Source organism: Nostoc sp. 'Peltigera membranacea cyanobiont' 210A (assembly GCF_002246015.1).
GTDB lineage: Bacteria > Cyanobacteriota > Cyanobacteriia > Cyanobacteriales > Nostocaceae > Nostoc.
Window position 1 is genome coordinate 1 of record NZ_NOLJ01000019.1, and the last position, 57,671, is coordinate 57,671.

At 41.0% G+C, this 57,671-nt stretch carries 49 protein-coding genes, 1 tRNA gene and 2 pseudogenes (1 of these 52 running past the window's edge); 26 read left to right on the plus strand and 26 right to left on the minus strand.

What is annotated here, in order from left to right; translation table 11 throughout:
• Positions 1–37: 37 nt before the first annotated feature.
• Together nadC and CDG76_RS34865 are read left to right on the plus strand one after the other, a co-directional pair.
• Positions 38–904 carry a carboxylating nicotinate-nucleotide diphosphorylase gene (gene nadC, locus CDG76_RS34860; RefSeq protein WP_094353390.1) on the plus strand — a complete coding sequence of 289 codons (867 nt, stop codon included), beginning with the start codon at positions 38–40 and terminating at the stop codon, positions 902–904.
• 405 nt (positions 905–1,309) lie between these two features.
• Positions 1,310–1,984: a Uma2 family endonuclease gene (locus CDG76_RS34865; RefSeq protein WP_094353391.1), complete on the plus strand. Its 675-nt coding sequence runs from the start codon at positions 1,310–1,312 to the stop codon at positions 1,982–1,984.
• A gap of 39 nt (positions 1,985–2,023) precedes the next feature.
• Here the strand turns inward: CDG76_RS34865 and CDG76_RS34870 are convergent, their stop codons facing one another.
• A complete protein-coding gene (locus tag CDG76_RS34870; RefSeq protein ID WP_094353392.1) occupies positions 2,024–2,527 on the minus strand; it encodes a GNAT family N-acetyltransferase in 504 nt (167 codons plus the stop codon).
• A 140-nt stretch (positions 2,528–2,667) separates the two neighbouring features.
• The gene (locus tag CDG76_RS34875) at positions 2,668–4,338 is read right to left on the minus strand and encodes a dipeptide ABC transporter ATP-binding protein (RefSeq protein ID WP_094353393.1); all 1,671 of its coding nucleotides are present in this window, start codon (positions 4,336–4,338) and stop codon (positions 2,668–2,670) included.
• Positions 4,339–4,639: 301 nt separating this feature from the next.
• Between CDG76_RS34875 and CDG76_RS34880 the strand changes: the two genes are divergently transcribed.
• The gene (locus CDG76_RS34880; protein WP_094353394.1) at positions 4,640–4,888 is read left to right on the plus strand and encodes a hypothetical protein; all 249 of its coding nucleotides are present in this window, start codon (positions 4,640–4,642) and stop codon (positions 4,886–4,888) included.
• A gap of 14 nt (positions 4,889–4,902) precedes the next feature.
• Here CDG76_RS34880 and CDG76_RS34885 read toward each other — a convergent pair whose 3' ends face one another.
• The gene (locus CDG76_RS34885) at positions 4,903–5,685 is read right to left on the minus strand and encodes a TrmH family RNA methyltransferase (RefSeq protein ID WP_094353395.1); all 783 of its coding nucleotides are present in this window, start codon (positions 5,683–5,685) and stop codon (positions 4,903–4,905) included.
• A gap of 78 nt (positions 5,686–5,763) precedes the next feature.
• A tRNA-Leu gene (locus CDG76_RS34890) sits at positions 5,764–5,844 on the minus strand.
• A 406-nt stretch (positions 5,845–6,250) separates the two neighbouring features.
• Here CDG76_RS34890 and murA point away from each other — a divergent pair.
• The 3 genes from murA (at position 6,251) to CDG76_RS34915 (ending at position 10,196) form a co-directional block, all read left to right on the plus strand.
• Complete coding sequence (gene murA, locus CDG76_RS34895; RefSeq protein WP_094353396.1) at positions 6,251–7,618, plus strand: UDP-N-acetylglucosamine 1-carboxyvinyltransferase; 1,368 nt, start codon at positions 6,251–6,253, stop codon at positions 7,616–7,618.
• 655 nt (positions 7,619–8,273) lie between these two features.
• On the plus strand, positions 8,274–8,480 hold the full coding sequence (locus CDG76_RS34905; protein ID WP_223265524.1) for a hypothetical protein: 207 nt from the start codon (positions 8,274–8,276) through the stop codon (positions 8,478–8,480).
• A 531-nt stretch (positions 8,481–9,011) separates the two neighbouring features.
• Positions 9,012–10,196 (plus strand): NAD(P)H-quinone oxidoreductase subunit H, encoded by a 1,185-nt coding sequence (locus tag CDG76_RS34915; protein ID WP_094353398.1) that lies wholly within the window; start codon positions 9,012–9,014, stop codon positions 10,194–10,196.
• Positions 10,197–10,573: 377 nt separating this feature from the next.
• Here the strand turns inward: CDG76_RS34915 and CDG76_RS34920 are convergent, their stop codons facing one another.
• Complete coding sequence (locus CDG76_RS34920; protein WP_094353399.1) at positions 10,574–11,758, minus strand: nucleoside hydrolase; 1,185 nt, start codon at positions 11,756–11,758, stop codon at positions 10,574–10,576.
• Positions 11,759–12,299: 541 nt separating this feature from the next.
• Here CDG76_RS34920 and mtnA point away from each other — a divergent pair.
• Positions 12,300–13,379, plus strand: coding sequence for an S-methyl-5-thioribose-1-phosphate isomerase (gene mtnA, locus CDG76_RS34925; protein ID WP_094353400.1), 1,080 nt, complete (start codon positions 12,300–12,302; stop codon positions 13,377–13,379).
• A 389-nt stretch (positions 13,380–13,768) separates the two neighbouring features.
• On the opposite strand, the gene CDG76_RS38870 is transcribed toward mtnA, so the two are convergent.
• Together CDG76_RS38870 and CDG76_RS34935 are read right to left on the minus strand one after the other, a co-directional pair.
• Positions 13,769–13,918, minus strand: a complete 150-nt coding sequence (locus tag CDG76_RS38870; RefSeq protein ID WP_223265525.1) for a hypothetical protein — start codon at positions 13,916–13,918, stop codon at positions 13,769–13,771.
• 342 nt (positions 13,919–14,260) lie between these two features.
• Positions 14,261–15,682 (minus strand): NADP-dependent isocitrate dehydrogenase, encoded by a 1,422-nt coding sequence (locus CDG76_RS34935; protein WP_094353402.1) that lies wholly within the window; start codon positions 15,680–15,682, stop codon positions 14,261–14,263.
• A 380-nt stretch (positions 15,683–16,062) separates the two neighbouring features.
• Between CDG76_RS34935 and CDG76_RS34940 the strand changes: the two genes are divergently transcribed.
• The 6 genes from CDG76_RS34940 to CDG76_RS34965 all read left to right on the plus strand — a co-directional run bounded on the left by CDG76_RS34940 (position 16,063) and on the right by CDG76_RS34965 (position 20,566).
• Positions 16,063–16,791, plus strand: coding sequence for a GUN4 domain-containing protein (locus tag CDG76_RS34940; RefSeq protein ID WP_094353403.1), 729 nt, complete (start codon positions 16,063–16,065; stop codon positions 16,789–16,791).
• Positions 16,792–16,816: 25 nt separating this feature from the next.
• Positions 16,817–16,987 (plus strand): type II toxin-antitoxin system HicB family antitoxin, encoded by a 171-nt coding sequence (locus tag CDG76_RS34945; protein WP_094353404.1) that lies wholly within the window; start codon positions 16,817–16,819, stop codon positions 16,985–16,987.
• A complete protein-coding gene (locus CDG76_RS34950; RefSeq protein ID WP_094353405.1) occupies positions 16,980–17,246 on the plus strand; it encodes a hypothetical protein in 267 nt (88 codons plus the stop codon). Before CDG76_RS34945 ends, CDG76_RS34950 begins: the two co-directional genes overlap by 8 nt.
• Before the next feature lie 52 nt (positions 17,247–17,298).
• Positions 17,299–18,420 (plus strand): ABC transporter ATP-binding protein, encoded by a 1,122-nt coding sequence (locus CDG76_RS34955; RefSeq protein ID WP_094353406.1) that lies wholly within the window; start codon positions 17,299–17,301, stop codon positions 18,418–18,420.
• 111 nt (positions 18,421–18,531) lie between these two features.
• Positions 18,532–19,311 (plus strand): superoxide dismutase, encoded by a 780-nt coding sequence (locus CDG76_RS34960; protein ID WP_094353407.1) that lies wholly within the window; start codon positions 18,532–18,534, stop codon positions 19,309–19,311.
• Positions 19,312–19,684: 373 nt separating this feature from the next.
• Complete coding sequence (locus tag CDG76_RS34965) at positions 19,685–20,566, plus strand: FG-GAP-like repeat-containing protein (protein WP_094353408.1); 882 nt, start codon at positions 19,685–19,687, stop codon at positions 20,564–20,566.
• A 35-nt stretch (positions 20,567–20,601) separates the two neighbouring features.
• Here CDG76_RS34965 and rsmG read toward each other — a convergent pair whose 3' ends face one another.
• Both rsmG and CDG76_RS34975 read right to left on the minus strand, forming a co-directional pair.
• The gene (gene rsmG, locus CDG76_RS34970; protein WP_094353409.1) at positions 20,602–21,336 is read right to left on the minus strand and encodes a 16S rRNA (guanine(527)-N(7))-methyltransferase RsmG; all 735 of its coding nucleotides are present in this window, start codon (positions 21,334–21,336) and stop codon (positions 20,602–20,604) included.
• A 102-nt stretch (positions 21,337–21,438) separates the two neighbouring features.
• Complete coding sequence (locus CDG76_RS34975) at positions 21,439–22,113, minus strand: ABC transporter ATP-binding protein (protein WP_094353410.1); 675 nt, start codon at positions 22,111–22,113, stop codon at positions 21,439–21,441.
• 309 nt (positions 22,114–22,422) lie between these two features.
• Here CDG76_RS34975 and CDG76_RS34980 point away from each other — a divergent pair, with 309 nt between their 5' ends.
• The 3 genes from CDG76_RS34980 (at position 22,423) to CDG76_RS34990 (ending at position 24,370) form a co-directional block, all read left to right on the plus strand.
• Entirely contained in the window at positions 22,423–23,379 is a 957-nt protein-coding gene (locus tag CDG76_RS34980) for a Sll0314/Alr1548 family TPR repeat-containing protein (protein WP_094353411.1), read from the plus strand.
• Positions 23,380–23,453: 74 nt separating this feature from the next.
• Positions 23,454–23,906, plus strand: a complete 453-nt coding sequence (locus CDG76_RS34985; protein ID WP_069070833.1) for a DUF3531 family protein — start codon at positions 23,454–23,456, stop codon at positions 23,904–23,906.
• A gap of 8 nt (positions 23,907–23,914) precedes the next feature.
• A complete protein-coding gene (locus CDG76_RS34990; RefSeq protein WP_094353412.1) occupies positions 23,915–24,370 on the plus strand; it encodes an NUDIX hydrolase in 456 nt (151 codons plus the stop codon).
• Between the two features lies 1 nt (position 24,371).
• Here CDG76_RS34990 and CDG76_RS34995 read toward each other — a convergent pair whose 3' ends face one another.
• From CDG76_RS34995 to CDG76_RS35005, 3 genes are all read right to left on the minus strand, one after another.
• The gene (locus CDG76_RS34995) at positions 24,372–24,755 is read right to left on the minus strand and encodes a type II toxin-antitoxin system HicB family antitoxin (RefSeq protein ID WP_094353413.1); all 384 of its coding nucleotides are present in this window, start codon (positions 24,753–24,755) and stop codon (positions 24,372–24,374) included.
• Positions 24,721–24,996, minus strand: coding sequence for a type II toxin-antitoxin system HicA family toxin (locus CDG76_RS35000; protein WP_190241079.1), 276 nt, complete (start codon positions 24,994–24,996; stop codon positions 24,721–24,723). The genes CDG76_RS34995 and CDG76_RS35000 overlap by 35 nt, the downstream gene beginning before the upstream one ends.
• A 221-nt stretch (positions 24,997–25,217) precedes the next feature.
• Positions 25,218–25,436: a hypothetical protein gene (locus CDG76_RS35005; RefSeq protein WP_094353414.1), complete on the minus strand. Its 219-nt coding sequence runs from the start codon at positions 25,434–25,436 to the stop codon at positions 25,218–25,220.
• Positions 25,437–25,722: 286 nt separating this feature from the next.
• Here CDG76_RS35005 and CDG76_RS35010 point away from each other — a divergent pair, with 286 nt between their 5' ends.
• Together CDG76_RS35010 and CDG76_RS35015 are read left to right on the plus strand one after the other, a co-directional pair.
• Positions 25,723–26,334 (plus strand): pentapeptide repeat-containing protein, encoded by a 612-nt coding sequence (locus CDG76_RS35010; RefSeq protein WP_094353415.1) that lies wholly within the window; start codon positions 25,723–25,725, stop codon positions 26,332–26,334.
• Positions 26,335–26,371: 37 nt separating this feature from the next.
• Complete coding sequence (locus tag CDG76_RS35015; RefSeq protein ID WP_223265526.1) at positions 26,372–26,842, plus strand: DUF29 domain-containing protein; 471 nt, start codon at positions 26,372–26,374, stop codon at positions 26,840–26,842.
• 7 nt (positions 26,843–26,849) lie between these two features.
• Here the strand turns inward: CDG76_RS35015 and CDG76_RS35020 are convergent, their stop codons facing one another.
• The 3 genes and pseudogenes from CDG76_RS35020 to CDG76_RS35030 all read right to left on the minus strand — a co-directional run bounded on the left by CDG76_RS35020 (position 26,850) and on the right by CDG76_RS35030 (position 28,035).
• Positions 26,850–27,092 carry a type II toxin-antitoxin system HicA family toxin gene (locus tag CDG76_RS35020; RefSeq protein ID WP_223265527.1) on the minus strand — a complete coding sequence of 81 codons (243 nt, stop codon included), beginning with the start codon at positions 27,090–27,092 and terminating at the stop codon, positions 26,850–26,852.
• Positions 27,055–27,258 (minus strand): annotated as a pseudogene (locus tag CDG76_RS39490) (type II toxin-antitoxin system HicB family antitoxin). The gene CDG76_RS35020 and the pseudogene CDG76_RS39490 overlap by 38 nt, the downstream one beginning before the upstream one ends.
• 132 nt (positions 27,259–27,390) lie before the next feature.
• Positions 27,391–28,035 (minus strand): hypothetical protein, encoded by a 645-nt coding sequence (locus tag CDG76_RS35030; RefSeq protein WP_094353417.1) that lies wholly within the window; start codon positions 28,033–28,035, stop codon positions 27,391–27,393.
• 29 nt (positions 28,036–28,064) lie between these two features.
• Between CDG76_RS35030 and CDG76_RS39310 the strand changes: the two genes are divergently transcribed.
• Positions 28,065–28,193, plus strand: a complete 129-nt coding sequence (locus tag CDG76_RS39310) for a hypothetical protein (RefSeq protein WP_262984386.1) — start codon at positions 28,065–28,067, stop codon at positions 28,191–28,193.
• Here the strand turns inward: CDG76_RS39310 and CDG76_RS35035 are convergent.
• From CDG76_RS35035 to mfd, 6 genes and pseudogenes are all read right to left on the minus strand, one after another.
• A complete protein-coding gene (locus CDG76_RS35035) occupies positions 28,190–28,570 on the minus strand; it encodes a PIN domain-containing protein (RefSeq protein ID WP_094353418.1) in 381 nt (126 codons plus the stop codon). The genes CDG76_RS39310 and CDG76_RS35035 overlap by 4 nt on opposite strands.
• A 9-nt stretch (positions 28,571–28,579) precedes the next feature.
• On the minus strand, positions 28,580–28,840 hold the full coding sequence (locus CDG76_RS35040) for a hypothetical protein (protein WP_094353419.1): 261 nt from the start codon (positions 28,838–28,840) through the stop codon (positions 28,580–28,582).
• A 117-nt stretch (positions 28,841–28,957) separates the two neighbouring features.
• A pseudogene (locus CDG76_RS35045) lies at positions 28,958–29,222 on the minus strand (type II toxin-antitoxin system RelE family toxin).
• Positions 29,219–29,431, minus strand: coding sequence for a hypothetical protein (locus CDG76_RS35050; protein ID WP_094353420.1), 213 nt, complete (start codon positions 29,429–29,431; stop codon positions 29,219–29,221). The pseudogene CDG76_RS35045 and the gene CDG76_RS35050 overlap by 4 nt, the downstream one beginning before the upstream one ends.
• Before the next feature lie 4 nt (positions 29,432–29,435).
• Positions 29,436–29,579 carry a hypothetical protein gene (locus tag CDG76_RS37985; protein ID WP_190241080.1) on the minus strand — a complete coding sequence of 48 codons (144 nt, stop codon included), beginning with the start codon at positions 29,577–29,579 and terminating at the stop codon, positions 29,436–29,438.
• A gap of 35 nt (positions 29,580–29,614) precedes the next feature.
• Positions 29,615–33,220: a transcription-repair coupling factor gene (gene mfd, locus CDG76_RS35055; protein ID WP_094353421.1), complete on the minus strand. Its 3,606-nt coding sequence runs from the start codon at positions 33,218–33,220 to the stop codon at positions 29,615–29,617.
• Positions 33,221–33,460: 240 nt separating this feature from the next.
• Between mfd and CDG76_RS35060 the strand changes: the two genes are divergently transcribed.
• A complete protein-coding gene (locus CDG76_RS35060) occupies positions 33,461–34,789 on the plus strand; it encodes a hemolysin family protein (RefSeq protein ID WP_094353422.1) in 1,329 nt (442 codons plus the stop codon).
• Positions 34,790–35,089: 300 nt separating this feature from the next.
• Here the strand turns inward: CDG76_RS35060 and CDG76_RS35065 are convergent, their stop codons facing one another.
• The 3 genes from CDG76_RS35065 to CDG76_RS35075 all read right to left on the minus strand — a co-directional run bounded on the left by CDG76_RS35065 (position 35,090) and on the right by CDG76_RS35075 (position 43,685).
• Entirely contained in the window at positions 35,090–36,271 is a 1,182-nt protein-coding gene (locus CDG76_RS35065; protein WP_094353423.1) for an aldo/keto reductase, read from the minus strand.
• Between the two features lie 281 nt (positions 36,272–36,552).
• Entirely contained in the window at positions 36,553–42,504 is a 5,952-nt protein-coding gene (locus tag CDG76_RS35070; RefSeq protein WP_094353424.1) for an amino acid adenylation domain-containing protein, read from the minus strand.
• Between the two features lie 278 nt (positions 42,505–42,782).
• Positions 42,783–43,685: a class I SAM-dependent methyltransferase gene (locus CDG76_RS35075; protein ID WP_094353425.1), complete on the minus strand. Its 903-nt coding sequence runs from the start codon at positions 43,683–43,685 to the stop codon at positions 42,783–42,785.
• 988 nt (positions 43,686–44,673) lie between these two features.
• Here CDG76_RS35075 and CDG76_RS35080 point away from each other — a divergent pair.
• The 6 genes from CDG76_RS35080 to CDG76_RS35105 all read left to right on the plus strand — a co-directional run bounded on the left by CDG76_RS35080 (position 44,674) and on the right by CDG76_RS35105 (position 54,561).
• Positions 44,674–46,116, plus strand: a complete 1,443-nt coding sequence (locus CDG76_RS35080) for a sugar transferase (protein ID WP_094353426.1) — start codon at positions 44,674–44,676, stop codon at positions 46,114–46,116.
• Positions 46,117–46,369: 253 nt separating this feature from the next.
• Complete coding sequence (locus CDG76_RS35085) at positions 46,370–47,803, plus strand: oligosaccharide flippase family protein (RefSeq protein WP_094353427.1); 1,434 nt, start codon at positions 46,370–46,372, stop codon at positions 47,801–47,803.
• Positions 47,804–47,883: 80 nt separating this feature from the next.
• Complete coding sequence (locus tag CDG76_RS35090; RefSeq protein WP_094353428.1) at positions 47,884–48,987, plus strand: glycosyltransferase family 4 protein; 1,104 nt, start codon at positions 47,884–47,886, stop codon at positions 48,985–48,987.
• Positions 48,988–49,183: 196 nt separating this feature from the next.
• Positions 49,184–50,212 (plus strand): O-antigen ligase family protein, encoded by a 1,029-nt coding sequence (locus CDG76_RS35095; RefSeq protein ID WP_223265528.1) that lies wholly within the window; start codon positions 49,184–49,186, stop codon positions 50,210–50,212.
• A 286-nt stretch (positions 50,213–50,498) separates the two neighbouring features.
• On the plus strand, positions 50,499–51,695 hold the full coding sequence (locus CDG76_RS35100) for a glycosyltransferase family 4 protein (protein ID WP_094353430.1): 1,197 nt from the start codon (positions 50,499–50,501) through the stop codon (positions 51,693–51,695).
• 637 nt (positions 51,696–52,332) lie between these two features.
• Positions 52,333–54,561, plus strand: coding sequence for a GumC family protein (locus CDG76_RS35105; RefSeq protein WP_094353431.1), 2,229 nt, complete (start codon positions 52,333–52,335; stop codon positions 54,559–54,561).
• A 505-nt stretch (positions 54,562–55,066) separates the two neighbouring features.
• Here the strand turns inward: CDG76_RS35105 and CDG76_RS35110 are convergent.
• Both CDG76_RS35110 and CDG76_RS35115 read right to left on the minus strand, forming a co-directional pair.
• Complete coding sequence (locus tag CDG76_RS35110; protein WP_223265529.1) at positions 55,067–56,452, minus strand: right-handed parallel beta-helix repeat-containing protein; 1,386 nt, start codon at positions 56,450–56,452, stop codon at positions 55,067–55,069.
• A gap of 816 nt (positions 56,453–57,268) precedes the next feature.
• Positions 57,269–57,671 carry the 3' portion of a polysaccharide biosynthesis/export family protein gene (locus CDG76_RS35115; protein WP_094353432.1) on the minus strand. It continues 1,067 nt past the right edge of the window, so only the last 403 of its 1,470 coding nucleotides appear in the window; its start codon lies beyond the right edge, outside the window — the gene reads right to left on this strand; it ends in the stop codon at positions 57,269–57,271.

A 57,671-nucleotide genomic window follows, 5' to 3' on the forward strand; every position in this document is an offset into this window, starting at 1 on the left:
ATAGTATTTCTGAAGTCTCTTAGGAAGCGATAAATTTGTGAGCAATTCTGGTGTTTTGCCGCCCTGGCTGGTTTTAGATCCTCTCTTGCGTAGCTGCTTGTTGGAGGATATTGGCCGCGGCGATCGCACTACAAATACGCTTCTAGTAGAAGATGTGACGCTAGGATTTGCTAAATGGATCGCTAAAGCTTCAGGGATAATTACTGGCTTACCAATTGCAGCTAGAGTGTTTCAGATTTTGAATGAAAAAGTCAGCTTTGTAGCGGTGGCGGCTGAAGGTGCATGGTGTGAGCCGGGACAGATCGTAGCTGAAATTCATGGTTCGCTGGATGCGCTGCTGATGGGGGAACGTGTGGCGCTCAATTTGGCTATGCGGTTGAGTGGAATTGCTACGCTGACTAATATATATGTAGAGAAAATTGCTGATTTACCTGCTCAGTTGGTGGATACGCGTAAAACTACGCCAGGGCTGAGACTGTTGGAAAAGTACGCGACTGCTGTGGGTGGGGCGATTAATCACCGTATGGGATTGGATGATGCGGTGATGATTAAGGATAATCACATTGCGGCGGTTGGGGGAATTGGAGAAGCTGTTAACCGTATTCGTTCTCAGATTCCTTATCCTTTGACTATAGAGGTTGAGACAGAAAGTTTAGAGCAGGTGAAAGAAGCTTTGAAGCATAAAGCTGACATTATTATGTTGGACAATATGCCTTTGGATATGATGCATCAGGCGGTGCTGTTGATTCGCCAGCAGGATAACCGAGTGAAAATTGAAGCTTCGGGGAATGTGACTTTGGAAACGATTCGCGCTGTGGCGGAAACGGGTGTTGACTATATTTCGAGCAGTGCGCCGATTACTCAATCGAAGTGGTTGGATTTAAGTATGAGGATTGTACTTTAAATGTCAAAATGGCAGTAAACCTTTATAACTGCACATAAAAAATATACGTAAATTTGATTATTGTTACTTAGATAATTCGTGCAGTGTCTAAAACGCTCAAAGTGTAAGCTCAATAAAGGTTTGGGTAATAGTGATCGCACCGCTTGTGAGAAATCTGGGGGTACTGTTTTGTAACTGATTTAGACGAAGGTGGCTTGATAAATGAGTAAAAAGTTGGGACAGCAACCAAAAACGATCACCCTAGCTTTAGTTTTGTTTTTTGCCATCGATAATTTGTGCTATTACGACTACTACACAAACAGTAGCTTAACGGCCAATTTTGGTTAGACTACGATGTGAAATAAGAAGAGCGTGAAAAAAGCGATCGCTAACTAATACTCTAAGAATTACCTGAGAATCTTCGCAATGGTTACACAGCTACCATCTTCCACCCAAAAAGGCATTATTTACCCTGACAGTGATGGACAACCAATGGCAGACAACACTAAGCAGTTTGAATTAATTGTCTGGATTAAAAATAATTTAGAAGTGCTGTTTGGCAATGACCCAAATGTGTTTGTCGCTGGAGATTTATTGTGGTATTCGGTGGAAGATGATAACAAGCTCCACCAAGCTCCTGATGTAATGGTAGTATTTGGTAGACCAAAAGGATACCGAGGTTCTTATCAACAGTGGCTTGAAGACAACATTACCCCACAGGTGGTATTTGAAATTTGGTCGCCTGGAAACCGGATCTCTAAAATGGCGAAAAAATTAGAGTTTTATGAGCGCTACGGTGTGGAAGAATATTATCTGTATGAACCTGATGTGGTTGACTTGACAGGCTGGCAGCGACGGAACTCAAGATTAGAAGTGATTGACCAAATGGTTGGTTGGGTGAGTCCTCGATTGGGGGTGCATTTCGAGTTGACTGAGGAAGAACTGCAAATTTATCGTCCTGATGGCGATCGCTTTCTGACCTTTTTGGAACTAGATCAACAACGACAGCAAGAAAGACAACGAGCAGAGCAAGCTGAGGCGCAGTTAGAAGCTCTCCGTGCTTTAGTACAAGAACGAGGAATTAATCCAGACCAATTGTGACCGAATTTAATTTACAAGTCTCAGAAAATAGCGATCGCCTTAAACAACAGGTTTACTAATTTGCAGTCCCATGATCACTAAGTCCCGTTCAACGCTGTCAAGTTCAGCAATTTGAGGCAAATGTCCCCAGCGCTGAAAACCAAATGTTTCAAATAGTTTTAAACTGGGTTGATTGTGGGCAAAAATGAAACATACTAGGCTCTTTACACCCAAACTAGGACTTTCACTAATTGCTTGTGCTAAGAGTTGCCGTCCGAAGCCAGACCGATGAAAGTTAGGGGCTATGTAAATACTAATTTCGGCAGTCTTACTATAGGCGGGTCGCCCATAAAAGGATTGGAAACTAAGCCATCCAGCGATTATTCCGTCTATTTCAATTACCCAAAGTGGGCGTTGCGAAGGCGATCGCCCTTTAAACCAAGCAAGGCGACTTTCCACGGATACTGGTTCTAAGTCAGCCGTTGCCATGCGGCTAGGAACTGCGGCATTGTAAATTGCCACAATTGCAGGTAAGTCAGTTTCAGTCGCATGGCGAATAGTCATTGCTACCGTCTCGGAAAAAATCTTCAGAAAATATTCAAAAATAATACAGCGTTAACAGTAGCAATTCTACGGCTTCTATCGTACTTGTCATAAGAGTTAGAAGTTAAGAGTTAGGAATTTTCAACTCATAACTCCTGATTTTATGCACGTGCTAGTAAGGGAGCAGCAGCTAGTAAGGTTTTGGTATAAGGATGCTGAGGATTGGCGAAAATCTGTTTTGTCAGACCGAGTTCGACAATTTTACCGCCATTCATCACGGCAATACGATCGCACAAAAATCGAGCTAACCAAAGGTCATGAGTAATGAATAGATAAGTTAACTCAAACTCTTCCTTTAATTGCAACATCAAATCCAGCACTTGCGACTGGACGCTGGCATCTAACATACTCACTGGTTCGTCGCAGATTAAGAGTTTAGGGTGAGTAATCAAAGCACGAGCGATCGCTACTCGTTGCTGTTGTCCCCCAGACAAATCCGAGGGATAACGCTCATAATACAATTCTGGCGGTGTTAACCCAACTTTATTTAGCATCCATAAAACCTGTTCTTTTGCCTTCGTAGAATTGGCTAAATTGTGGATAAATAAAGGATCGGCAATACTTTGTCCCACTGTCATCGCTGGATTGAGACAAGCATGAGGATCTTGAAAGACCATTTGTATTTGTCGCCGTGAAGAACGAATTTCTTGACGCGACAGTTTAGTTAAATCTTGTCCTAAAAACTCAACTTTGCCACTAGTAGGACGAATTAGTTGCAATATTGTTCGTGATAATGTGCTTTTACCACAACCTGATTCCCCGACTAAGCCGAGAATTTCTCCTGAATAAAGATCCAGGTTGATCCCATCTACTGCTTTAATTGTCTGCGTTTGTGTGTTAAGCAGTCGTTCGATAAAGTTAGGTTCTATGGTGTAGTGTTGCTTGAGTTCTGTGACACTCAAAATTGGGGATTGCTGATTAATAATTGGTAATTGCTTTTCTTCGTCATTGGCAATTATCAATTCTCCACTATCAGTTACTGCTTGAATATGTAAAGCTGCTTTTAGGAGCGATCGCGTGTATTCATGTTGAGGTTGCCTAAATACGGTTTCTGTAGCACCCATTTCGACCATCTTGCCGTTGTACATCACGCCAATGCGATCGCAATACTCAGCCACCATTGCTAAATCGTGAGATATCAGCAACAATCCCATGTTTTCTTCACCGCACAGGCGAGTTAATTCTTGCAATATCTGCGCGGAAACGGTGACATCTAAACTGGTGGTGGGTTCGTCAGCAACAATAAACTTGGGGTTGAGGAGTAAAGCTAATGCGATCGCTACCCGTTGCCGCATTCCACCGCTAAACTCATGGGGATACTGATTCCAGCGACTAGCGGGAATATTTACCTTTGCTAAAGTAGCAAGTGCTTTTTCTTTAGCTTCCCGCGTTGATAATTGTGGTGAGTGCGCCTGGAGGGTTTCGATACAATGCTTACCAATAGTCATCAACGGATCGAGGCGTGTCATGGGATCTTGAAAAACTAAGGCGATCGCCTCTCCCCGAAATTTCCGCAACTGATTAGGTGTCAAGTCAAACACTGACTGTCCTTGAAATATCACCCGTCCCTCAATCCGACTAGAGGATGGTAGTAAACGCATTACTGCCCGTCCAATAGTTGACTTACCACAACCTGACTCTCCCACCAATCCCATTCTTTCACCTGGTTTCAAGGTGAAAGATACATCATCAACCGCCCAGCTTGCTTCTTCTCCACTCCGTTGAGGATAGGCAACTCGCAGATTTTCGATACAGAATAAGGCTTCACTCATAGTTAGTTATCAGCCCTGAGCTACCAATTTTTATAATTTCAAATTTAGGATAGTCTATCAAATTAAGTATTAGACCTGTTTTATAAAACTTACCTAAACATAGCAAAACTTGCAAAAGTGTATCTCGTAGCGATCGCGATAAATCTCTAGTCCTAGCAATTGCAGACAGCTATCGATATTCTTGATAACCACTGCTAAAGTTGATACAGCACACAACTATGATGTTATAAGTGTAAAATTCCAATCTGTAAAAACTAGAATCAAAATTAATTCAGGAAATCAGGATTTTTAAGTCAATATTATGGAGCAAAATCAGCCAGAACAGCGCCGCGTCGCCGATCAAGTGTTTGAACAATCCCTCGAACAGTTGGAGGATATCTTACAAGAAAATTCGACTGAGGAAGAAGAGATCCCCCAACTGCATACTAGTACTTTCACGGAAGTAGAACTCGACGAAGACTTGATAGATATTGATTTAGCGGCTCTTGAGGACGCAGTTGCTGATATTGAACAATATCTCGAAGAAAAAACAAAAACCCAATTGGGGTAAAAAGTTAAAATTCACTACTGACAAATCAATTGCCGTTGAGCTTCGTACAACATTAAAGCGGCTGCGATCGCCACATTCAAAGATTCCACTCCAGGACTCAAAGGAATTCTGACTTGCCGATCTGCGATCGCTGCTAAATCTGCTGACAATCCAGCACCTTCATTTCCCAGTAAAATCATACTGGGTTTTCGCCAGTCCACTTCCCAATAAGTTAAAGTCGCATCGGGTAGAGTTGCCACTATCTGCATTCCTGCCTGCTGACTTTGTTGGACTGTCGCTTTTAAATCTTCGGTTACGGCTGTTGCGAGGCGAAACCATTGCCCTGCGGAAGCACGTAGAACTTTAGGACTATCTAAATCTACACTATCTCCACTGATCCACAGCCCTGATGCTCCAGCGGCGGCGGCGGTGCGAATCATCGTACCCAGGTTGCCGGGATCTTGTACCGTTTCTAAAGCTAGCACTAAACCAGTAAATGGTAGTTGAGTTTGGCGTTGGCTTCGTTTTGCCGTTGCCACCACACCATCCGGTTGAACTGTGGTAGCGATCGCATCCAAGACTTCTCTACTGACAATTTCGGCGCGATCGCATCGGCTACAAGCTTCTTCCCACAGCGAAAGATGGGCTACTTGCCAATCTTGGGTACAACACACTGTTTCTAGTGGGTAATTGACCGCACAAGCTTCTTCTAACAAGTGCGTCCCTTCTAGTAAAAATAACTGTTGCTTATGCCTCTCCTTGGTGGAGTGCAGCTTGCGAATTTGTTTGACTAGGGAATTCTGTAAACTGGTCAACATTTTTAGTTGTGAGTGCTGAGTAGTAAGTGCTGAGTTTTTCCTTCTCAGCACTCACTACTCGGCACTCAGCACTGGTTATGCGGAACCCGGGACTTGAACCCGGAAGCCTTGCGGCACTAGAACCTGAATCTAGCGCGTCTGCCATTCCGCCAGTTCCGCTGGCATTTGTGCTTATCGACAATTTCTTATTATTGCGTTATGTTTTACCTTTGTCAAGTAAAAGCATAATGCCTCTTTAAAAGTCTCTAACTGGAAACGAGTTTTTCAGGCACAACGTCGAATCAAAATATTAACTGAACAGTACAGCATTGATTTTTAGAGAATACTTAAGTTATTTTACTGAGTATTTAATTTTGCTTAAAACTACTGTTTATTGATTCTTTTTTTAATTTTTTTTAAAATCTCAAAAAGCCTGCTATTGCTTGTTTACAGCCTAGATTTTCACCCAAAAAGCAATTTTTTTATACAAAACAGTGCTTTAAAACGTGGACATTTTGAATCTTTACTGTAGAATCAAAACCAACTTCAAACATATAAAATACGTATTACTTTTGGAGGTAGGCTTATTAATCCTTCTACCAGCTTACCAGATGCCAAAATTGCTCCAGAAGCAGACTCCTCAGTCTTGCAAATTTGGGGTGGGCATCCTTTGCGGGGTCATGTAAAAATTAGCGGGGCAAAAAATTCAGCATTGGTAATCATGGCTGGAGCCTTGCTGTGTCCGGGCGATTGTCGTATCCGTAATGTCCCTTTGTTAGCGGACGTAGAGCGGATGGGTCAGGTGTTATTAGCTTTGGGTGTACAATTAACCCGACAAGGTGACATTTTAGATATCAACGCCAGCGAGATTAAAACATCAAAAGCTCCCTACGAATTAGTTACCCAGTTGAGAGCGAGTTTTTTCGCCATTGGAGCCATTTTGGCAAGACTGGGAGTAGCACAGATGCCCTTACCAGGCGGTTGTGCGATTGGGGCAAGACCAGTTGACTTGCATGTTCGAGGACTGCAAGCAATGGGAGCGGAAGTACAAATTGAGCATGGCATTTGTAATGCCTACGTCCCTGGCAGCAGCCGGAGATTAAAAGGTGCGAAGATTTACTTAGACATTGCTAGCGTTGGAGCGACGGAAAACTTGATGATGGCGGCTACCCTAGCAGAGGGTGAAACGATCATCGAAAATGCTGCCAGAGAACCGGAAGTAGTCGATCTAGCTAACTTTTGTAACGCAATGGGAGCGAGGATTAAGGGCGCGGGGACTAGCAGAATTATTATCGAAGGAGTCCCCAAGTTGCATTCTGTTGACTACAGCATTATTCCCGATCGCATTGAGGCTGGGACGTTTTTGCTGGCAGCAGCAATTACCCGCTCAGAACTTCTTCTCTCGCCAGTCGCTCCAGAACATCTCATCCCAGTAATTGCCAAGCTGCGGGATATTGGAGTGACAATAATTGATGAAAAGCCTGACCACTTGCACATTCTGCCAGCGGAAAGCCTTAAGGCAACGGATATTGAAACTCAATACCATCCAGGTTTTCCCACAGATATGCAAGCGCCATTCATGGCTTTGCTGGCAGTGGCAGAAGGCGACAGCGTAATTAACGAATCCGTCTTTGAAAATCGCTTGCGTCATGCCTCTGAGTTGAATCGTTTGGGGGCAGATATTCGTGTCAAAGGCAATGCTGCTTTCGTTCGGGGAGTACCAAAATTATCTGGCGCACCAGTATTAGGTACAGACTTACGAGCATCGGCAGCGTTAGTCATTGCAGGACTAGCAGCAGAAGGACAAACCACAATTCAAGGTTTACAGCATCTCGATCGCGGCTACGATCGACTTGATATGAAGTTGCAGCAATTGGGGGCTAAAATCCTCCGCGTGGGCGAAACACCAACAGATGCAGAAATCGCTCCCAGCATCAGTAGCCTGTCAAGTTGAAATCGATCGGTTGAGACTGACGCAAAGGATAAGAAGAATAAAGCAGACAAGGTAAAATTTTCTCCCTTGTCTGCCTTTATCTCTCCCATCTATACCTTGCGATCTGCTGAATTCTCCTGATAGATAGAGGCTTTTAAGCTTTGTCCATATCTTTTTTTGATGAATATTCTAGAAAAATCTGTGTTGGCTGTTACAATATTGTTAAGAAAAGTTGCCCGTTGCATTTTGGGAACGCGTAATTGGGTTTTAACTCTCTTGAGAAGACAACGCAAAAACATTTTTTAGACCAGCTGTGGGAGGCTGGTCTTTTTATATTTAAAGTCCTCACAAATTATACTTATCACTTTGGGTATAATACTCGTGCTGTTTTATTAATTACTTTTATTGGTTTGTAATACATTCTTAAATCGGTAGCATCAGAGTAGATTTATTGCAGTTGCCAGCCACTTTAAACTTCAGATTAGCGCACAGAAGTCGTTGGTGGGGTCATTAGACTTCTTGCATGAATCCTTGCCCTCACCCTAAATCCCTTTCCCAAGCTTGGGAGAGGGACTTTAAAATTGTCTCCCCTTCTCCCAATTTTGGGAGAAGGGGTTGGGGGATGAGGGCTAGTTTTGCATTCGTGCAAGAGGTCTATTGAAGAAATCCTAATTATTTGGATGTTACAGATGCTTTTTTTGAAGCTATGTTTCGTGGTGAGTTTAGCGTTGTAATATCAGTTTTGACTATCACGGAAGTATTAGTCTATCCCTTGCGACAAGGAAATACAGAATTAGCTCAACAATATCGTGAAATTCTATTTAATTCTCAAGGTTTAACAGCTATCGAAGTTTTTCCCGACAACAAGAGCTTTCAAAGATGACGCATTAACTGACTGAGCGTTCAGCATCAAAAAGACAATACCTACCAGCAGACCCAATGTTAGAGCAAGAACCAAAAATATATATGCGTATCCCAAAGTAGCCAAAAAAGCAACGTGCAATTTATAAAGATGGGGTTATTTGTTAACAAAAACTTCTAACTTCTGAATTAGCCGATCAAAACGCTCTTGATTGAAAGCCATAAATATGTATCAGCCTTATAAAAATGTAATATAGCTGACACAATATCTCTATAGCTTACGTAGAAACTCAGAAGTCAATAGTTATCATTGAGAAAACGCATCTTCTTTTACCCCGTTCTCCCAGCACCATGAGATAAAAAAATTCGATGCCTTAATTAAGTGCATATCGAGCTTCCATATAATAGTTGAAGAAGTGCAACAAAATTAAACATCAAATCAAATCCCTCTTCCCACAACCCTTACTTTGGCTTGACAAACAAGATAAATTGGGTCTAGTTGGCATCTGCGCGGTTGAATTCAATATTTTCACGAACGGAGAACACGAAATCTATGACCAGACTCGAAACCCGCACTGAACCTATGGTGCTAAACATGGGGCCACACCACCCCTCGATGCACGGGGTTCTGCGGCTAATCATGACTCTGGATGGCGAGGATGTCGTTGACTGTGAACCAGTTATCGGCTATTTGCACCGGGGAATGGAAAAAATTGCTGAGAACCGCACTAATGTTATGTACGTCCCTTACGTTAGTCGGTGGGACTACGCTGCGGGAATGTTCAACGAAGCCGTCACTGTTAACGCCCCAGAAAAGCTTGCAGGTGTCGCTGTCCCCAAACGCGCTAGCTACATCCGCGTCATCATGCTGGAGTTGAACCGCATCGCTAACCACTTGCTATGGTTTGGCCCCTTCCTAGCTGACGTAGGCGCACAAACTCCCTTCTTCTACCAGTTCCGGGAACGGGAGATGATTTATGATTTGTGGGAAGCTGCCACAGGTTATCGGATGGTGAATAATAACTACTTCCGTGTTGGTGGAGTAGCAGCCGATTTACCTTACGGTTGGGTAGATAAGTGTCTGGAATTCTGCGAGTACCTATTGCCCAAAATTGATGAGTACGAACGCTTAGTAACCGATAACCCTATCTTCCGGCGACGTGTTGAGGGTATTGGGACTATCACCCGTGAAGAAGCAATTAACTGGGGACTTTCTGGCCCAATGTTACGCGCTTCTGGCGTGCAATGGGATTTGCGGAAAGTTGACCATTACGAATGCTACGACGATTTCGACTGGGATGTGCAGTGGGAAACAGCCGGTGATTGCTTTGCCCGTTATGTGGTGCGGATGCGGGAAATGCGCGAATCTGTGAAGATTATTCGCCAAGCAATTAAAGGACTTCCTGGCGGCCCTTACGAAAATCTGGAAGCGAAGCGTTTAGCCGCAGGTAAAAAATCCGAGTGGGACGCATTTGATTACCAATTCATCGGTAAAAAAGTTTCCCCCACTTTCAAGATTCCCAAGGGTGAAATCTACGCTCGTGTAGAAAGTGGCAAAGGTGAATTGGGAATTTATTTGGTTGGCGATGATAATGTCTTCCCTGCACGTTGGAAGATTCGCGCCGCAGATTTCAACAATCTCCAAATTGTTCCACATTTACTGCGCGGGATGAAGGTTGCAGATATTGTGGTGATTCTCGGTAGTGTTGACGTAATTATGGGGTCTGTGGATAGGTAGAGTAAATATCTATCTCAGTAATTTTTAGAGCAGTTGTATTACAGTGCAACTGCTCTATTTTTTTGATTCTTCAGTAGTTAACTGTGTCACTAATCGATTAAACACGCTTACCAAAACAATATAGCAGTTCTCGAATGGAAGCAATACAGTTTGACCTTTTTCCTTTTAGGAGACAGGCTTTGAATCTTACTCCCCAACGCTAGTAGGGAAGGCGCATATTAAGCTGTTTGCTTAACCAGGAAATTAATTAATTTTTAAGTAGAATAATATTTTATGAAAGCGATCGCAGGGTCAGATGATAACAAATTTTGGCGATCGCACTGTATTAATAATTCTTTAAAACAAATAATTACCGAATGAAAACGCTTGCGAAATTTCTAAGCAGTTTGCCTATTTGAACGCTTTCGCAACAAAATACTACTTGCCACAGCAGCCAACAACCCTAGCCCAGAATTAGCTTCTGGCACAGAGTGGGGTTTAGCATTATCCGAGAATAACTCTTGGCTGGTAAATGGCAAATTAGCTAAACTAGGATTTAAGCAAACATTAGTATTCGGTAGTTGATTGGGAATAGCAAGAGTTTGACCCTGGTTGACCTCTGGCTTTCCATCCGTATTCACCTCTATGTGTAGTGGTGTAGGTTGACAAAATGATGGCTCGCTTAAGTTAATCGCTGCAACCAAATCCCAGGCTGGGTTAGGAATTAACGGGTCATTTCCAGAAATATTTGTCAGAGCATAGTCCAATAATTGTGATGCCAGAATACTCTCAGGAGTACCAGTCGCTTTCCATGCTGCTTGGTCTGCTCGAGTAAACCCAATTTGGTTAGTTGCATCCAATGGAGTTAGGTATATTGGCAATCCTGCGGAAAATACCTTTTGTGCTGCTACCGGATCAGTCCAGATATTAAACTCAGAAAGTAGGTTTTGTTTCAATATTGGGTCAAGGTGTTCCCTGAGATTTCCTGGAACAAAAACTGCACCACCCATAATTTGCAGCCGAGAAATCTTTTTAACGATACTTGGGTCGATGGTCAGTGCTTCTGCTATGTTTGTCGCAGAACCAGTCATTAAAATCTCAACTGGGTCTGGCGACTGGTTTATTGTATCTACAAGCAGTTGAGCAGCACTTCTTTGATCAACAGTTTCAAGGGCTTTATCTGGCAGTTTGCTGAAAGGAGTCCAAAATGTATCCGTATCCGCTCTAAATGCATCGGGGAAAGCATTATTCCCTGACAAGGGCGTTTCCCTACCAACCGCAACAGGTATCCCAGTTATTCCCAGTCCTGTCAGCATCCGCATGACATTATTGCCAAATATCTGAGGGCGGGCTAATCCCTGGCTTATGGTCATAGCCTTGACCTCGAACTTGGGATTTTGCAATATGTACGCCCAAGCAGTCATACCATCCTGACTACCATCATCATCCAAAATTATTGGTGTACGATTCAATGTACTACCAAAAGCAGGTTGACTACCAAAAGCAATTGGCAATGCTAATAATAGTGGTAGAGAAGAGAGAAGTGAATAACAAAGATGGCTTTTGGAGAAATACTTTTTCATGAAACTTTGCTTTTGGTTTGATCTAAATTGGAGTTTAGGAATTGACCCAAAAAAGTTTGATCGTGCAATCAGCACCCTGTAGCGTCAAATATGCAAAAGTGATAAAAAACCGCAGGCACACTGAGTAAAAATGTAGAAATAAAAACAAAGAATGCCAAATTTACATAAATGTAGCTATAGGAATCCGGTTTGAATTTTGAAAACATACTGAGACTTAAATGCATATCCAGCAAGGATTTATCTCTAAAATCCGTTCAAAAATCAAATAGGAGTCCTATAGCAGTATAAATTGTAATTGATAAAGTAACTATGCGCGCAGCAACATCATAATATATAGAAATCTGGTTTGATTCCTGAATTTACTTGCGTGGGCAGGGAATAGGGAATAGGGAACAGGAAAGAAGGGATAGATCCGTACTGAGTCTTGTTCAAAAATCAAATAGGAGTTCTATAGTTAATTGAATTTTGTTTTTTATTAAAATGAAATCATCAGGGTGCATTAAAGTAAAAAATATTACCTATCTACTAACGACCTTTTTCTATGACACCTTCGACAAACCAGGTTTATCCGGTTATTTGGCACAATAACTCAGTCTCACTAATCGATCAAACCCGCTTACCCAACGAATATACATTTGTGGAAATTCACCGCAGTGAAGATATGGCGCAGGCGATTAAAACTATGATTGTGCGAGGTGCGCCAGCAATTGGAGTGGCTGCGGCTTATGGAATGTATCTTGGTGCAAGGGAAATTAAAACAAGCGATCGCACCGAATTTTTGCAACACTTAGATAAAGTAGCCCAGTTGTTGCGTTCTACTCGTCCGACGGCAGTGAATTTATTTTGGGCAATTAGCCGGATGCTGAAAGCCGCCTACGAAACGCTGGGAACGGTAGAAGAGATTAAGCAAACCCTTTTCCAAACAGCCCAAGCAATCAACGCTGAAGATTTGCAAACCTGTCAGGCGATCGGCGATCATGGTTTGGCAGTGTTACCCGCTACCCCAGAAAAGCTCAGATTACTTACTCACTGCAACGCTGGGGCATTAGCTACAGCCGGTTATGGTACAGCTTTGGGTGTTGTGCGTTCTGCTTGGAGGGAAGGACGTTTAGAACGTTTATTTGCCGACGAAACCCGTCCCCGCTTGCAAGGCGCAAAACTTACCACTTGGGAATGTGTGCAAGAAGGTATTCCTGTGACATTAATTACTGATAATATGGCAGCCCATTGCATGAAACAGGGTTTGATTCATGCTGTAGTTGTGGGTGCTGACCGAATTGCTGCTAACGGCGACACTGCTAATAAAATTGGCACATATAGTGTAGCGATCGCAGCTAAAGCACATAATATACCCTTCTTTGTGGCTGCACCCCTTTCCACCGTTGATTTTGAATTAGCCGATGGCAGCCAAATTCCCATTGAAGAACGCGAACCAACAGAAATTTATCAAGTGGGGGATACTATTCTCACACCTGAAGGTGTCGATTTTTATAACCCAGCTTTTGATGTTACCCCGGCTGAGTTGATTACAGCCATAATTACAGAGAATGGAGCGATCGCACCTGATAAATTAGCAAAATCACAGTTAAAGCAATTACCGATTGGGTTAAATCCGAATTAATGGATAACTTGCACCCAGTTCTCGATAACTCTAAATCCGAATAACGGAAACTTTATAGGGAATTGCCCCAAAAAAATCTCCGACTTTTTAGAAAAGCCGGAGACTTTGTTTTGTGACTAGTTTTAAATCTGACGCAATACGGTTCGGTTAAGGCAAGAGACGCGATAAATCGCCGTCTCTACAAAGGACTGATTCTTGTAAAGACGGCGATTTATCGCGTCTTTACAATTAGCGGCGTGTGATCAAAAAACCTTATCCGAACCGTCTTGAAATCTGATGGATCAAAATTTATCAGCAATTTTTTCAATAATTTTATCTAAACTTCATATTTTGACTAAATTCAATAAGTAAAATCCGCAATTACTTTCTCAAAATAAGCTTTGACTTACTCAAACCCCAGTTTGCTTTCTCATTTTGGTGTTTTCCGCAAGTAAAAGAAGCTTTTGCTTTCTCAAAATGCCATTTGACTTACTCATTTTGGTGTTTTCCGCAAATAAAATAAGCTTTTGCTTTCTCAAAATGCCATTTGACTTACTCATTTTGGTGTTTTCCGTAAGTAAAATAAGCTTTTGCTTTCTCAAAATGCCATTTGACTTACTCAAACCCCAGTTCGCTTTCTGATTTTGGTGTTTTTTGCAAATAAAATGCCATTTCGCTTTTTTAAAATGGTTTATTTATCAGAGGATGTCTGAGAAGTATTAAATATTTGTTGATCCCCTCTAATCGTCCTTAAAAAAGCGTGTATATACAAGTCAAACTACCCCCCTTAATCCCCCCTTGTAAAGGAGGGAAACAAGAAATCCAGTTCCCTCCCCAATACATACGGGGAGGGTTAGGGTGGGGTAATTCGATTTGTGACTAATTAACTAACCCTAATAGAGTTAACCAAAATGTTGAATAATTGCGTCGGCAAATTCAGAACATTTTAAGGGTTCAACAGGCGGTTCTAGCAACCGGGCTAAATCGTAGGTTACTTGACTACTCGCGATCGCATCGCTTAAACCTTTCTTAACTAGGTCTGCGGCTTCTTGCCAACCCATAAATTCCAGCATCATCACGCCAGACAAAATCACTGAACCCGGATTAATCCGATCTAAGCCGGCGTGTTTAGGTGCAGTGCCGTGGGTAGCTTCAAATATGGCACTAGAATCACCAATATTCGCCCCTGGCCCCATTCCCAATCCCCCAACTATGGCGGCAGCGGCATCAGACAAATAATCGCCGTTCAAGTTCATCGTCGCCAGAATCGAATACTCATCCGGTCTGGTTTGGATTTGTTGAAAAATACTGTCAGCAATCCGGTCATTCACCAAAACTTTCTCTTTCCATTTGCCATCGCCGTGGGTTGCCCAAATTGTGTTAAGAACAGTTTCGACTTCCTTGACAACTTGCGCTTTCTTGTCTGGAGTGAGATTATCAAACCCAGGTTCAATCTGGCGGGCGTTTTCTTCCAAGGAAATATTCGGATTTTTTTCCTTGTTACTCAAAATCCAAGATTCTTGTTCTGTAACAGTTTCTTGGCGAAATTCACTAGTTGCTAGTTCATAACCCCAGTCGCGGAAAGCCCCTTCGGTGTACTTCATGATGTTGCCCTTATGCACCAAAGTCACCTGTTGCTTGTTTTTGGGCAATAGCAAGGCGTGTTTGATAGCACGTCTAACTAGGCGCTGGGAACCAGTTTTGCTGATGGGTTTGATGCCAATACCAGAATCAAGAGGAATGCGTTTTTTCCCATGTTCTGGAGTAGCGGGGATTAATTCTTCATTGAGAATTTTAATTAAGCGATCGCCGATTTCGCTACCTTGTCGCCACTCAATGCCTAAATAAATATCTTCTGTATTTTCCCGATAAACAATTACATCCAGCTTTTCGGGATTTTTGTGGGGTGAGGGCGTACCTGCATAGTAACGGCAAGGACGCACGCAGGCATACAAGTCAAAAATTTGCCGTAATGCCACATTTAAAGAACGAATTCCTCCCCCAATGGGAGTAGTCAAAGGCCCTTTAATAGCTACACCATATTCTTCAATTGCTGTTAGAGTATCTTGAGGTAAATACTGGTAAGTTCCGTATAAATCACAAGCTTCGTCCCCAGCGTAAACCTTAAACCAACTAATTTGACGCTGACCCTTATATGCTTTGGCTACCGCAGCATCGAGAACTTTTTGGGTAGCAGGCCAGATGTCTATACCTGTACCATCGCCACGAATAAAGGGGATAATTGGATTGTCCGGTACGATTGGTTCACCATTTTTGAAGGTGATTTTTGCTCCGGCTGCGGGGGGGGTAATCTTTTCGTACATAGTTCACACACTCCTAATCGATACGCTGCTAGTCAAAAAATCTTTATGTGGCAGGCTTGTATATTGGGTACTGGGGATTGGGTATTGGGTACTGGGGATTGGGAAGAGACACGAAGTGATTTTTTTAATAATTCACCCTTGTCCTCCATGTCCCCTCAGTCGTAGTACCCACTCCCTAGTCCCCAGTCCCCAGTCCCTAGTCTCCAGATTTTCCCCCTATTCCCCTTGTACATTATTTGGGGATTAAGTGTGGGATTCAGTGAAGCGATCGCAATTTTGTACGATCAAAAATAGTAAACTACTTTTCGCTATCAGTGCTTCACTTTCGAGAATGCCCGATAGCTTACCGCTCTTTCACTGACCGTTAACACAAGAATGGCATGACAGACCCAATGATTTTATCAGGCCCTGCAAATGACATCGACTCCCTCCGACAACCGTTAATCGCTGGGTCTGAAAAAGTCCAACAACAGATAATCCCACAGTTAGCTGAGTTGGGTAATGAGGGATTAGACGTGTTGATGGAATTTTTACTGAAACGACGTGAGAACCCAGCGACTTGGATTGATGGCAAAGCTTACCAAGTCTTATACAACTCTGATGCACCTCAAGTCAAAGAATTTTTGCGCTCCTGTTTTCCTGAAGGAATTGTACCTCTAAAATCAGAGTGCGGGATTAACTACAATTCTTTGCAACAGCTACTTGCTGTTCAAGACTTTCAAGCAGCCGATCGCGTCACCATCGAAAAAATGTGTGAACTATCAGGGACAACGGCTGTACAACGAAAATGGTTGTATTTTAGTGAAGTAGAAAATGTCTCGGCTGTTGACTTGCAAACCATTAACAACCTCTGGTTAGTCCACTCCGAAGGTAAATTTGGTTTTTCAGTGCAGCGAGAAATCTGGCTAAGTTTGGGTAAAAATTGGGAGAATTTCTGGCCGAAAATTGGCTGGAAAGCAGGTAACACCTGGACGCGATACCCTAACGAGTTTACCTGGGATTTGAGTGCGCCTAAAGGTCACTTGCCCCTTTCTAATCAACTTCGGGGAGTACGAGTTTTTGCTTCTTTACTTTCTCACCCTGCTTGGTCGAAGAATCCAGAAAAATGATTTTGAGCCTACTTACAAATAGATTATGATTAATCCCACGAACCGAGAATTCTACGTCATCATTGAACGCGATGAAGATGGCTACTATGTCGGAGAAGTCCCTCAGCTAAAAGCCTGTTACAGTCAGGGAGAAACAATTGATGAGTTGATGGCTAATATGAAAGAAGTAATTGAACTTTCTTTAGAGGATGTGTGAGAAGTCAAAAATATCATGCTGTAACCTGCGATCGGAGTATGACTTAAAGAATCTAAAAGTCAGAAAGTTCGCCCCGGAACGAAAAAGCTTTGGGAAGACAACAATTCGTTTAGAACCGGATGTTGCAGAGGTTTTTCCCAATGCTGATGCTGTGAATGAGGCTCTAAGATTTCTGATTAGAGTTGTGCAGGACAATCAAGTTTCTGCACTTACAAAGCAGCCTCACAGTTCCTCGGAAGGTGCGGAAAAAAACTCCTAGTGCTTAGTTGAAAGTGCCGCAGATCCCAAACTAAAAATATCAAATTTAGATAATGGCAAACGTTCGTCTAGAAGATATTAAGCGTAGATTCAATAATGTCACCGCTATTGAGGATATTACCTTTGAAATTCCTGATGGCGAGTTTTGGGTTTTAGTTGGGCCATCGGGTTGTGGTAAATCTACAATTTTGCGAACGATCGCAGGTTTAGAAACTGCTACATCTGGCAAACTCTTTATTGGCGATCGCTTGGTGAATAATATCCCAGCCAGACAACGGGATGTGGCGATGGTGTTTCAAAACTACGCTCTCTATCCTCACATGAGCGTGGCGCAAAACATCGGCTTTGGCTTGGAAATGCGGAAGGTTGACCGAAAAATCATTCAAGAACGAGTGATGAATGTGGCGCGATCGCTTTCTCTGGATCATTTGCTAGATCGTAAGCCCAAACAACTTTCTGGGGGACAACAACAACGGGTAGCATTAGGGAGAGCGATCGCTCGTGAACCCCAAGTATTTTTACTTGATGAACCTTTATCTAATTTAGATGCCCAACTGCGCGATGATACCAGGGCAGAATTGAAACAACTACATCAACAATTAGGCATTACAACTATTTACGTCACCCACGATCAAGTTGAAGCCATGACTTTGGCTGATAAAATTGTCGTACTCAATCGCGGGCGGATTCAACAAATCGGCGATCCCCAAACTATTTATGCAAGTCCTGCTAATCAGATGGTGGCAACTTTTTTAGGCAGTCCGCCAATGAATATTTTGCCTGCAATTTATCAAAATAATAGTTTTGATGTGAGTGGACAGTTATTAGTAATTCCAGCAGTTGTGAAAGAAAAATTACAGTTGCGTCAAGGACACAGTTATGATTTGGGGATTCGTCCAGAGCATATAAAAATAAACACTGACTCAGAACAGGCTGAACAACAGCTATCCGATAACAGCACTCAAAACTCAGAATTATTATTAGTTGAAGTGAAAGTTGTAGAACCTTTGGGAAGAGAAACTTTGATTCGCGCTGGTTTACCTGGTTCGGCGGTGATGTTGAATATTCAGGTAGGCGGTGATGTGCGTCTTCGTCCAGGCGATCGCCTTTCTCTACAACTCGATTTAAATCATTTGTTTATATTTGATCCCAAAACTGGGGACAGAATCTTATAAAGAGTTTCTTAAACTGCCAGAAATAATCGCCAATTTCTAATTTTTTGTAGCCAGAATCTAAGAAAATAAAAACTGCAATAGAGATTTAATGGATTAGCTGCAAAAACTTCTATGACTATTAATCGACGCCATTTCTTGTTTTTACTCACAGCAGGTGCGGGTGCTTTTGCATTAGATGCTTGTGCATTGGCAGAGAAATCTCCTAATGAAAATACTGCAACACCAAATACAACAGCAAATACAACACCCAATATAACAGCAAATACAACAGGGGCTATCCAACTACCGCCTTTACCTTATGCCTACGAAGCACTGGAACCACATATCGATGCTAAAACGATGCAATTTCACCATGATAAGCACCACGCAACCTATGTGAAAAACCTGAATGCAGCGTTAGCCAAACACCCAGAACTCAAAGGCAAAACTGTTGAAGAACTGTTGCAAAAACTTGACAATATACCACAAGATATTCGCAGAGCAGTACGCAATAATGGCGGTGGTCACGTTAACCACTCAATGTTCTGGCAAATTATGAAGCCGAAAGGTGGGGGAGAACCAACAGGAAATATCGCCTCCGCGATTAATCAAAATTTTGGCTCTTTTGCAACTTTCAAAAAACAGTTTAATGAAGCTGGTGCTGGTCGTTTTGGTAGTGGTTGGGTTTGGCTAGTACATAACAAGGGTGGCAAGTTGGAAGTGACAACTACAGCTAACCAAGATAGTCCCTTAAGTGCAGGTAAATATCCCATCCTGGGTAATGACGTATGGGAACATGCATATTATCTCAATTACCAGAATCGCCGTGCTGATTATTTAGATGCTTGGTGGAACGTGGTTAATTGGGATGAGATTAACAAGCGGTTTGCAGCCGCAAGTAAATTTGCCTGAAACCAGACAAAAATTTAGGGTTATATGTGCTTAAAAATTGGCGACAGAATATTGTTTCTGTTGCCAGTTTTTGGATGTGATAATCTAATCATTATTCATCTTTTGAAAATGATTTTCTTTAATAATTAGTTTTGTTCAATTATTGCAGGTATTTTTTTTATTTTTTGAGATTTAATATAGCTTGATTTTACGTTAGAAATATGAATATATCTCAATAAATCTTGTAACTAATCTTACCTGTATGGTGCTAAATTACTTGTGCTGACAAAATTTATATAAGATTGCAATTTCGGATTTAATCATCACAATACATGAAATTTAGAACCTTTATTTAAATGTCGAATTTAAATTTGATTATAAGGAGGATGTTCTCATGAAGATTGGTTGCAAATTATTAACGGTTGCTTTAACTGTTCCATTGCTTCTTGGAATTGTAAATTTTAAAGCACAAGCTCAAGTTACTAGACAATGGGGTGTAGGTGGCGATATTCCCGTTCCTGGCGATTATGATAATGATGGTAGAACTGATTATGCAGTCTGGCGACCGAGTAATGGGACTTGGTATGTAATTAACAGTTCTACAGGTGTAGCAGTTACTAGGCAATGGGGCGTAGGAGGCGATATTCCTGTTCCCGGCGATTATGATAGCGATCGCAAAACTGATTATGCAGTCTGGCGACCGAGTAATGGGACTTGGTATGTAATTAACAGTTCTACAGGTGTAGCAGTTACTAGACAATGGGGCGTTGGTGGTGATGTTCCTGCACCTGGCAGATACGATATTGACGGTAGAACTGATTTTGCAGTCTGGCGACCGAGTAATGGGACTTGGTATGTAATTAACAGTTCTACAGGTGTAGCAGTTACTAGACAATGGGGCGTCGGTGGCGATATTCCTGTTCCCGGCGATTATGACAGCGATAGTAAAACTGATTTTGCAGTCTGGCGACCGAGTAATGGTACTTGGTATGTAATTAACAGTTCTACAGGTGTAGCAGTTACTAGACAATGGGGCGTTGGTGGTGATGTTCCCGCCCCTGGCAAATACGATAATGATGGTAGGAGTGATTATGCAGTCTGGCGACCGAGTGATGGTACTTGGTATGTAATTAACAGTTCTACAGGTGTAGCAGTTACTAGACAATGGGGCGTAGGTGGTGATATTCCTGCCCCTGGCAATTATGATTTCTCTATTAGGAATGACTTCGCAGTTTGGCGACCGAGTAATGGCACTTGGTATATTTTTGGGAATTAGGGCTAATACTTTGTCTTTTTTCTCGCACTTACCCCTCAAAGAGGCTTTTGAGTCGGTACACCTATAGCACGAGGAAAATTAGCTGGAGTGGCAGCTACCTTACGCAAATACACACAGTGGCGGATGCTGTGACTCAAGGGTGTGGTAAATTGTTCGATTGATTCAATAACGCCACCCAACTGGTTCACAGCATTCTTTAAAGCAGCTGTTTCATCCTCTGTCCAATTACCGCGATAAATTATAGCTAAACCTCCCTGTTTGAGCAGTGGTAGGGTATATTCTGCACAGACAGAGGCTGCCCCTACAGCACGGATCAATGCAATATCATAAGCTAGTCGATGTTGGCGGTGCTGACCGATTTCTTCCGCTCTACCAACATGAGTTTTGGCATTGGTAAGGGCAAGTTCAGTTAATATATTGTCGAGAAAAGTAATTTTTTTCCGAGTGGAATCAAGAAGAGTAATTGGGCAATTAGTTACAGTAATTGCTACGGGAACACCCGGAAAACCCGCACCTGTACCAATATCGATGAGAGCAGGGGAAGCGGGGGAGAAATTTGCTGATAACAGAGGTGCAATTCCTCGTAGAGAATCCCAGAGATGTTTTTCCCAAAACTCTTGGGGATCAACGATCCGAGTTAAATTTAGTTGGCGATTACCTTCTAGGATTAACTCATAAAGCTTTTGGAATTGCGCTTGTTGTTGAAGAGTTGGTTGCCAATTAAGAGTTTGCTGCCAGATTTCTGCCATTTCAGGCAATAGGTTTGTCATTTGTCACTTGTACTGAGCGAAGCCGAAGTATTTGTCATTTGTCATGGGGCATTGAGCATAGTTATTCTCCTTCTCCCCCTGCTCCCCCTGCTCCCCCTGCTCTCACACCGTCGGTAGAGGTTCTTTAACTTTGGATTCTAGTGACTTTGGATCTACTGATTCTAGTTCACCGTGGTTGAGCGTCCAGCAACGGTCTGCGATCGCTAACAGATCCCCAGCGTCGTGTGTCACAATTAACAATGTCCAATCTTGTTTGAGTTTCGCTAATAAATTTACCAGTTGCCGACGCATTGACCAATCTAAACCAGCTGTGGGTTCATCCAATAACAGCAAATTTGGCTGGCGAATTAATTGGACTGCCAAAGCTAAACGTCGTTGCTGACCACCACTCAAAGCATGAGGGGCAGCGGAAAGCGATAAATGCTCTAATCCCACCTCACTTAGGGCCTGTCTGACTCGTTCTGACCCTAGCTCAGGATGTCCTAAACGTAATTCTTCTAAAATCGAACCACCACAAAAGTGTCGCTCTGGAAACTGAAATACTAACCCGGCTAATTGTTGTAGCTGTTCGGCTATAAGTTCTTGTTCCCGCCAGAAGAGTGCGCCAGTAGTAGGTTCGGCTAGTCCCGACAAAATTTCTAATAAGGTACTTTTACCGGAACCACTCGGGCCAATAATCAGACCTAGCTGCTGGGGTGCTAATTCTAAATTGATCGATTTGAGAATCGCTGTTGGGCACGCTGTAGGATGATAATTTACATTTCGGAGATAAAGCATTTGTTAAGATTACCAAAAAGTCAGCAAATTACTGATTACTTACACTGAGAATGTCTGGAAAATTCTGGAAAAACAATTTATAGCGCCTTACCTGGATTAACACCTTAATTTAGCAGCAAGAATTATCCACTTTTTCTCCATTGTGGCAGACTAACCCTGAAATAATGGCTAGAGCAAGCCTGGAAACATGGAAAGATTACCAATATATAAAAAAATTTTGGTTGAAGCAAAGGCAAGTTGAAATTAACCATTTTTGCATTCTAAGTAACACATACAACTATTTCAACCGCAATTATTCTGAGGGTTAAAATGACTAAAAGGTTTTCTTTGCCTCAATTAGTAGTGTCTGCTCAACTCACTACTCTTGCTCAGACTGCTTTTACAGTTGCGTTCGCCTTTGGCGTTGCCCCTTGGGCAATCGCACTTAATATCTGGGTAAATCCCTCCCTGGCTGGCGATCCGTTTCGCGATCGCGAACCTCATCAAATTGGCGACCAAACAGAAGCAGCTTTTAAAGCAATTTTCCAACAGGGCAACTATCCAGCAGCAGATCGTTATCTGGAACAAGCACTATCCAAAGAGCCAAATGAACCTCTAGCCTATGCTATGAAGGCATCTTTAGCATACGGAAATAAAGATTGGGCTAAACTAAGTACCTACAGTCAGAAAACTCTAGAAACAGGACAAAAACTGATTCCTACCGATCCATTGCGTGGTAATTTATACACTGCTGTTGGTCATTTTTTAGAAGGTGCAGTAGTTATCACCCGTGAAGGTACACTCAATGGTGTGCCACAAGCTTTTAGTCGGTTGCGACAAGTTTATGAATATTTAGACAAAGCTGAAGCAATTTCTGCCAACGATCCAGAACTGAATTTAATCAAGGGTTATATGGATTTATTATTGGCGGTTAATTTGCCTTTTGCTAGCCCAGATCAGGCAATTCGACGTTTAGAACAAAATGCTGCTCCTGGGTATTTAGTGGATCGGGGTATTGCTCTTGCTTACCGAGATTTAAAACAATACTCACAGGCACTAGAGTATGTCAACCGAGCGATTAAAACCACATCAGATAATCCAGAAATTTATTATCTCAAAGCCCAAATCCTTAAACAACTGGGGCAAAAAGAAAAAAGCCAGCAGTTGTTCCAGGAAGCGATCGCTAATTTTGACAAAGCATTGACTAAAAAATCCCAACTCCCAGGCGATTTAGTTAAACAAATTGAGCGTGAACGCAGAAGTGCTGTTAGCTTGAAGAATCCTTAACCCCCATTCCCCACTCTCCACTCCCTACTTTGATATGCTTATTTGCAGAAGAGTACTTGAGATATTAGACCAAAATGGAGATTCAGTTCCGCGAAATTAATCCTTTTGATATGTGGATTTGGCTGAAATTCAGCACAAATCCTTCTGCGCGTGAAAAGCAGTATGTAGAAGAAGTTTTCAATTCCTGGTTTTATTTAGGTAAATTGGGTGCATTTAATGCGGAGAATCTCCAGGTGCAGGACACTGGACTCGATATCAGCTACATGAATTATGATGAACAAGGCTATGACAAAAGCCTGCTAGCACTGATGCATAACATCGGTGAGTTTGAATATGAGGGACAGTGGGGGCGTTGTTGGTTTGACTTAGGAACCAGTGATGCGATCGCATTAGATATTTTAATCAACGCCCTTACACAGCTGAGTCAGGAATATGTCACCATTGAAGAATTATACATCGGTGGCGAAAATCCAGATTGGCCTATTGAGGATAGCGAAAGTCGTCCTCAGTCTATTTATGATAATTAGTTACAAAAATGAATAAAGCTGGCGAAATTCGGGTAATAGCCTTGGGGTTAATTCGGAATGGCGATGGCTCCGCCAACGCCAAGGGCGAACGCATATTTCTTTCTGAAGGCTACGACCCCGTAAAACAAGAAACATTTTATCGGGCTTTAGGCGGTGGTGTTGAATTTGGCGAAACCAGCCGCGCCGCCTTAGAACGGGAGTTTCAAGAGGAAATTCAGGCAGACTTAACGAATATTAAATATCTCGGTTGTATAGAGAACCTGTTTATATTTAATGGTAGGCAAGGTCATGAAATCATTCAGCTTTATCAATGTGACTTTGTTGATTCAAAATTTTATCAACTGGAAAGTTTAGTTTTTTCCGAATCACCACATCATAAACATAGAGCATTATGGGTAGATATCTCTCGCTTGAAATCTGGGGAATTAAGATTAGTACCTGAAGTATTTTTTGAATATTTATAAATCATCTGGAAATCGCACTCAACAAAGACACAATATATTGGTTGAGACTAACGCCTTCCCGTTCAGAAGCCTCGGCTAAACGTCGATGTAAAGATTTTGGCATCCGTAGTAGTAGTTTACCGCTATAGCTATCATTAGTACTTGGTAAGGGAATGCAATCGCCGGCTTCATGAGCTGTTTCAATCCACAATTCCCGAGCCTCATTGAGATTTGCCATTGTCTCTTCAAGGGTTTCGCCTTGGGTGAGACATCCAGGTAAATCCTTAATTTGAGCTACATATCCCCCCTCTGGATCGGGGTAAAGTGTTACAGGGTACTGGAGATTTAAATAATATTCTAAAGACGGCTTCTCAATCTGCTGGTTCTTCTGGTTCAGTGTCTTCATCAATCCACTCTTCTAAATTTAAGAATTCAACTATTTGCTGTACATAGATTCCCTTAACTTTTTGTCCTCCTGTTTTGGGTACAGTGATGGTTTTACCTTGGGAGTCTCGGAAGCTATGATGGCTACCCTTAGACCTTTTCTCTTCAAAGCCAAAAGCTTCTAATAGATAGTAAACTTCCTGAAAGCGCACTTCTGGAGGTCGCTTTAGGAACTGATCTACTAATTTTCTTAATTTGCTCATTGAGAGATGATACTATATATAGTATCAAAATTTTGAGAGATAAAAAAGCGATCGCTTGTTGTATGAAAAAAGGTATCGCACCAATCAACTCCAATCTAAGTTAATTCTGGTTCATATTTCGCCACCGTTCCCGCACAGTAAGCACTCATCTTTTGATCAAAATTGGGTATGCGATCGCACTGTGTCGCTACAACTGAGAGAGCAACTTGTTATACCTGACTTCACAATGTATCTGGATCTAACTCTTGGGTTTTTCCTGCGCGGTATTCAGCCATTACCTCAGTTGCCAGGAAAGCGAGTACATCAGGGGAACGGGCGAAAGCTTCATCCCAAGAGCGCTCATCTTCTAGTTCTTCTAAAATCATTGCCGCGATCGCATCTTGCTCATTGCCAGGTAAATTTTTTAGTTTAGCGATCGCTTTTTCAAGTAGCTCTGTCATAGCTGTCAATCGTTACAAAAGTCATACTATAAATTATCTCTGCTTGTAGTCTGTTGGGGTTGTTATGGTGCGATCGCTCTCCATAGCAGAAGTAGTAAAGTTTTAGTAGAAGCAAGTGTTAGGTTGTTAGGTTTCTTAGCGCAAAAACAAATTATGGTCAAGAAGAACGTAGTTTTTTTCCTAGTTTATTGGAATAAATCTTCAAGTATCTGGTTGACATTTACTTGAACAAAGCCAAAAAAAGACGGTTTCAGTTCAAAGTATTGTTTATTTCAAGAGGTGAGTTATGACTACTGAGGAATTGTTGGAGCGTTATGCTGCTGGGGAAAGAGATTTTAGTGGAGCCAATCTCAGTGGTGAGCTTATTGGACTTGACCTCCAAGGAATCAACCTTAGTGGTGCTTACTTGCTTGTCTATTTTGAGCGTTCCAATTTGAGCAACGCCAATTTCCAGAGTGCTGGAATTGCGGACTGTGGGTTTATGGAAGCTAATTTGAGTGGAGCCAATCTCAGTGAGGCTATTTTGTCTGAATCCAACTTCGAGGGAGCTATTTTGATTGGTGCTGATTTGAGAAAATCTCAGATGATTCGCACCTCTCTCGGAGGCGCTAGCTTGGTAGATGCCGACTTGAGAAGTGCTAACTTGGAAAGCGCCGACCTGGCAAGTGCTAGCTTGGTAGATGCCGACTTGAGAAATGCCAACTTGGAAAGTGCCAATTTGGCTAGGGCTAATTTGACTGGAGCTAATTTGGTCGGAGCTGATTTGAGAAACACCAAACTGCGAGACGCTAACCTGACTTACACCAATTTGGCTGGGGTTGATCTGAGTGTAGCTATTCTCTGCAATACGCTTATGCCTGATGGCACCTTCCGAGAAAAGACGTTGAGGTTGAACTAACCTAATGCGTGTACCTGAAACAAACCCAAAAATACCAATGCCTTCCCCAAGCCTCTACGAAACTGATTTTTACGCTTGGACACAGGAACAAGTAAATTTACTTCGCAATGAGCAGTGGAGTCAGATTGATCTGCAAAATCTGATTGAGGAGATTCAATCTTTGGGTAAACAGCAACGTCAAGAATTACGAAACCGTCTAAGTGTATTGATTGGACATTTACTAAAATGGCAGTACCAGTCAGGGCGCCGTAGCCGTAGCTGGTTAGCAACACTCCGTATTCAACGCTTAGATATTGCTGAACTACTCGAAGACAATCCTAGCCTAAAGCCCTACTTTGAAGAAGCGCTTCGCAAAGCCTACTTTAAAGGTGTCGAATTGGCTGTTGGAGAAACAGATTTGCCCAAGCGGACTTTTCCGGTAGAGTGTCCTTACAGTTTGGTAGAGATTGTGGACTATGATTTCTACCCCGGTGAACCAAGCAAGTTACTAGATGAATCAGAGCAGTAATTTGAAATTAAAGTAAATCTTCCTCAGATAGCTGGGCTATTTTTATCAAGGCTTTCAAGGTTCCAACTTTCAAATCTTGATTGCGATGAACAAGAATTGACAGAATTTTTTGTGTTTCAGGGTTTTCATAAATATGATGACTGCCAGTAATTCTTTGCAAAACCCAACCTTTTTGTTCCACAATCTTACAAGTTGCTTGCCAGAAATCGATTTCATACAGCAATTTCGACAACTCGATCTGTTGACTCAATTGCATTACCACTGTTGGCAACTTCAAGCCAACCTTCAATAGCATCTTTTAAATTAGCCATTACCTCTTCTATGGTATCTCCTTCGATAATATAACCGGGAAGCGCGGGAACCTCTGCCTAATAGCCGCCTTCTTCTGCTGGATGAATGATCGCTCTGATTTTCATAAACTTGTTGAGCTAGTTTGTAAGAATATGCTAATAACCACACCTGTTTGCTCTTAACTGTGGCTATTCAAATTAATATTTTCCACTCCAAGAGAGTGTTAGACTACTCTAACTGACTGCCTACACTTCTCTTTAAAGTTCAAGTATGTCCAGCAGATTATAGTCATTTATTCTGCTTTTTTTTAAATCTAAATATTCTTGATATGTTTTGAGATTGTGTTGCTCAACATCTCTAACAAATCCTTTTTTCTCACTGTTAATTTTTCTCATCAAAGTTATCGATTCAGAACTGAGGCAGAAATCAATCTCCCCAATTTGAGCAACTTTTTCAGACAGCCCACCTTTACGGTTTCCCTGCTTTAATTTCCCGCTTTTAGAAAGACGGTTTAACTTCACAGATAGAGTCTCTTCTTCTTCCCCCAAAAAATATTCACAATAATGATAAATTCTAAATCCATAATCTGCTATATCTACAGATGAATCTTCTAAATTATTATGTTGTTTGATCCTCTGAATGCATTCATCAAGTAAGTCTGCCATACGATCGCAAACAAACTGACATATATCTACATATTGAAGTCGATTTTTTGGAAAGTAGTCAATCTGAGAACGAAAAGAAACTGCTGAACCAGATATTCGATATCCCCAAACAACAACTTCTCCCTCATCCTCCCAAGAATCAGGACGCTTAATTTGATTTCCGTATATATCCGTGCTCTCAAAAACACCCTCAATACCAAGGTATGTTGGGCCAATGTGAAATTTTTCTTTTTCCATCGTTGCTTGTCCGCGCTATGGAAACTTAGATGCCTAATCTCTCACAGACAAAACTAACTCACCACCGAAATTACACAGATAACAGCGATGTCTACGACTGGCTATGCCTACGCACTTTGCATTTTACTCAAAACGTCGGAGTGTTGGAAAGGTATTAACGTGTGTAGGGTTGTGCCATAACAAGGCCGGGAACAACACGGTAATGTTTAACATTGAATGTACAAAGTGTTGCACCTTGCCCAACAGCACAAGCAGCTATCAGCGCATCTAACAACCCTAAACTGTTAGATAAATGGTAGGTCGTAAAGTCAGACAAGGCGCGAGTCAAGTCAGCCTCAGTAGCCCAGACTACAGGTAGCGGCGCAACCAGTTTTAAAGCGTTACTCAATTGTTGCTTGTTTTGAGAATCCTGAATCAGTTCCATGACTACAAAGCCGGGCACACTGGGCAACTCTGATAAACTGCCAAACCAAGTTATTGCAGGAGCATGACCTCGTTGAATATCAATCAAAATGTCGGTATCTAGCAAATACATCAACTTTACCTATTCTCGCTCACGGGTTTGGGCCTCATGGCGTAACTTCCGAGCGTATGCTTGGCTATCTGTAATATCAGGTCGTGAGTTTATCACACCTTCACTCTGCCAATAAGCAACGAGTTCGGCTCCTGTCTTGGGAGGATTTGCTAAAACCTGTCTCACAGAAAGAATCCGAAGAATGTATTCAGAAAGAGGAAGATTTAACCGAGAAGCTTCAGTAAAAAGCTGGTTTTCTAGCTCTGGTGGCAAATCAAGATTAATACTCACTCTGCTTATCGCCTGTAGGTTTGGTTCTTAATTGATAAAAACTTGAGCAAAACTTATCAAGCAATTGATGACTAATCTTTTTCTAGCATGGGTATGAAATTCTTGCCTGCTCAAGCATCAATCATCTTTATAAACTTCTCTACGATGTCCTACTCTGACAACGGTTACTACTAAGACATCATCGTAAATATGATACAAAATCCGATAATCGCCGACTCTGATGCGATAACGATTTTCACCATTTTTTAATTTGCCGACACCATCAGGGCGTGGATCAAGAGCTAATTGTTGAATTTTGCTCTCTAGCCTTTCCTGAATATCTTACGGGTAACTTTTTGAGTTGTTTAGATGCACCTTTGGAAATTTCTACTCGGTAGCTCATGCAGTTTTTTGCTGATGTTCTGACCAAGTTAGAGTGCCATTTTCTACGATATCTTTTAATCCCTCTTCAAAGTCTCTTTCGTCAGACTCGTCTTCTTGCTTGCGGATTTTTAACAGTGATAAAATCTCTTGTAAGGTATCGTCATAAGCGAGTTCTAATTGTTCATTGATAGCCTTGATTAACGCTTGCCTTTTAGTTGTAGTTTCCATATTTCTATCTTTTTAACTGCTCGTCACTGTCTAGAGTTTGAACACCTAATTTTACTCTAATATCACTTGTCTGAAGTGCCAGTGCTGTCAATACGCGACCACCATATTGTTTGGGATTAACTGGAATTTTTCTAAGTAAGTCTGACATAGGTTTTCACTTGATGACTAATCTTTTTCTACCGATCAAATAACAGCGGCCTCTGGAATCGCACCCTGCATTCTCCCAAAAGCATCAATCAAATTCTGCAATTGTTGATCTGCTTTAAAAACTCCTAACCCGCGCACTGTCACTTTACCAGGAGAAAACACAAAGCGCGTTTTGAGATTGTCTGGTAAATTTGCCGCCAACAAATTCCAAGCGGGTTCTTCCATCGGCGTTTCTAAAACAACGTGTTGCTTTTGTTCTGGTTTAATCCGGCTAAATCCGAGTTTTTTCGCTAGCTGCTTGAGTTCCATGACTCGCAAAAGTTGATTTGCAGGGACTGGTAAACTACCATAGCGATCGCTCCACTCAGCTGCAATTAGCTTTAATTCTGATTTAGATTTGGCTGTCGCCACCGCCCGGTATGCACTCATCTTTTGATCCAAATCAGTGATATAATCTGCCGGAATAAATGCTGTCAAGTTGAGGTCAATCTGGGTATCCTCCACTTTCGGAATTTCTTGTCCTCGAATTTCCCGAATTGCTTCTTCTAGCATTTCCATGTATAAATCAAAACCGATGGCATCCATTTGACCGGATTGTTCTGCACCTAGCAAGTTACCCACGCCTCTGATTTCCATATCGCGCATCGCTAGCTGATATCCAGAACCTAGCTGAGTAAATTCCTGAATCGCTCGTAAACGTTGCCGTGCTGCATCAGATAATGCCCGTTGCTTCGGATAAAATAACCAAGCATGAGCTTGTATCCCTGCACGTCCCACACGACCGCGTAATTGATACAGCTGTGCTAATCCAAAGCGGTGAGCATCTTCAATCAAAATCGTGTTGACTCGTGGAATATCTAAGCCAGATTCAATAATTGTCGTACAAACAAGGATATCTGCATCACCGTTGCTGAAGGTGAGCATGGTTGATTCTAACTCGCTTTCATCCATTTGACCGTGAGCGATCGCAAATCTAGCTCCTGGTATTACTTCTCGTAAATTGGCTGTTGTCTCTTCAATTCCATCTACTCGTGGAACTACATAAAACACCTGTCCACCTCTGTCTAATTCTTGACGAATTGCAGTGCGAATACTTTCAGAATTAATCGGTGAAAGATGGGTTTTAATTGGTCGTCTGGTTGGGGGTGGCGTGGTAATCAAACTCATTTCTCGAATTCCCGACAAGGACATATACAAAGTTCGGGGAATGGGTGTGGCGGAGAGGGTAAGCACATCCACTTGAGTTTTCAAGCTTTTAATTTTCTCTTTCTGGTTTACCCCAAATCGTTGTTCTTCATCCACCACCAACAGTCCTAAATCCCGGAACATCACACCTTTACCTAAAAGTTGGTGTGTACCAACTACTACATCTAATTCACCCGTTGCCAATCGCTTTTGAATCTCGCGGCGTTCTTCAGCAGACCGAAAACGGTTGAGTAAACCGACATTCACGGGGTAGGGAGCAAAACGTTCTTTGAGTGTATGGTAATGCTGCTGTGTTAAAATAGTCGTTGGCGCAAGGAGTGCCACTTGTTTACCGGCGGTGACTGCTTTAAAAACAGCACGAATCGCCACTTCCGTCTTCCCGAAACCGACATCGCCACAAACTAAGCGATCCATTGGGCGATCGCTTTCCATGTCGCGTTTTACATCTTGTACAGCTTTGAGCTGATCCGTTGTGGGTTGGTAGGGGAAAGAATCTTCTAATTCCTCCTGCCAAGGCATATCACCTGGAAAGCTAAAACCTTGTTGTTGCGATCGCGCTGCATACAGTTTCAACAAGTCCACCGCCAATTTTTTAATCGCTTTGCGGACTTTATTCTTGGTATTTTCCCAAGCTTTACCGGTCATCCTGTTAAGTTCCGGTGCTTTATCACCTGCGGCGCGGAACCGCGATAAAGCCCCTACTTGATCGGCTGCGACTCTAAGTAACCCGTCAGCATACTGCACTACCAAATAATCACGGGTTTCGTTATTAATCGTCAAACTTTCCAGCTTGACAAATTTGCCAACACCATGATTTCTGTGAACTACATAATCACCTGGACGCAGCTTATTGGGATCAACTTGCTTAGAAGTAGCTTTGTGGCGCTTGCGGATATAGCCGGGAGTCGCCAAGGAATGCTGCCCAAAAAATTCCCGATCTGTAACAATTACCAATCGGTATGTAGGCAGGATAAAACCTTCTAATTCCGCCAGACCAGAATATTTTAGAGCTATAGGAATATGGTTAATTTGCAGCTTATCGATCGCTTGGTAGTCGCGGGGATTGGGGATAAACTGAGCCGGACAATCATGTTCTTGTAATAGCGAGACAGAACGCGAAGGTTGAGCAGAAAGCAGCCAGATCGAGAAATTGCGATCGCGTTCTTGGCGGAGGGTTTCAGCTAGTCTAGCAAACTGGTGTGGCGTGGCTGGAACAGGACGGCTGGCAAGATTGATCCCACTATTTTCCTCTGACAGTTCCGATAAATATAATGTTTTAAATTTGGCAACATCAACCAGACAGTCGTCAAACGAACGGTGGATTTTCGGCAATGTTAGGGGAGTTGATTCTTCCCCATGCGCCATTCCCCATTGTTCTTCTGCATTTTCCACCCAGCGATCGCTATGAGCATGACACTGTTCTGGCTCATCAATGGCAATTAAGGTATTTTCTGCTAAGTAGTTTAGCAGAGATGCTGGTTGCTCGAATGCTAACCCCAAAAAGCGACGGCTACCTTCAATCAGCGATGAGTTATTAGTGCTGTGTGCTGAGTCAGAATTTAACTCAGCACTTAGCACTCGGAACTGGGCACTATTTTTCAGTGCAGCCATCACCACAGGAGTAAAGCTAGTGGGGGTAAGAATTATCTGGTCAACTTTGTCGAGGGCGGAACGTTGGGTTGCTGGGTCAAATTCCCGCATTTGCTCGATTTCATCACCAAACCATTCCAACCTGACTGGAAATTCAGAAGAAACCGGGAACACATCAACAATATCGCCCCGCCGACTCCATTGCCCTTCCATTTCCACCAAAGGAACTCTTTCGTACCCCAAAATAGTTATTTTCTCACTGAAGCTATTCAGGTCTAATTCCATCCCTTTTTTCAGGGTAAGACAGAATTGCCCAAAAGCTTCTGGTGGTGGTAAATGAGGTTGCAGCGCCCCTTGAGTAGCCACAATTGCTAAAGGTCGCTTCGCTCCGGGATTGGGGATTGGGAATTGGGGATTGGGAACAGACAAGGGAGTAACTTTTTCAATAATTCCCTCTTGTCCTCCTTGTCCCCCCAGTCCCCAGTCCCCAGTCCCCACTCCCCTATCCCTCATGCCCAAATCTGCCAAAACCTGCATTTGCCCCCAACTCATTTCAGTTTCCGGGTCAAAAGGTTCGTAGGGAGAAGCCTCGGAGGTGGGGTAAAAATGTACTGTTTGCCATCCCATTGCCTCCAGTTGTGCGTAAACGCGTCCAGCTTCTTCCAGAGTGGCGCAAACCACAAACAAATCCTTGCCCTGAGACTGCGCTAATGCCGAAGCCACTAGAGTCTTGGGCAGCCTGGGAATGCCATTTAACCGCAATTCTTGTTGTCGATTCAGCTTAGAAATAAATTCAGTAGTGAGCGGCGATCGGCCTAAGGCACGCACAATAGAAGAAAATGACATAAGTACTACTAGCGATGGGAGTCTTTGTGGGTCAGCAAATCTTAAGGCAGTTTATGTCAACTATTTTAAAAGTGTTAACAGCTTTCTTATTCCTTCAGTGGAAGAATAATCCACAGTGACTAATAAACTTAAGAACTATAACTACTACTTTGTATATAGTCAAAGTATTTATCGAAGCACCTTTAATACTAGATACTAGGGATTGAGCTACGTTCGCTCTGATAAGCGGCAATTTTAAACATGTCCTCCATCACTTTTGAAATTTTAATCATTTTGGTGCTAATTATTGCCAATGGCGTGTTTTCTATGTCTGAGATGGCGATTGTCTCGGCCCGGAAAGTAAGGTTACAACAGCTTGCCAATCAAGGAGATGCCAAGGCAATGGCAGCATTGAAATTAGCGGAGTCTCCAAATCATTTCCTGTCAACTGTTCAAGTGGGTATTTCCCTGATCGGTATCCTAACTGGTGCTTTTGGAGGAGCAACAATTGCCAACCGACTGGCAGTCTATGTAAAACTTGTACCTTTGTTAGCACCTTATAGTGAACCGATATCTTTTGGAGTAGTGGTTTTGATCATTACCTATTTGTCACTGATTGTTGGCGAATTAGTACCAAAGCGTCTGGCATTAAACAACCCAGAAAAAATTGCATCGACTGTAGCTATTCCAATGCGCGCCTTATCGGCGATCGCTTCGCCAATGGTATATCTTTTAAGTGCTTCGACAGATTTGATCTTACGAGTGCTGGGAATTACAGCTTCTACCGAGCCGCAAGTCACCGAAGAAGAAATTAAAATCTTAATTGAGCAAGGTACTGAGGCGGGAACCTTTGAGGAAGCTGAACAGGATATGGTAGAGCGAGTCTTTCGTTTAGGCGATCGCCCCGTTAGCTACTTAATGACACCCCGCCCCGATATTGTCTGGCTAGACTTAGACGACTCTGCCGAAGAAAATCGCCAAAAAATGGTTGATAGTGCTTATTCTCGGTATCCAGTTTGTCAGGCGGGACTTGACAACGTGCTGGGTGTAATCCCTGTCACCGACTTATTAGCCAGGAGTTTCCGAGGAGAACCACTAGACTTGACAGTGGGATTGCGACAGCCTGTATTTGTGCCAGAAAGCACCCGTGGTTTGAAAGTTTTGGAATTGTTCAAGCAAACCATTACTCACATGGCGCTAGTAGTGGATGAATACGGGGTGATTCAAGGATTAGTCACTCTCAACGACATCATGAGTGAAATCGTGGGTGATGTTCCTTCAACAGATGGGCAGGATCAACCCCAAGCTGTGCAACGCGAAGATGGTTCCTGGCTTTTGGATGGGATGTTACCTGTAGAGGAGTTTTTGGAACTTTTTGGTATGGAAGAGTGGGAATCCGAGGAACGGGGCAGTTATCAAACTTTAGGCGGTTTTGTGATTACCCATCTAGGTCGTATTCCTGCCGCAGCAGATCATTTTGAATGGCAAAGTATGCGAATTGAAGTAATGGATATGGATGGTAATCGCGTTGATAAGGTGCTAGTCGTACCGAAGGCAGTTAAATCAGCAGATACGAAAAAATCTGACTAGCAAAAGGAGGCAAAGGAGGAATTATTCAAAAAGTCACTCCCTTGTCTCTTCCCAATCCCTTTAAGGGACTTCCAGCAAATAATACCAATTGGAAAAAAGAATGCGACAAATAGACCATTTGTAGAGACGCGATTCATCGCGTCTTTACCCAACGATGTGTTGCAATCATTAATTGAATTGGTATAAATTATCCCAATAAATAAACGAACAAACCAACCACAGAGGCACAGAGAACACAGAGAGAGAAGAAATAGAGAGGGTTTTTGCGTTAGTTTTGGGATATTTTTTATTTGGAAGTCCCTAAGTGCGAGATAGACGTTTGACCTCTTCACCCGCTAACATCTGATGAGCTTGTTCCAAAAGTTGGGGGATTTTATCGGCATGGGGATTCCGGGTAAGACATTGCCGCAAGTTTAATTCATCTAGCCGATCGGCTTTGTTGCCGGGGAACCAGTGACCACCATTGCCAAGCAGGTTGTAGCGCATTTTAGCGTAGTCTACTAAATCGTAGGCGATCGCTAAATTTCGCAGCCACAAAATTACCCGAATATTTACCTCACCAGGGGTTTCGTCAAAGGTTGGTAGATTTGTTTCCCAGGATTTTACCCAATCTTCTCCCAAAGTCGCGATCGCTTCTGATTCCAACCTTGCTAAAATTGGCGGCAAAATTTCTGATGCCCGATCTATTAATTCTAAAGTCTTCAGATGCTCGTCAAAATCTTGTGGTTTTGCTGCTCCTAAGCTCAGGGTATGTACCTCTTGATGACTCAAACAAAACAAATCATTAAACATCATTGGACTCAATGGGGCGCAAAGATTTACTAATTTTTCTGGCGGTTCATACAACAAACCTCCTTTATTAGATGGGCTAATAATAAACACCCCCATATCGTGGCGTTTAGCTGCTTCAATTGCCGCCCAATTCCATTGATTAATGTAGTACCAGTGCAGGTTCACGTAATCAAATTGATTAGTATTAATTGTCTGCACAATCATATTTGTCGAGCCGTGTGTGGAAAAGCCAATAAATCTAACTTTTCCCTCTGCTCGCAACTGCTGCGCTACTTCCAAACAGCCGCCGGGACGGATGCTTTCATCTAAGGACTCAGGATGATTGATGCCATGCAACCCTAAAAGGTCAACATAATCTAGTTGGAGATTTTTCAAGGATTGTTCAAACGTCTCCCGAAATTCTTTTGCATCTGCCTTTGGACTGATTTTAGTCTGAACAATCAACTTTTCGCGGGGAAACTTGGGCAATATTCTCCCCAATTGCATTTCAGAAGTGCCATAACCACGGGCAGTTTCAATATGATTAATCCCAACTTCGACTGCCCTTCTAATAGTCGCTTCCAGATTTGCCTGGTTATCAGCAGGAATTTCATGATTGGGAACATCCTCCCATTTGAACTGATATCTCATGCCACCGCAGGAAAACACTGGCATCTCTAATTCTGTGCGTCCAAATCTTCTATATAGCATCAGTGGATTGTGGATTGCTTACCAACTTAAAATCTAAAAACGATAGTCATTCCAGCTTTCAGTGCCACAATCATTCCCTCTGTTCAATCTGTGACACTAGCAATATTCATCGCATTCTTAAATCGGTCAGGTCTTTTGGTTATTGGATTTTTACCAATATTCCAGTTCCACAGACTAATTATCTCATCGTAGTTACCACTTTCTCAAGTTTAGACCAAGAAATGGCAAAACAACCCAGCAGTGCTGAGTTGTGCGAGGGTGAACTAGCAAAAAAGTTCAAATTAATTTTTTGCAATCTGAGACTGCGCCTGAGTTAAGCAATTTCTCAATTTTTCAGCTAACACTTGTACATGGGGTTCTTTAAGTATGTCAAGGTGAGATCCGGGAAGGTAATGAATATCTAATCCTCCAACTACTAGGTCGCCCCAGCCAAATTGAGGATCGTATTCTGTGCCTATAGCTTCGTCCCGATTTTTATCCTCTGTTCGTAAAAGAATAGCTCGACCAAGGTAAGGTGAAAAAATATAGTTACTCAGGGCTTGAGTGTTAGTATCTATAACCTTTAAATGCTTGTCAGTTTCAGGTACATGAAGTACGTCTTCCAAGTAACGGTTATATGTATTTTGCAGTTCTTGCTGACGCCAATAACTCCATCTCACAACCTTTTGCCAAACGTAGTTAGGCCCTTGTTGAACAATATTATTTAAATGCAAAAAAACTCGCTTGAGAAATGGCGCCTGCCAGCTATAACCTAGACGACAACTATCAAGCATAACTAAAATGCCAACTTGTTCGCCTTGCTTTTGGAGTTGCCGAGCCATCTCGAAGGCAATTGAACCCCCAAAAGAATAACCTCCGAGAAAATAAGGGCCATGAGGTTGAAGGGTCTGAATTTCTTGAATGTAGTGCGCTGCCATATCTTCAATGCGGGTATGAAGAGGGTGTTTTCCATCTAGTCCCCGTGGTTGTAATCCGTAAAATGGTTGTTCTGTCCCCAGATGCAATGCCAATTCACGGAAACATAAGACTTCTCCACCCAGCCCGTGAATACAGAAAAAAGGTGGCTTAGAACCGTTGGGTTGAATTTTTACTAGGGATGACCAGCTAGATTTTGATTGGTCTAAGGTTTTTACTAAAGCCGAGTTTGTTGTTAAATCTTCTTCTTGGCAGATTATTTTGGCTAGAGCCTCTACAGTCCCTGACTGGAAGAGAATGGCAAGTGGCAGGTTTTTACTAAATGTCTTTTCAATTTGCCAAAACAGTTTTACTGCTAGGATAGAATGTCCTCCTAGCTCGAAGAAGTTATCCCTAACACCAATGGGCTGGACACCTAAAATTTGTTCCCAAATCTGGGTTAACTGGCTTTCCACTTCATTGCGGGGAGCAAGAAAGCTGGCTTCTGACTCTTGCCTCGATAAGTCTGGTGCAGGTAATGCACGACGGTCTACCTTGCCATTGGGGGTTAAGGGCATGGTGTCCAGCAAGACAAAAGCCGAAGGTACCATGTATTGTGGCAATTTTGTCGAGAGGAAGCCCCGGATATCAGTAATTACAATTACGGATTCTTGATTCGGTATAATATAAGCTACCAAACGTCGATCGCCAGGAACATCTTCACGAGCAATCACTACAGTCTGGAGTACATCTGGGTGTTGGGCTAACACCGTTTCAATTTCCCCTGGCTCAATGCGTATTCCCCGGATCTTGACTTGATGATCTCGGCGACCGAGAATTTCTAGAGAGCCATCTGGACGATAGCATCCGCGATCGCCTGTATAATAAAGCCAATCCTGGCGATCGTTCCGAAAAGGATTCTTGACAAACCGAGAACGGTTTTCTTGCTGGGCATTGATATAGCCCAAACTGCGGAATGGAGTTCGGATTACAATCTCGCCGGGTTCACCGATGCCGCATGGTTGGTCATTTGGTGTGAAAACCAGTGCTTGGGTTTGAGGGAGCGGCAATCCAACTGGCTGTACACCAGGGCTACACTCAACAGGTACTCGGTAATAACACTTTGCCAAGGTTGTCTCTGTCGGGCCGTAGAGATTAACTATTTCACCTGATTCGGGAAAAGCATCCCGCCAGCGAACTACAAGGGTTTCTTTCAGAGGTTCTCCAGCCAAGAATAACCAGCGTAAGTTACGTAAAGATACTCCTGACGGCACATTCGCTAACCATAATTGCGCCAGCGAAGGAACTGTATGCAGTACAGAAATTTGCTCATTTTCCAAATAACGCAGAATTCTCGTCGGTTCTAAGTTATCCTCTTCTTCTGGCAAGCATAGGGTTGCACCACTAGTTAAAGGTAAGAAAATATCTCTAAGAACGACATCAAAAGAAAGACCAGTTAATTGGGCAACGCGGTCTTGCTGATTAATTTCAAAGGTCTGTCGCTGCCAGTTCAGAAAATGCGCCAACCCTTTATGACACCCCAGCACACCTTTCGGTACACCAGTAGTGCCGGAAGTAAAGAAAACATAAGCTGCATCGTCGGCAGTGATTTCAGGTAGATTTACTGCTTCAATACTCTTTTGGGTATTTATGGCTTCTCCTGTGTCTGGGTTAACACAGATGCTAGTTAAAGACTCCCCTATCTTTTCGTCTTCTGGACGCTGACCATCAATATATAATATGTATTTAGCTTTAGCTTCCTGTAGCATCAGCCTCTGGCGTTGGCTGGGAAGTTTCGGATCGAGGGTGAGTAACACACCGCCACTCAAAAGTACGCCCAGCATACTGGCAATTAGCCCAAAGCTGCGTGTCCCAAACACGGCTACGACATCTCCCCGCTCTACTCCGTGAGATAACAAAACCTGTGCTAAGGTTTGAGCGATTTTGCCCAATTCCCGATAATTCCAAGTGCGAAATCCTTGACGAAGTGATGAATGTTCTGGGGTACGATTTACCCAAGAGGTAAACATTGTTGTCGTCAATTCATACTGTGGTTCTGGCAAAACCGCCCTTGGCTCTGGCAGCAAAGGTCGTGCTTCTGGTGTCACCAAGGAATACAAACTAATCTGTCTCTCTGGAGCAGCAACAATTTGATTTAGCAAGTGATGGAATTGATGAAGCATTTCCATCATCCGTTCTGAAGTAAACAGATCCGTGTTGTAGACTAAATCAAGTTGGATTCCTTGATTTTGTTCTGTAACGTAAAGGGTTAAGTCAAACTTAGAAGCTGTTTCTAGGATAGAGACTGGTTCGATAGCCACTCCAGGTAGTTCCAGTTGGATGTCCCTTAAGTTGAGCATATTAAACCACACTTGAAATAGTGGGTTGCGACTGGTATCTCGCTCTGGTTGTAGTTCTTCTACCAGTTTCTCGAAGGGCATATCTTGATGGGCATAAGCATCTAATGCCATCTGGCGGACTCGATTTAGCACTGAACGAAAACTGGGGTTCTCGGCAAAATCAGTGCGTAAAACAACGGTGTTAATAAAAAATCCAATTAACTCTTCAATCTCAGAACGGTTACGTCCGGCAATGGGAGAACCGATAAGAATGTCTTCTTGGCCAGTGTAGCGGTGCAGTATTGTCCCAAAGGCTGCCAGCAATATCATGAATAGAGTGACACCCTCCTGATGCGAGAGTTCTGTGAGTGATGCACTCAAAGTCTGCGGTAGCATCAGAGATTGGGCTGCTCCTTGGTAAGTTTGCACTGGTGGCCGTGGTCGGTCGGTAGGCAATTCCAGTACAGTATTAGCACCTGCTAATTGGGTTTTCCAATAGTTAATTTGCTTGGAAAGTACCTCACCTGATAGCCATTGGTGCTGCCACACAGCAAAATCCGCATACTGAATGGGCAATTTTGCCAAGGGAGAAGGCTTACTGTTCAAAAAGGCTTCATAAAGCGCTATTAGCTGCTGCCAGAGAATACCGATTGACCAGCCATCTGAGGCGATGTGGTGCATCATTAACAAGAGTATATGCTCCTGTTCGTCTACCTGGAGCAAAGTAGCTCGCAACATCAAGTCAGATTCTAAGTTGAAGGGGCGTTGCACCTCTTGATTGAGGAGAAATTCTACTCGATCTTTTGTTACCTTAATAATTTTGAGTTCTACTGACCGAGGTGTGCTAATTACTTGTATGGGGCTACCATCAGGTGATGTAATAAAGTTGGTTCGCAATGCCTCATGATGGACAACGATCGCATCTAGTGACTGTTGCAATACACCCACATTTAACTTGCCCGTTAAGCGCTGTGCATTGGAGACGATATATGCTGCGCTGTTAGGTTCCAACTGCTCCAAAAACCAGACTCGCTGTTGGGCAAAGGATAAAGGCGCTGATTCCCGGTTGGCTATTTGGGGAATAGTCTGATTTTGGGGATCGTTTTCTGGAGTTTGGTTTTGGGCAATTGCTTGAGCTAAAGTAGCGATCGTGGGATTCTCAAATAAGAGTTGCAATGGTATTTCTATTTGAAAAGCTTGGCGAACTCTAGACATCACTTGAGTGGCCAGCAGTGAATGACCTCCCAATTCAAAAAAATTGTCGTGGATGCCTACTTGTTCCAGACACAAAACTTTCGCCCAAATGCCAGCTAAGACTTCTTCTGTCGAATTCTGAGGTAGAACAAAGTTAGTTGACAGCCTAATATCAGATGTATCCGGTGCAGGTAAGGCGCGGCGGTCTATTTTACCGTTGGGATTTAATGGTAGAGTGTCCAAAAATACAAAGAAACTAGGCACCATGTATTCAGGCAACCGAGTTTCTAAAAAGCGACGCAATTCAGCCTGACTAGGAATTTGCTCTGGACTGGCAACAACAATATATGCCACGAGTCGCTTGTCCCCAGGCACATCCTCTCTGGCTATAACTAAAGTCTGTGTCAGTGCCGGATGTTGAGCTAGTATGGCTTCAATTTCTCCTAATTCAATTCGGAAGCCACGTATTTTAACTTGGTGGTCAATCCGCCCAAGGAACTCGATATTACCATCGCTCAAATAACGTGCCAAGTCTCCAGTTTTGTAAAGGCGTGCCCCAGGTTCAGAGCTAAAAGGGTTAAAAATGAACTTATCTTTGGTCAATTCTGGACGGTTAAGATAGCCTCGCGCTAGACCAATACCGCCAATGTGCAGTTCACCTGATTCACCAATAGGCACTGGCTGCAAATTTTCATCAAGGATGTGAATCTCTGCATTGGTAATCGGACGACCAATGGGAGCCATAGCATAATTAGTACCGCGCTGGCAAGTCCAGAAAGTGGTATCAATTGAAGCTTCTGTTGGCCCATAACAATTATATAAAACATTGTCCAAATTCAGTTTGGCAAAGAAGCGTTCTATAAGTTCGCCAGGTAAAGCTTCACCGCCACAGGTAATGTGTCTGATGCGGCAATTCTCAATTCCCCTCTCTTCCAACAAGACACGCAGTATGGAAGGTACTAAAGCCAGAACAGTGATTTGCTGCTCAGTAATCACCTTCACAAGGTAGGCTGTGTCTTGATGTCCATCAGGGCGAGCTATGAACAATTGCCCCCCAAAGCACAATGGCCAAAATATCTGCCACACTGAGGGGTCGAAGCTAAAAGAAATAGTTAGTAAAACTTTGTCTGCATGAGTTAATCCAAAAGTAGTTTGCTTCCAGTGGAGTTGATTGCAGATGCCACGGTGAGGGATCATTACACCCTTGGGTTGTCCTGTAGAGCCAGATGTATAGATTACGTAAATGAGGTTATCAGCCGTCGTCTCATTTACAGGATTTTCTTGACTGTTTTGAATATTCTCTTGCCAGTTTGAGTCCAGACAAACCACTTGCGCCTGATGCAGTGGTAGGTTTTTGACCAATTTTTCTTGGGTTAACAATACTGGTGTCTGGGTGTCTTCCAAGATGAAAGCTAAACGTTCTGAGGGATATGCCGGATCTAAAGGCACATAAGCGCCTCCAGCTTTGAGAATGCCCAGTAGTCCTATAATCATCTCTAAGGAGCGCTCTAGGCATATACCTACAAGTACTTCTGGCCCAACGCCTAAAGTACGTAGGTGGTGTGCTAGTTGATTCGCCCGTTGGTTTAACTGCTGATAAGTAAGTTCTGTATTTTCATATACTACCGCAATTGCTTGGGGCGATCGCTCCACTTGCATCTCAAACATTTGATGAATGCACAGATCCTGATGATGAACTACTTGGGTGTCATTCAATTCTTGTAAAACTTGAGTGCCGATGATATTAGTTAAGGTATTTAAGGTAATATTTTGCTTATATTCTGATGTCTGACTATTTATCTGCATTTTGTATATTAAGTTCCAGTGGGCATAAATAATTAAAGTTTATGAGGACGTAAATAATTAAAGGTTTATGACTAAAAAAGATATGAGCAAATACAGCCGCCAATCTTTAGAAAATGAGCAGAATACTATTAATTATCACATAACCGACATATAGCAATCTTGAATGATACAGACGCTAGGAGCACACAGATATGTTGCGCGCCCCTACCCCTACTAATTGTTTGGACTCTAAGCAATTGTAAATTGCTATAACACTTACCAAACTCAAAAGTTGCTATTTAGCTTTTGACTATTACCAGTGCCTTCATTTCTGCATTGAGTAGAGGTTGATGATAATTTTTTTGGAGGTCTGGCACAGGTTTTCCATCTACAATAACTTTGTAGATTTTTGCATGGCAGTTGCTCGGTAAATTATCAATAATTCTTGTTTTAAATGCAGCAGGACTATAAGTTCTAGCAAAGCCTTCATATGCACCCCATCCAGCAAAGCTTGCAGTATTGTCAAAAATTGTGATTGCTTTGTCAAGATTGGGCTTCTGAATCCGTTTATTGTTCCAGATTTCTGCATATTCGTTAGTTAAAAATAGCGGTGCAATGACAAGTTTTCTGCCAACTTTCAATAAACGTACTGCCTCTTTAATAAACTTAATATCCAAATCATCTCGAAAATGCTCAAAAGAGTGATGACAGCTAATTCCATCTAAAGATTCATCTGGGAGAGGGATCGCATCAATAGAGCCACCAATGTACTTAATTCCATCTGTGACTTTTCCATCCAATAAAGAGTCTTGACAGTAAGCATTCAAGTTGAAGTCCGAAACTGCCATTAAAGCCTTTATATATTCAGCTTTTTCACCACCAGCAGCATCGAGTATTTTATCACCCTCTTTCAAATCTAACAGAGTCATTGTCGTCAGATATTCAAGTGGCTTGGAATGGATATAATCAAGCTGATTATATTTACTCAGTACATCTGAATTTATAAAATTCCTATAATCTTTTTCAGAAAAAGATAAATTGCTTATTTCTGTCTGTGCTTTTCCTATTTCCGAATCATTTGTGGTTCGTAAAATTTTATTAACTTCTAAATTGTTGAGACGCAAATTTGTCAGAAAACTCCACTTTTTACTGGTTAAAAACCTGCCCAATCGATCTAATATATCTAATTTACTAGTCACCATACTTTCACCCCGTGTTTTATTGATTGAAATGAAACTCTAAATTATTACAATTGAATCCAAAAAATCAAATTTTTGTTTTAGCCAACAAACACAAACACTTACACGCAATTATAAAAGTACATTATCCTATCTCAGTAAAATCTACTGAATGAAAAATAGTTTTTACAAAATCTTCATTTTGTCTCTAATTATATAAAATTAATGTAAAGTCGTAATATTATTTTTTTGAAGAATTTAGGCTAACCTTATAAAATCCAACTACGTTTGTAACATCAGTCTTCTACTCTAAACTACAGTCTCGTCGTTAAGGTTGTTGCCCTTTTAAGACTTCATTTAGAAATGTCTATGAAACTGACTCAAGTTTAACCATAAATATTCAAAAATGTAAACTTTTGTTACAAATGTCAAATTTTTAATGCATTTTGTTATAAGTTATGTGTAGGTTTTGTTAATCAGTAATTATGCGTAAAAAAAATCAATTCAATAAGACAACTTTATATTCAAAGCTGAATCAGTCCAAGTAAATATGCTAGAGTAATTTTTGAGGTGATATCAATCATTCTATACCTCGAATGAAGTAAAACTCTCCAACATATCTGCGATATCCATAATTAATTCAGCTGATGGATGTATTAGTAACCTGAAAAATTATAATATTTTTATTTTGCCTACTTGCTTGACTGTTAACATCAGCAGTTTTGATTAACTACTAATCTAAAGTTGGACAAGAAATACTTTTTTCATTAATTTTTACAGACTAAAATTGTGATTATAAGCTGCAATCAAACCTAGGTATTTCGGTAGTAACGGCACTCAAACCGACCCTGGAGGATGCTTTTGATAAAGAACTTAAAGTTCCTCCGAAGAGAATTGTTAAGACTAGAATAAAAAGTCAAGTTTCCTTTGTAAATAAAAATAGTAAGATACCCAAATTCTCTTGTATATCTAAGATCCTATCAAATTTTACCTACATCAAGTGTTCCTAACTATGAGTAATCAAAGCATTACAACAAATAAATTCAGTGAAGTACCTTTGGATTTACGTGCATCGACATTTGTTACGGTACGTAAGGGTTCATGGTGGTTGAGATTAACAACATTATTCTTAGTAGACTGCACTCTTTTATTTCTAGCTTGGGTTTTAGCAGCATATCAATCTACTTATGGACATTTTTATTGGTATATACCGATTCATTATTTACCAATCTTAACAGCTATTGGGATTCAAATAGGATCGCTAGCTATAGAAGGTATTTATCGAGAAGGTCAAAAACGCTATGACTATTTCAATATTATCAAATCGCTAACTTTTGCTCATGGATTAATCCTTTTAGTTAGTTTTTTGTATAAACCAGTTATTGATATCACACGTCCCAGATTAATATTATTGCCTTGGTTGCTAAGTATATTTTTTGTTTGTACTGGTAGATACGCTGTAAATATTACTCTTGAATATCTACGCAAGCAGAAAAAAATAGTTCGTTCTTCTGTTTTTATTATTTGCGATCCTCAAGATCACGAGCAGATTGCGAGTTTTATAAAAAAAGAAAAGCATTACATTATATCTGGAACGGCGAATGCTAATTCACTAGACAGATATCAGCGTCAGCAAACATTGACTCAGCTTAATCAACTAGGAGTGACAGAAGTTTTTATATCTTGGGATGCGCTAAAAAATAGAATGTTTTTGTGCTGGTTATTTCAAGCATCTGGGATACAAGTACATATTTTACCGATGGAATTAAAACCAATTTATAAAAACGTACAATTCAACAAAATAGGGGGAATGCCTTGTCTGAGTTTGGATTGTCCGATAATTACAGGTAAAGATTTTTGGATAAAGCGTAGTTGTGATTTTTGTTTTGCGACTTTATTTGTAATGTTATTATTCCCGGTTTATATAGCTATAGCTATAGCTATAAAACTTGACTCTCCAGGCACAGTATTCTACAGACAAACGCGTATAGGTTTACATGGTCAACAGTTTAAAGTATGGAAATTCAGAACGATGAGGTCTGATGCGGAAAAATTACAGAAAGAATTAGAAGCTTTAAATGAAACAAAAGATGGAATTATCTTTAAAATTAAAGATGATCCTCGCATTACCCGTGTTGGAAAATTTCTCCGTCGTTACAGTTTAGACGAATTACCTCAACTTTTTAACGTTATCCTTGGAGAAATGAGTATAGTAGGACCTCGACCTTTACCCACCAGAGATGTCGAAAAGTTTTCTGAACACCATTTTATTCGGCATGAAATTTTACCTGGTATTACAGGTCTTTGGCAAGTCTCAGGTCGCTCAGATATTTTAGATTTTGAACAAGTGATTCATCTAGATATTAGCTATATCGAAAATTGGTCGCTTGGGTTAGACTTTGAAATTCTCCTTAAAACAGTTATGGTGGTTTTGAAAAAAGATGGTGCTTACTAACAGAAACAATCTCTAGCATGACGGCTAGGATTATAGAATTTACTTTCCGTATCAATCGATAAATTTATTGCAGTGTTCAGTTTAATTTATAGCGGATTAAATTAAATTTAGATTTTTCTACTTTCTACATTACTGAGTAATTAGTTACTTGTTTTGTTTGAGGATGCTATCGAAAAATCTATAAGGATATATCCGATAAAAAATTGTGGTGACTCAAAATAAAAGAATTAAGCTGAATTAAGAATTATTAAGAATGGTAGAAAAGTACAAATTCATAAGTAATTCCTTCTCAATGATACTCAATCGGTTAGCACAAAGTGTTACAGCTTTTGTATTAACCGCTTCTATTGCTCGTACTCTAGGAGCTGAAGCTTTAGGGCAGTATCTACTAGCATATAGCTACTATTTTATCTTTGTGGGCATTGCTTCACAAGGGCTAAAAACATTGTTTACTAGAGAACTAGCTCGTGAGCCACAAAAAACACCAGTCTATTTAATCAGTGGTACTTGCCTACAGTTAATATTTAGTTTTTTTAGTTATGCGGCATTGGTGATTGTAGTATTTTTACTTCCCTATAGTTCCAAAACCTCGACTGTTTGTTACATAATGGGTTTAACGATCATTCCCTTTGCGCTTTCTAATATAACAGAGGCAATTTTTCAAGCTAAAGAAAAGATGCATCTGATTGCGATCGCTACAGTGCCAGTCTATATTTTACGCCTAATAATAATGATTTGGGCGATGCAACTAAAATATGGAATTGAATATTTGGGGGCGATCCTAGTTTTTTCAGAAACACTAATTTTGGTAATTGAATGGATTTTTATCGCTCGATTAGTAAAAATGCAATGGCAAATTGATAGGAGTTTTGTCTTTAATACAATCAAAAGTGCACGTACATTTTTTGCTATTGAAGCAATAGCTGTAGTAAGTGGCAGAATTCAAATATTGATACTTTCATTGTTAGGAAATGAGATTTTAGTAGGTTTATTTGGCGGCATAACACAATTATTACAACCCTTTATGATTATTGCTAACAGTATAGGTTTAGCAATATTTCCCAGACTTTCAAAGGCAGTAGAGCAAGGACGAGAAAAGCAGAGGCAGATAGCTGAAAATATTATCGAAATCCTACTAATCATCGCATTGCCCTTATTTGTTGGAATCTTATTATTTGGCAAAGATTTATTAGTTTTTCTCTATAATGCTAGCTTTGCTGAAGCAAATATAGCTCTTATGATAAGCGCTGCATCACTCGTTTTTTTGCCGTTTACACGCTCACTGACTTATTTACTTGTAGCCAATGGTTTCGAGATAGTGAACCTACGTGAAGTAGTTATTACCACTACATTAGGGAGCTTAGGAGGTGTGATATTAGTTTCGCACTATAAGTTACTAGGTGCAGCTTTAATGGCATTATTAATGACTATTTCTGGTTTTAGCCAGTATATTTATTTCACCTATACTCGCCTATTTCCATTAAATTTATGGCGAATTATCCGCCGACCATTAATAATAACTATTTTAATGCTACCTATATTAATATTATTACAAAAGCTTAACTTAGACTTCATATTAACTCTAATTATTTCAACTTGTGCCTATGCTTTATTTGTGATTTATTTAGGGATTCGTGCCTTTGGAGGGTTTCGTTTTTTATGGTTCAAATTATTAAAATCACAGTAATTAGTTTCCGATAAATTCTTATCATTAACTCATAAAAATTGATGAAATAAATAATTTAAGGTGAGGGGATAATTTTAATTATGATTAAGGTTGCTTTATTGCATTTTGGCTTTGAAGATTACACCATTGAATTAGCAAACAGTCTGGTTAAACATGTTGATTTAACGCTAATTCACCCAGAAAAAATATCAAATGTGTGTAGCAATGTTCTTGATTCCAGTATCCGCGTAATTAGCTTTAAAAAACCACGGATTCGCGACCCACGCAACCTATTGTCCATGTACGCGATGATGCGTATTATCAAAGACATACAGCCAGATGTCTTGCACGTGCAAGAAACTAACGATCCTTGGTATGATTGGACTTTGTTACTCAACAAAATGCCGCCACTGGTGACAACTATCCACGACATATTCCGTCACCCAGGAGATAGCATGGCTGTATTCGGTTCAGAGTATACCAGACGTATTGCCTTCTATCGTTCCCAACAATTGATTGTTCATACTCATCAACTAAAAAAGATTCTAACTGAACAATTTCGTATACCTCAAGAGCGAGTTAATGTTTTGCCACATGGGGAACTTGGTAGTTTGTATCAGCGTCGCGGCAAGAAGAATAGTCAGACTCGTGAGCCAAATACATTACTATTTTTTGGACGCATCTGGCCCTACAAAGGATTGAAATATTTACTTCAGGCTATGCCTTTAATTGCTGAACGTATACCTGAAGTCAAGCTGATTATCGCTGGACGGGGAGAAAATATCATACAATATTTTCCTAATGGTTATGATGAGAAACGCTACGAAATTATCAATGACTTTATACCTCTTGAAGAAGTAAGTAATCTATTTCAACGCAGTACAGTAACAGTTTTACCATACATAGAAGCCTCTCAAAGTGGTGTAGCAGCCTTATCTTATGGGATGGGAACACTGGTTGTAGCGTCTGAAGTAGGGGGATTAAGTGAGATAATTCAGCATAAAAAAGATGGGTTGTTAGTTCCACCTTGTGATGTCCAATCTTTAGCTGATGCTATTATTTATTTGTTAAGCGATCGCGATTTACAAAAACGTATGCAAACTGCGGCAGTAGCTCGTTGTCAGGAAGATTTAAATTGGTCAAATATTGCCGCTCAAACAGCTCAAGTTTATTATAAAGAACTGAATATGCAAAATAAATATTAGTTAAATTATTATGAGGAAAATACTAATTTTTGCTGAACAGGGATTCACAATTGCCAGCTTATTGATGTATTCAGGGGCAATCTTTGTTCTTGTACTGTCAGGAGGAGCAGGACAGAACGATTTAGTAGAATATGATAGCTCTGTGATACGGATTATTTTTTCCTTAATCTACGCAGTTACCGTAGTACTACTAGTTTTGCGTTGGAAGAAAACTCTTTATTTACTTAGTAAAAGCTTTTTGCTTTATTCTTTAATTTTATTGGCAGCTGTTTCTATTATTTGGTCTTTTGAACCATCAACAACATTAAAAAATAGTTTTGCCCTCATTAATTCCAGTTTATTTGGACTATATTTTGCTTCGCGATATAGCTTAAAACAACAGTTACATTTACTTGCTTGGAACTTTGCAATTATTATTATACTTAGTTGCGTTTTTGCTATAGCACTGCCTAAATACGGGATACAGAGCGATTTGGGTGGCTCAAAGTGGCGTGGAGTATTCACGCACAAAAACGGTCTGGGAGCAAGAATGGTAACGAGTAGTATAACTTTTTTTATCCTTGGTTATCAAAATAAAAGACGTAATTGGCTTTTTTGGGGTGGGTTTTGTTTGTCAGTACTACTTTTACTCCTTGCGTCTTCAGGTTCATCTCTAATTAATCTATTAATTCTCATATTGACATTTTTTGCTTTTCAAATTTGGCGCTGGTCATACCAGTTCATGGTACCAACCTTAATAATCATAGCTACTATCAGCCAAAGTTTATATTTTTGGTTGTCTAACGATGCTGATATCCTGTTCAGTGCAATTGGCAAAGATGCGACGCTGACGGGTCGAACAGAGTTGTGGCCATTAGTAATTGATATGATTTGGAAACATCCTTGGCTTGGTTATGGCTATGGTGGATTCTGGCAAGGATGGAATGGCGAATCTGCCTATGTTTGGCTTGCAGCTGGATGGACGCCAAGCCACCCCCACAATGGCTATCTGGCTCTTTGCCTAGATCTGGGTTTTTTAGGGTTAGGATTATTCTTTTTAGGATTTTGGCGCAGTTATCTGCAAGGATTTGCTTGGGTGCGTAGTAGTAAAACAGCATTCGATATTTGGCCACTTATACACATGACATTTGTAGTCTTATCTAGCCTCACTGAGTCTAATTTGATGGAATCAAATAGTTTGACTTGGATACTATATGTGGCGGCATCTCTCTCAGTCAGAATGTAAAGATGAATTAAAAATCAGATGATTAATCAACATAACTGTAACCGCCTAGTAACCGCAAAACTGATAGCTATTATGATGTAGACATACATATTTATTGTCCAACCCAGTTTCACCAAGGATGACTATAGGTTACATAAATAAGGTATATTTTAGACTTGACAAGTGAGTGTTTTACTAAAGTAACGTTTCATATTTCCCTGCCTATCACCCATAAATTATGGGTTTTGACCATTTTACCGAGTGAGTGAATAATTACTTGCGAAACTAATTAAAAATTGAAATTATTATGGCATCACCGAAGAAAGTACTAATTATCGTAGAAAATCTCCCAGTTCCCTTTGATAGACGGGTATGGATGGAAGCAACTACTTTGCAAAAAGCTGGGTATGAAGTTAGCGTAATTTCACCTACAGGTAATGGCTTTGATAAAGATTACGAAATTATTGAGCAGATTCACATTTACCGTCATCCTCTACCACCGGAAGAAAGTTCTGTCATTGGCTATCTCCGAGAGTACAGTTGGGCAATTAACTGGCAATTCCGTCTAGCTCAAAGGGTATGGCGAGAGCGTGGTTTTGATGTCATACATATTTGTAATCCGCCCGATTTACTTTTCTTGGTAGCAGCATGGTTTAAATTATTTCATGGTATATCTATTATTTTCGATCATCATGACCTCAGTCCGGAAATGTATGAAGCTAAGTATCGGCGACGCGATATTTTTTATCATGGATTACGCTGGGCTGAACGCTTGACCTATGCCACAGCAGACATGGTAATTTCAACGAACGAGTCACACCGAGAGGTGGCTCTTAAGCGTGGGCACAAGAAACCAGAGAAAGTATTTGTAGTTCGTAGTGCGCCGGATCTTTCGCGCTTTCGCCGAATGCCTCCAAACCCCAATTACCGTAGAGGTAGAAACTATTTGATAGGTTACATGGGTGTCATGGGAGAACCAGAAGGTATTGATTATCTCCTGAGAATGGTATATTACATTGTCCACGAAAAAAATCGCTCTGATATTCACTTTATGCTAATTGGTAGTGGACCTATGGCAGAAAAGCTCAAGGACTTATCTAAAGAATTAGAAGTGAATGAGTTTGTAGAATTTACAGGGTTTAAGCAAGGTGAAGAACTTTTAGAGCGACTTTCCAGCTGCGACGTGTGTGTAGAACCTTCTCCAACATCTGCTTATAACGAAAACTGCACTATGAATAAAATCCTTGAATACATGGCAATGGGAAAAGCAATTGTCCAGTTTGATTTGCGAGAGGGAAGACGTTCTGCACAAGAAGCATCTCTTTATGCCAAGCCTAACGATGAGGTAGAATTTGCCGAGAAAATTTTGGAACTTCTAGATTCTCCTGAACGCAGACAAAAGATCGGATCTGAGGGGCGACGCAGAATGGAGGAGATTCTTGAATGGCAATATCAAGCTCCAAAACTGTTAGATGCTTACGATAAAGTTTGGCAAAGTAGGTAGCTACTTTAAGTTTCAGAATTACTATATTAAGTAAGTGAGTTGAGTAATGAGTAGATGTTTATGGTCAAAAATTACAAACTGACTAAAGATCAAGTTTTTTACTTGACTTTGAAATTTTGCCTTTGGCTAAGATAGTTGCTCTGACTAAGAAATATAGCCGTATAATATCCAAGGAAAAAATAAAGTCTTTGATAATCCAGAAATAAATTTGAATGAATATTAATGGTTAATGGCTAATGCAAAAAACTTTTAATTGAACGTCCTGTTACTAAAGGGTTGATTTATGGGACGGCAGTTATAGTTAGGAGCTAGTTGACTCACCTCAAATCCCAAAATTAACAAAGGTTTTGCTCAATAAAGGTATACACACCACCGTTACAAATTTGTACTCATGGCGACTAAATTTTTAACTTAAATATATACTACAATACAGTTCAGTTAAGCACTTCTTGCGTCTTTGACGGTTCGTTAAAAAAATGATTTTGATATAGAGTTAAGCTTTAACTGAACCGTATTGGTCTATACTATATTTTATATTGTAAAATTATACATAATCAGTATTGTAAATTGCACTGGTTTGTGGCTGTTATAAGTCAATTTTGAGTTTCTTGCTTAAGACCTGTACGTTGGAAGATTTATGTCAGAAAAATCTATGGAATCTAGAGAATCTATTGATTTAGACCTTAATCGTTACTTGTTGATATTGAAACGGTGGTGGGTGCCTGCTTTTAGTATATTTGTGGCGACAGTTATTTTAAGTGCTATATCTACAAAATTTCTGAAGCCAGACTATGAAGCAGAAGGAAAACTGTTATTCAGAGTTCCCAGTTTTAAAGTAGCAGGCAATAATCTTTCCCCTGGTACCTCTGAAGGAGGAGACTCAGGAGATTTGAAACCATTGGTAGCAACTCAAAATCCCATAAGCAGTCAGATAGAAGTTATTTCTTCCCCAGCTTTGTTGCAACGGACAATAGACAAACTACAACTCAAAGACAAGGAAGGCGAACCTCTGGAGGTGAAAGCACTACAAAAAGCCCTGAACCTAAAAATTGTTGGTGGGACAGATGTATTGCGTATTAGTTATAGCAGTCACGATCCTGAAGAAGCAGCGGCAGTAGTCAACACAGTTATGAGGTTTTATTTAGAAAATGATGTTCTGACAAATCGCTCTGAGGCAGGAGCGACTCGTCAGTTTATGGCCAAGCAACTTCCTACGACTCAAGCTGCTGTTAATAATGCAGAAGTAGCGCTACGTATATTTAAACAAAAGCATCAGATTGCAGATTTATCAGAGGAGACAAGATCAGCTGTTGCGACTATTGGAAATCTAGACAATGAGATGAATACTGTCAAGGCTCAACTGAATGAGGTAAATGCCCAAACCAGTGAACTGCGGAAGAAAGTAGAGCTAAATTCTCAGGAAGCGATCGCTGTGAGTGCCCTCAGTCAGTCACCAGCAGTACAAGGAATTCTTACACAACTCCAAGAGACCGATCGGCAGCTAGCGGTTGAGCGCAGCCGTTTTCTAGATGACAACCCTATAATTATTAACTTAGAAGCAAAAAAAACTAATTTAAAATCTCTCTTGCAACAGCAAGTTGGTCAGACTGTTGGCAATCAAACACAAGTTCCCACAAGCCTATTGCAGATTGGAGAACTCAGACAAAGCCTGATACAAAACTTTCTGCAATCAGAAATACAACGTTTTGGCTTAACTCAAAGACTCTCCTCTCTATATAATTCTCGTGTCAGTTATGAACAGCGGGTGAAACTTATACCTCAGTTGGCACAAAACCAGCGGGAGTTAGAACGGAAAGTTGAAGTTGCAGAATCGACCTATCAAACTCTATTGAAAAAGGTTCAAGAATTACAGTTAGTTGAAAATACAAATACCCCTAGTTCCCGAATTATTGCTCAGGCTTTAGTGCCCAAAGATCCTACATTAGGCAAAAAAATAATTGTCTTGGTGCTAGGAGTCATGTTCGGTTTATTCTTTGCCACCACAACTATACTCTTTCTCGCTATGAGAGATAGATCTCTAAAAACACTTAAAGAAATTAGAGATGTATTTGGATATACTCTGCTAGGAATTGTTCCTTTATCTGTTAAAAAGCTTCGTTCCCGTGATTCAAATGCAGAATTCACATCTCAAACAGTTGCCGTCAGGGATACTCCTCACTCTTTAACGAGTGAAATGTATCGGATGATTCAAGCAAATCTGAAATTCTTAAGTTCAGATAATTTGCTCAAAACCATTGTGATAACTAGTGCAATTCCGAAAGAAGGCAAGTCTACAGTTTCAGCGAATTTGGCAGCAGCGATCGCTCAACTAGGACGTAAAGTTTTACTAATTGATGCAGATATGCGAGTTCCTTCTCAGCATCATCTCTGGCAATTAACCAATGAAGTTGGTTTGAGTGAGGTTCTTGTAGGCCAGGCTGAATTTGAAATTGCCGTATCTCAGGTAATGGACAACCTTGATGTTTTAACTGCTGGGGTTAGACCTCCCAACCCACTTGCTTTGCTTGACTCAAAACGGATGGCATCACTCATTGAGAATTTCTCATCTCAGTACAAGTATGACTTTGTAATTATTGATGCTCCTCCACTGCTTTTGGCAGCCGATGCTTTGACTTTAAGCCAAATGACTGATGGTATTTTGTTAGTAGCCCGACCCGGAGTAATTGATTCCAACAGTGCTAATGCTGCTCAAGAGATATTAGAGAGATCCAGTTACAACGTTCTAGGTTTAGTAGTCAATGGAGTCATTGATAAAAATGAATCTAGTAGTTATCGATATCATTCTCACGAATATTTTAAACCAAGAGAGTTGACAAAAGAGCTTAAGGGACTGGCGAAGAAATAAAGCTTCTAAAAAATCATTTTAGGAGTTACATCAAGTCCGGATAAATATTTATTAATAAAGACTGACGCAAAGACGCAAGAAGTTTGAAATAATAAGTAATTAACCGGACTTATAATTATATAGCGATCCTAGATAGGATAAGGTATATCTTTACCAGTATAGGAAAAGCTATATTAGGAGCTATAGATAATTTTCTGCATGGTAGTCCGATTTCTTCAGGTATTGCCACTCCAATTTAATTGGGTTTATTAGGGTTTTTGCTCGCCTCGAAAGTACCTCCATGCACAAAACAAAACCCTGATTCATCCAAATACTTCAGGTCTATTTCTCCAGTAGCCGCACATAATCCCCGCTTCTGTATTCTGCTTTGCTTGTTTCTGCGGTCTGACTATAGCGTTTTGTTTTCCTTTGTAGCTCTTCCTCGCCCGTTTTCAATTGGGTTGTAGACAAAAAATCTGTATAAATAAGAACTTTTCCATACAACCCAATGCCATACTTTTAACTGCTACCGATTTTCGTATGCTCCTCTATCGGTTGCAGAGCCGGACACACGAGGATTGCCTAGAAAATCGGTTTTCAAACTACTCCACTTTAAACCACTATTAATTGCCGGACTTGTTGATTTCAATCTAAAGTCACGAGCTGAGGGATTAACAAACTGTGGATCTGCAATCATATCGTTAGATCCTGTAATCTTAATCGTCGAATTACTGGGATAAACATTGTAGTTATAATTGACGTTGACATTTTTCATATTGCTATTCGCAGCATTACCAGGGGAAGGATACATAATGTTATTGAAAATTTTGACATCAGACGAATAACCTGCATAAATTTCGCCCTTTCCCTTTTTTTTAACTTCTGGACTTTGCTGATTCAAATATGACGTGTTGTTGATAATATCGATATGCTGACTATCATGGGAATGAATACCTGAACCGCCATTATTGTAGGTGAGATTGTTCGCAACTAAAACTCGTCCTCTATATCCTTTTGAAACATCAACAATAATACCATTACCGTCTGAGATCGTTCCGGAACCAATCCAAGGAACGTACATTCGATTGTTGTAGCTCCTGTTATTGGTTACAAATATCTTGTATCCCTGGTTGTTGTCAGAACTCCAATTATTAAGCATGGAAATGCCACTGCAACCATGAACTGTGTACCAAGCGTTATTGTAAACAGTGTTATTATCCACCTTCACATAATCAGCTTGGATTGCTGAGATACCTGCTCCTCCACAATCATGCACTTTGTTGTTCAGAATATTTATGTGACGAGAACGGCCTTTGTTTCCTCCCTCAATGCTTATGCAATTTCCGCTAGTAAGCGGATTTGATGTGTTATATTTCTGGCTTAAGGCATAATTACGGGTGATATTAGCATTGTTCCCTATAACCTCCAGCCCGTTAATCTCGATATATGAAGCTCCATTTGAAATCGAGATACCATTCCACGTATTGTGCTGAATTTTTGGAGAATTCCCAGGATATGCTTTATATTTAATCCATGCATTTGCAGTTCCAGAACGTTTAATACCTAGTACAGCACCGTTTTTGGGCCCATTCTTGTATTGCCCGTTCATAATAAGTACCGTATCGCCAGGATTAGTAAGGTTTGCTGCCCTTTGAAGTGTCCTAAAAGCGGATGAGGTAGAGAGTCCGCTATTTCTGTCGTTTCCGTTACCACTAACATAGTATGTTGTCGCACTTGAAATACCACTGATCAGCTTGCGACTAGGTAGTGGTATTTCCTTAATAGTGGATGGCTGAGGAACATCTTTAAATAAAGACTCTGTTATTCTCTGTCCTTGAACCAGACCTGTTAATGCCCAGGGAAGTACAAGAGATGCGCTCAAACTGAGAAAACCGAAACCATGAATCATCATAGGGAAAAAATAGGGTATGTTGCAAAAACTCAATCGTTAACGGTTAGTAACTCTAGCCTTAGTTAATAACCCAGTATTAGATACGGTCGTATCACTGCCACTTGTAAGTTTATACACGGTTTTATAAGTTTAAACCTGCGCATTTTCGCGTAAATATGGCTGAACCACCTTTTGAGCTTGTGTTCCAAAAAATCGCAAACATCTGATAAAATCACTGAATAAAAAATATCAGTATCCAGAGTTACCCTATTGATGAACACCAAGCAACCGTACAAATGGCGTCATTTCCAATTCGACATCATTCTACTGTGTATACGCGGTATCTGTGGTTAAAATAGTATATCTGTCATCAATTAGTTAATTTACTTAAATAATTCTTATGATAATAAGAATCACTAAATGACTAAAAAGCAGTTATTGAATAGTATTTACAGAATTTGCTTTCTAAAATATTCTCATTATCATAAGAAATCCGAGTACCTACAATAAAGATTTCAAAAGTCTATCAATGCACATTATGAAGTTACAGTAAGAGTTTTAAAGTTTCTAGTATTTCTCTACGAGTAATATTACTTAAAATTATTATAAGGACGGATATATAAAAGTAGTCAGATAGCTTAGAACATTGGCAAATCACAAGAGAGCGGCCATAGCAGACTTGTCGTAACAGTATGAAGCCGCTATAAAACACAATTTGCAAGAAGCGATGCCTTGTGTAACATCTGCTGTGTTTAACTTGCTTTTGATTAAAGGATAGTGCAATTTTAGGGACGAAGACGGTTAGCCAACGCCCCCAATTTGCATCTATCTCTTAAACTAGAGTCCGAATAAGTTCAAAAGATTAAAGATAACACCTAGAGGTCCAGTTATAGTATTGACGGTATCGCCAGTCTTAGCTGAACCAGATCGATTGACTACCACAACGTCATTATTGCGGAGTATGGGATTAGTTTGCTCATTAATCCCAGCGGAGAAATCCACTTTTACTATACGTTTAGTGACAGAACCATTAGGGTTGAGGCGAATCAAATCAACAGCCTTACTACTAGCTCTGGCATCATTAAATCCGCCAGCAGCGAGTATAGCTTGATTTAAAGAGCTATTTGGCTGAACGTCTGTTAAGCCTGGTTTTTTTACTTCGCCGACCACACCAACTTGAATCCGTGTAGGAGACAAAGTAGTGGTAGCTAATTGAGTCGCTTCTGCGGGGTTAATTTCA

What these genes read in the sequence shown, in the direction of transcription:
- CDG76_RS34865 (WP_094353391.1), top strand. Translation starts at nt 1,310, where the DNA reads ATGGTTACACAGCTACCATCTTCCACCCAAAAAGGCATTATTTACCCT.
- CDG76_RS34870 (WP_094353392.1), bottom strand. Translation starts at nt 2,527, where the DNA reads ATGACTATTCGCCATGCGACTGAAACTGACTTACCTGCAATTGTGGCA.
- CDG76_RS34875 (WP_094353393.1), bottom strand. Translation starts at nt 4,338, where the DNA reads ATGAGTGAAGCCTTATTCTGTATCGAAAATCTGCGAGTTGCCTATCCT.
- CDG76_RS34880 (WP_094353394.1), top strand. Translation starts at nt 4,640, where the DNA reads ATGGAGCAAAATCAGCCAGAACAGCGCCGCGTCGCCGATCAAGTGTTT.
- CDG76_RS34885 (WP_094353395.1), bottom strand. Translation starts at nt 5,685, where the DNA reads ATGTTGACCAGTTTACAGAATTCCCTAGTCAAACAAATTCGCAAGCTG.
- CDG76_RS34915 (WP_094353398.1), top strand. Translation starts at nt 9,012, where the DNA reads ATGACCAGACTCGAAACCCGCACTGAACCTATGGTGCTAAACATGGGG.
- CDG76_RS34920 (WP_094353399.1), bottom strand. Translation starts at nt 11,758, where the DNA reads ATGAAAAAGTATTTCTCCAAAAGCCATCTTTGTTATTCACTTCTCTCT.
- mtnA (WP_094353400.1), top strand. Translation starts at nt 12,300, where the DNA reads ATGACACCTTCGACAAACCAGGTTTATCCGGTTATTTGGCACAATAAC.
- CDG76_RS38870 (WP_223265525.1), bottom strand. Translation starts at nt 13,918, where the DNA reads ATGAGTAAGTCAAATGGCATTTTGAGAAAGCAAAAGCTTATTTTATTT.
- CDG76_RS34935 (WP_094353402.1), bottom strand. Translation starts at nt 15,682, where the DNA reads ATGTACGAAAAGATTACCCCCCCCGCAGCCGGAGCAAAAATCACCTTC.
- CDG76_RS34940 (WP_094353403.1), top strand. Translation starts at nt 16,063, where the DNA reads ATGACAGACCCAATGATTTTATCAGGCCCTGCAAATGACATCGACTCC.
- CDG76_RS34945 (WP_094353404.1), top strand. Translation starts at nt 16,817, where the DNA reads ATGATTAATCCCACGAACCGAGAATTCTACGTCATCATTGAACGCGAT.
- CDG76_RS34950 (WP_094353405.1), top strand. Translation starts at nt 16,980, where the DNA reads ATGTGTGAGAAGTCAAAAATATCATGCTGTAACCTGCGATCGGAGTAT.
- CDG76_RS34955 (WP_094353406.1), top strand. Translation starts at nt 17,299, where the DNA reads ATGGCAAACGTTCGTCTAGAAGATATTAAGCGTAGATTCAATAATGTC.
- CDG76_RS34960 (WP_094353407.1), top strand. Translation starts at nt 18,532, where the DNA reads ATGACTATTAATCGACGCCATTTCTTGTTTTTACTCACAGCAGGTGCG.
- CDG76_RS34965 (WP_094353408.1), top strand. Translation starts at nt 19,685, where the DNA reads ATGAAGATTGGTTGCAAATTATTAACGGTTGCTTTAACTGTTCCATTG.
- rsmG (WP_094353409.1), bottom strand. Translation starts at nt 21,336, where the DNA reads ATGACAAACCTATTGCCTGAAATGGCAGAAATCTGGCAGCAAACTCTT.
- CDG76_RS34975 (WP_094353410.1), bottom strand. Translation starts at nt 22,113, where the DNA reads ATGCTTTATCTCCGAAATGTAAATTATCATCCTACAGCGTGCCCAACA.
- CDG76_RS34980 (WP_094353411.1), top strand. Translation starts at nt 22,423, where the DNA reads ATGACTAAAAGGTTTTCTTTGCCTCAATTAGTAGTGTCTGCTCAACTC.
- CDG76_RS34985 (WP_069070833.1), top strand. Translation starts at nt 23,454, where the DNA reads ATGGAGATTCAGTTCCGCGAAATTAATCCTTTTGATATGTGGATTTGG.
- CDG76_RS34990 (WP_094353412.1), top strand. Translation starts at nt 23,915, where the DNA reads ATGAATAAAGCTGGCGAAATTCGGGTAATAGCCTTGGGGTTAATTCGG.
- CDG76_RS34995 (WP_094353413.1), bottom strand. Translation starts at nt 24,755, where the DNA reads ATGAAGACACTGAACCAGAAGAACCAGCAGATTGAGAAGCCGTCTTTA.
- CDG76_RS35000 (WP_190241079.1), bottom strand. Translation starts at nt 24,996, where the DNA reads ATGAGCAAATTAAGAAAATTAGTAGATCAGTTCCTAAAGCGACCTCCA.
- CDG76_RS35005 (WP_094353414.1), bottom strand. Translation starts at nt 25,436, where the DNA reads ATGACAGAGCTACTTGAAAAAGCGATCGCTAAACTAAAAAATTTACCT.
- CDG76_RS35010 (WP_094353415.1), top strand. Translation starts at nt 25,723, where the DNA reads ATGACTACTGAGGAATTGTTGGAGCGTTATGCTGCTGGGGAAAGAGAT.
- CDG76_RS35015 (WP_223265526.1), top strand. Translation starts at nt 26,372, where the DNA reads ATGCCTTCCCCAAGCCTCTACGAAACTGATTTTTACGCTTGGACACAG.
- CDG76_RS35030 (WP_094353417.1), bottom strand. Translation starts at nt 28,035, where the DNA reads ATGGAAAAAGAAAAATTTCACATTGGCCCAACATACCTTGGTATTGAG.
- CDG76_RS39310 (WP_262984386.1), top strand. Translation starts at nt 28,065, where the DNA reads ATGCCTAATCTCTCACAGACAAAACTAACTCACCACCGAAATTACACA.
- CDG76_RS35035 (WP_094353418.1), bottom strand. Translation starts at nt 28,570, where the DNA reads ATGTATTTGCTAGATACCGACATTTTGATTGATATTCAACGAGGTCAT.
- CDG76_RS35050 (WP_094353420.1), bottom strand. Translation starts at nt 29,431, where the DNA reads ATGGAAACTACAACTAAAAGGCAAGCGTTAATCAAGGCTATCAATGAA.
- CDG76_RS37985 (WP_190241080.1), bottom strand. Translation starts at nt 29,579, where the DNA reads ATGTCAGACTTACTTAGAAAAATTCCAGTTAATCCCAAACAATATGGT.
- mfd (WP_094353421.1), bottom strand. Translation starts at nt 33,220, where the DNA reads ATGTCATTTTCTTCTATTGTGCGTGCCTTAGGCCGATCGCCGCTCACT.
- CDG76_RS35060 (WP_094353422.1), top strand. Translation starts at nt 33,461, where the DNA reads ATGTCCTCCATCACTTTTGAAATTTTAATCATTTTGGTGCTAATTATT.
- CDG76_RS35065 (WP_094353423.1), bottom strand. Translation starts at nt 36,271, where the DNA reads ATGCTATATAGAAGATTTGGACGCACAGAATTAGAGATGCCAGTGTTT.
- CDG76_RS35070 (WP_094353424.1), bottom strand. Translation starts at nt 42,504, where the DNA reads ATGCAGATAAATAGTCAGACATCAGAATATAAGCAAAATATTACCTTA.
- CDG76_RS35075 (WP_094353425.1), bottom strand. Translation starts at nt 43,685, where the DNA reads ATGGTGACTAGTAAATTAGATATATTAGATCGATTGGGCAGGTTTTTA.
- CDG76_RS35080 (WP_094353426.1), top strand. Translation starts at nt 44,674, where the DNA reads ATGAGTAATCAAAGCATTACAACAAATAAATTCAGTGAAGTACCTTTG.
- CDG76_RS35085 (WP_094353427.1), top strand. Translation starts at nt 46,370, where the DNA reads ATGGTAGAAAAGTACAAATTCATAAGTAATTCCTTCTCAATGATACTC.
- CDG76_RS35090 (WP_094353428.1), top strand. Translation starts at nt 47,884, where the DNA reads ATGATTAAGGTTGCTTTATTGCATTTTGGCTTTGAAGATTACACCATT.
- CDG76_RS35100 (WP_094353430.1), top strand. Translation starts at nt 50,499, where the DNA reads ATGGCATCACCGAAGAAAGTACTAATTATCGTAGAAAATCTCCCAGTT.
- CDG76_RS35105 (WP_094353431.1), top strand. Translation starts at nt 52,333, where the DNA reads ATGTCAGAAAAATCTATGGAATCTAGAGAATCTATTGATTTAGACCTT.
- CDG76_RS35110 (WP_223265529.1), bottom strand. Translation starts at nt 56,452, where the DNA reads ATGATGATTCATGGTTTCGGTTTTCTCAGTTTGAGCGCATCTCTTGTA.